The 57,671-nt window shown below is 27.0% G+C and carries 66 protein-coding genes (2 of these 66 cut by a window edge); 1 reads left to right on the top strand and 65 read right to left on the bottom strand.

The features are described from left to right. Positions 1-5 carry the 3' portion of a hypothetical protein gene (locus TR13x_RS01950; RefSeq protein ID WP_369813259.1) on the top strand. It extends 643 nt beyond the left edge of the window, so only the last 5 of its 648 coding nucleotides appear in the window; its start codon lies beyond the left edge, outside the window; it ends in the stop codon at positions 3-5. Between the two features lie 7 nt (positions 6-12). On the opposite strand, the gene TR13x_RS01945 is transcribed toward TR13x_RS01950, so the two are convergent. The 65 genes from TR13x_RS01945 to TR13x_RS01625 all read right to left on the bottom strand — a co-directional run. Continuing rightward, the gene (locus TR13x_RS01945; RefSeq protein ID WP_054870192.1) at positions 13-1,410 is read right to left on the bottom strand and encodes an oxaloacetate decarboxylase subunit alpha; all 1,398 of its coding nucleotides are present in this window, start codon (positions 1,408-1,410) and stop codon (positions 13-15) included. A gap of 11 nt (positions 1,411-1,421) precedes the next feature. Beyond that, positions 1,422-1,994 (bottom strand): class I SAM-dependent methyltransferase, encoded by a 573-nt coding sequence (locus TR13x_RS01940; protein WP_054870191.1) that lies wholly within the window; start codon positions 1,992-1,994, stop codon positions 1,422-1,424. Between the two features lies 1 nt (position 1,995). Then, the gene (locus TR13x_RS01935; RefSeq protein WP_054870190.1) at positions 1,996-2,439 is read right to left on the bottom strand and encodes a GNAT family N-acetyltransferase; all 444 of its coding nucleotides are present in this window, start codon (positions 2,437-2,439) and stop codon (positions 1,996-1,998) included. A gap of 94 nt (positions 2,440-2,533) precedes the next feature. Next, positions 2,534-3,241: a pseudouridine synthase gene (locus tag TR13x_RS01930; protein ID WP_082394747.1), complete on the bottom strand. Its 708-nt coding sequence runs from the start codon at positions 3,239-3,241 to the stop codon at positions 2,534-2,536. A 77-nt stretch (positions 3,242-3,318) separates the two neighbouring features. Next, positions 3,319-4,599 (bottom strand): FAD-dependent oxidoreductase, encoded by a 1,281-nt coding sequence (locus TR13x_RS01925; RefSeq protein WP_054870189.1) that lies wholly within the window; start codon positions 4,597-4,599, stop codon positions 3,319-3,321. Continuing rightward, positions 4,592-5,563 (bottom strand): sulfide/dihydroorotate dehydrogenase-like FAD/NAD-binding protein, encoded by a 972-nt coding sequence (locus TR13x_RS01920; protein ID WP_054870188.1) that lies wholly within the window; start codon positions 5,561-5,563, stop codon positions 4,592-4,594. Before TR13x_RS01920 ends, TR13x_RS01925 begins: the two co-directional genes overlap by 8 nt. A 103-nt stretch (positions 5,564-5,666) precedes the next feature. Then, the gene (locus TR13x_RS01915; protein WP_054870187.1) at positions 5,667-6,779 is read right to left on the bottom strand and encodes a D-alanyl-D-alanine carboxypeptidase family protein; all 1,113 of its coding nucleotides are present in this window, start codon (positions 6,777-6,779) and stop codon (positions 5,667-5,669) included. Positions 6,780-6,857: 78 nt separating this feature from the next. Beyond that, entirely contained in the window at positions 6,858-7,292 is a 435-nt protein-coding gene (gene ytfJ, locus TR13x_RS01910) for a GerW family sporulation protein (RefSeq protein WP_054870186.1), read from the bottom strand. 13 nt (positions 7,293-7,305) lie between these two features. Beyond that, positions 7,306-7,914, bottom strand: coding sequence for a hypothetical protein (locus TR13x_RS01905; RefSeq protein ID WP_054870185.1), 609 nt, complete (start codon positions 7,912-7,914; stop codon positions 7,306-7,308). 159 nt (positions 7,915-8,073) lie between these two features. Beyond that, entirely contained in the window at positions 8,074-8,610 is a 537-nt protein-coding gene (gene scpB / locus TR13x_RS01900; protein ID WP_054870184.1) for an SMC-Scp complex subunit ScpB, read from the bottom strand. Positions 8,611-8,638: 28 nt separating this feature from the next. Then, positions 8,639-9,373 carry a ScpA family protein gene (locus TR13x_RS01895; RefSeq protein ID WP_054870183.1) on the bottom strand — a complete coding sequence of 245 codons (735 nt, stop codon included), beginning with the start codon at positions 9,371-9,373 and terminating at the stop codon, positions 8,639-8,641. 27 nt (positions 9,374-9,400) lie between these two features. Then, positions 9,401-10,021: a site-2 protease family protein gene (locus TR13x_RS01890; RefSeq protein ID WP_054870182.1), complete on the bottom strand. Its 621-nt coding sequence runs from the start codon at positions 10,019-10,021 to the stop codon at positions 9,401-9,403. Continuing rightward, on the bottom strand, positions 10,008-11,327 hold the full coding sequence (locus TR13x_RS01885) for a CCA tRNA nucleotidyltransferase (protein ID WP_054870181.1): 1,320 nt from the start codon (positions 11,325-11,327) through the stop codon (positions 10,008-10,010). Before TR13x_RS01885 ends, TR13x_RS01890 begins: the two co-directional genes overlap by 14 nt. A gap of 85 nt (positions 11,328-11,412) precedes the next feature. Continuing rightward, a complete protein-coding gene (locus TR13x_RS01880; protein ID WP_054870180.1) occupies positions 11,413-12,570 on the bottom strand; it encodes a D-alanyl-D-alanine carboxypeptidase family protein in 1,158 nt (385 codons plus the stop codon). Positions 12,571-12,663: 93 nt separating this feature from the next. Next, positions 12,664-13,977, bottom strand: a complete 1,314-nt coding sequence (locus TR13x_RS01875; protein ID WP_054870179.1) for a pyrimidine-nucleoside phosphorylase — start codon at positions 13,975-13,977, stop codon at positions 12,664-12,666. Beyond that, positions 13,977-14,807, bottom strand: a complete 831-nt coding sequence (locus TR13x_RS01870) for a purine-nucleoside phosphorylase (RefSeq protein WP_054870178.1) — start codon at positions 14,805-14,807, stop codon at positions 13,977-13,979. Before TR13x_RS01870 ends, TR13x_RS01875 begins: the two co-directional genes overlap by 1 nt. 21 nt (positions 14,808-14,828) lie before the next feature. Further along, the gene (locus TR13x_RS01865) at positions 14,829-15,647 is read right to left on the bottom strand and encodes a purine-nucleoside phosphorylase (RefSeq protein ID WP_054870177.1); all 819 of its coding nucleotides are present in this window, start codon (positions 15,645-15,647) and stop codon (positions 14,829-14,831) included. 11 nt (positions 15,648-15,658) lie between these two features. Further along, complete coding sequence (locus tag TR13x_RS01860; RefSeq protein ID WP_054870176.1) at positions 15,659-16,834, bottom strand: phosphopentomutase; 1,176 nt, start codon at positions 16,832-16,834, stop codon at positions 15,659-15,661. 82 nt (positions 16,835-16,916) lie between these two features. After that, positions 16,917-17,804, bottom strand: coding sequence for a site-specific tyrosine recombinase XerD (xerD, locus tag TR13x_RS01855; protein ID WP_054870175.1), 888 nt, complete (start codon positions 17,802-17,804; stop codon positions 16,917-16,919). Between the two features lie 175 nt (positions 17,805-17,979). Beyond that, positions 17,980-18,630, bottom strand: a complete 651-nt coding sequence (spoIIM, locus tag TR13x_RS01850; protein ID WP_054870174.1) for a stage II sporulation protein M — start codon at positions 18,628-18,630, stop codon at positions 17,980-17,982. 76 nt (positions 18,631-18,706) lie between these two features. Continuing rightward, positions 18,707-19,252 carry an NUDIX hydrolase gene (locus TR13x_RS01845; RefSeq protein ID WP_054870173.1) on the bottom strand — a complete coding sequence of 182 codons (546 nt, stop codon included), beginning with the start codon at positions 19,250-19,252 and terminating at the stop codon, positions 18,707-18,709. Positions 19,253-19,314: 62 nt separating this feature from the next. After that, a complete protein-coding gene (locus TR13x_RS01840) occupies positions 19,315-20,367 on the bottom strand; it encodes a DUF3866 family protein (RefSeq protein WP_200905801.1) in 1,053 nt (350 codons plus the stop codon). Between the two features lie 53 nt (positions 20,368-20,420). Then, positions 20,421-21,233, bottom strand: a complete 813-nt coding sequence (locus TR13x_RS01835; protein ID WP_054870171.1) for a hypothetical protein — start codon at positions 21,231-21,233, stop codon at positions 20,421-20,423. Positions 21,234-21,237: 4 nt separating this feature from the next. Continuing rightward, positions 21,238-21,915: a glycosyltransferase family 2 protein gene (locus TR13x_RS01830; RefSeq protein WP_054870170.1), complete on the bottom strand. Its 678-nt coding sequence runs from the start codon at positions 21,913-21,915 to the stop codon at positions 21,238-21,240. 54 nt (positions 21,916-21,969) lie between these two features. Next, positions 21,970-22,680 carry a hypothetical protein gene (locus tag TR13x_RS01825; RefSeq protein ID WP_054870169.1) on the bottom strand — a complete coding sequence of 237 codons (711 nt, stop codon included), beginning with the start codon at positions 22,678-22,680 and terminating at the stop codon, positions 21,970-21,972. A 12-nt stretch (positions 22,681-22,692) separates the two neighbouring features. Next, positions 22,693-23,814 (bottom strand): putative cytokinetic ring protein SteA, encoded by a 1,122-nt coding sequence (steA, locus tag TR13x_RS01820; protein ID WP_054870168.1) that lies wholly within the window; start codon positions 23,812-23,814, stop codon positions 22,693-22,695. A 143-nt stretch (positions 23,815-23,957) separates the two neighbouring features. Beyond that, positions 23,958-24,785, bottom strand: a complete 828-nt coding sequence (gene spo0A, locus TR13x_RS01815) for a sporulation transcription factor Spo0A (protein ID WP_369813261.1) — start codon at positions 24,783-24,785, stop codon at positions 23,958-23,960. A gap of 105 nt (positions 24,786-24,890) precedes the next feature. Beyond that, complete coding sequence (gene spoIVB, locus TR13x_RS01810; protein ID WP_082394761.1) at positions 24,891-26,195, bottom strand: SpoIVB peptidase; 1,305 nt, start codon at positions 26,193-26,195, stop codon at positions 24,891-24,893. Between the two features lie 357 nt (positions 26,196-26,552). Then, a complete protein-coding gene (gene recN / locus TR13x_RS01805) occupies positions 26,553-28,253 on the bottom strand; it encodes a DNA repair protein RecN (RefSeq protein ID WP_054870166.1) in 1,701 nt (566 codons plus the stop codon). Positions 28,254-28,267: 14 nt separating this feature from the next. Then, on the bottom strand, positions 28,268-28,720 hold the full coding sequence (locus tag TR13x_RS01800; RefSeq protein ID WP_054870165.1) for an arginine repressor: 453 nt from the start codon (positions 28,718-28,720) through the stop codon (positions 28,268-28,270). A gap of 77 nt (positions 28,721-28,797) precedes the next feature. Beyond that, the gene (locus TR13x_RS01795; RefSeq protein WP_054870164.1) at positions 28,798-29,607 is read right to left on the bottom strand and encodes a TlyA family RNA methyltransferase; all 810 of its coding nucleotides are present in this window, start codon (positions 29,605-29,607) and stop codon (positions 28,798-28,800) included. Beyond that, positions 29,608-31,491, bottom strand: coding sequence for a 1-deoxy-D-xylulose-5-phosphate synthase (gene dxs / locus TR13x_RS01790; protein WP_054870163.1), 1,884 nt, complete (start codon positions 31,489-31,491; stop codon positions 29,608-29,610). Next, on the bottom strand, positions 31,484-32,116 hold the full coding sequence (locus TR13x_RS01785) for a hypothetical protein (RefSeq protein WP_054870162.1): 633 nt from the start codon (positions 32,114-32,116) through the stop codon (positions 31,484-31,486). The genes dxs and TR13x_RS01785 overlap by 8 nt, the downstream gene beginning before the upstream one ends. Before the next feature lie 716 nt (positions 32,117-32,832). Next, the gene (locus tag TR13x_RS01780) at positions 32,833-33,726 is read right to left on the bottom strand and encodes a polyprenyl synthetase family protein (RefSeq protein WP_054870161.1); all 894 of its coding nucleotides are present in this window, start codon (positions 33,724-33,726) and stop codon (positions 32,833-32,835) included. Positions 33,727-33,742: 16 nt separating this feature from the next. Next, positions 33,743-33,976 (bottom strand): exodeoxyribonuclease VII small subunit, encoded by a 234-nt coding sequence (locus TR13x_RS01775; protein ID WP_054870160.1) that lies wholly within the window; start codon positions 33,974-33,976, stop codon positions 33,743-33,745. Further along, positions 33,973-35,196: an exodeoxyribonuclease VII large subunit gene (xseA, locus tag TR13x_RS01770; protein WP_054870159.1), complete on the bottom strand. Its 1,224-nt coding sequence runs from the start codon at positions 35,194-35,196 to the stop codon at positions 33,973-33,975. Before xseA ends, TR13x_RS01775 begins: the two co-directional genes overlap by 4 nt. Next, positions 35,178-36,038 (bottom strand): bifunctional methylenetetrahydrofolate dehydrogenase/methenyltetrahydrofolate cyclohydrolase FolD, encoded by an 861-nt coding sequence (gene folD / locus TR13x_RS01765; protein ID WP_054870158.1) that lies wholly within the window; start codon positions 36,036-36,038, stop codon positions 35,178-35,180. The genes xseA and folD overlap by 19 nt, the downstream gene beginning before the upstream one ends. A gap of 13 nt (positions 36,039-36,051) precedes the next feature. Then, positions 36,052-37,008, bottom strand: a complete 957-nt coding sequence (locus TR13x_RS01760) for a hypothetical protein (protein WP_054870450.1) — start codon at positions 37,006-37,008, stop codon at positions 36,052-36,054. Next, the gene (gene nusB, locus TR13x_RS01755) at positions 37,001-37,414 is read right to left on the bottom strand and encodes a transcription antitermination factor NusB (protein ID WP_054870157.1); all 414 of its coding nucleotides are present in this window, start codon (positions 37,412-37,414) and stop codon (positions 37,001-37,003) included. Before nusB ends, TR13x_RS01760 begins: the two co-directional genes overlap by 8 nt. Before the next feature lie 58 nt (positions 37,415-37,472). Beyond that, positions 37,473-37,700, bottom strand: a complete 228-nt coding sequence (locus TR13x_RS01750; RefSeq protein ID WP_054870156.1) for a DUF2273 domain-containing protein — start codon at positions 37,698-37,700, stop codon at positions 37,473-37,475. A gap of 16 nt (positions 37,701-37,716) precedes the next feature. Further along, positions 37,717-38,256 (bottom strand): alkaline shock response membrane anchor protein AmaP, encoded by a 540-nt coding sequence (gene amaP, locus TR13x_RS01745; RefSeq protein ID WP_054870155.1) that lies wholly within the window; start codon positions 38,254-38,256, stop codon positions 37,717-37,719. Between the two features lie 62 nt (positions 38,257-38,318). Then, entirely contained in the window at positions 38,319-38,720 is a 402-nt protein-coding gene (locus tag TR13x_RS01740; RefSeq protein ID WP_054870154.1) for an Asp23/Gls24 family envelope stress response protein, read from the bottom strand. 74 nt (positions 38,721-38,794) lie between these two features. After that, the gene (locus tag TR13x_RS01735; RefSeq protein ID WP_054870153.1) at positions 38,795-39,466 is read right to left on the bottom strand and encodes a SpoIIIAH-like family protein; all 672 of its coding nucleotides are present in this window, start codon (positions 39,464-39,466) and stop codon (positions 38,795-38,797) included. 16 nt (positions 39,467-39,482) lie between these two features. Continuing rightward, positions 39,483-40,070 (bottom strand): hypothetical protein, encoded by a 588-nt coding sequence (locus tag TR13x_RS01730; protein ID WP_054870152.1) that lies wholly within the window; start codon positions 40,068-40,070, stop codon positions 39,483-39,485. 18 nt (positions 40,071-40,088) lie between these two features. Next, positions 40,089-40,724, bottom strand: a complete 636-nt coding sequence (spoIIIAF, locus tag TR13x_RS01725; RefSeq protein WP_054870151.1) for a stage III sporulation protein AF — start codon at positions 40,722-40,724, stop codon at positions 40,089-40,091. Positions 40,725-40,735: 11 nt separating this feature from the next. Further along, complete coding sequence (spoIIIAE, locus tag TR13x_RS01720; protein WP_054870150.1) at positions 40,736-41,923, bottom strand: stage III sporulation protein AE; 1,188 nt, start codon at positions 41,921-41,923, stop codon at positions 40,736-40,738. 16 nt (positions 41,924-41,939) lie between these two features. Beyond that, positions 41,940-42,326 carry a stage III sporulation protein AD gene (gene spoIIIAD / locus TR13x_RS01715; protein ID WP_054870149.1) on the bottom strand — a complete coding sequence of 129 codons (387 nt, stop codon included), beginning with the start codon at positions 42,324-42,326 and terminating at the stop codon, positions 41,940-41,942. Positions 42,327-42,339: 13 nt separating this feature from the next. Further along, positions 42,340-42,537 (bottom strand): stage III sporulation protein AC, encoded by a 198-nt coding sequence (gene spoIIIAC, locus TR13x_RS01710; protein ID WP_035161176.1) that lies wholly within the window; start codon positions 42,535-42,537, stop codon positions 42,340-42,342. Between the two features lie 17 nt (positions 42,538-42,554). Continuing rightward, the gene (gene spoIIIAB / locus TR13x_RS01705; protein ID WP_054870148.1) at positions 42,555-43,079 is read right to left on the bottom strand and encodes a stage III sporulation protein SpoIIIAB; all 525 of its coding nucleotides are present in this window, start codon (positions 43,077-43,079) and stop codon (positions 42,555-42,557) included. A 3-nt stretch (positions 43,080-43,082) separates the two neighbouring features. Beyond that, entirely contained in the window at positions 43,083-44,102 is a 1,020-nt protein-coding gene (spoIIIAA, locus tag TR13x_RS01700) for a stage III sporulation protein AA (protein ID WP_082394743.1), read from the bottom strand. Between the two features lie 127 nt (positions 44,103-44,229). Further along, positions 44,230-44,634: a CD1247 N-terminal domain-containing protein gene (locus TR13x_RS01695; protein ID WP_054870147.1), complete on the bottom strand. Its 405-nt coding sequence runs from the start codon at positions 44,632-44,634 to the stop codon at positions 44,230-44,232. 45 nt (positions 44,635-44,679) lie between these two features. Then, positions 44,680-45,237 carry an elongation factor P gene (efp, locus tag TR13x_RS01690; RefSeq protein ID WP_054870146.1) on the bottom strand — a complete coding sequence of 186 codons (558 nt, stop codon included), beginning with the start codon at positions 45,235-45,237 and terminating at the stop codon, positions 44,680-44,682. Positions 45,238-45,251: 14 nt separating this feature from the next. Continuing rightward, positions 45,252-46,358 (bottom strand): Xaa-Pro peptidase family protein, encoded by a 1,107-nt coding sequence (locus tag TR13x_RS01685; protein ID WP_054870145.1) that lies wholly within the window; start codon positions 46,356-46,358, stop codon positions 45,252-45,254. Beyond that, the gene (gene aroQ, locus TR13x_RS01680) at positions 46,318-46,776 is read right to left on the bottom strand and encodes a type II 3-dehydroquinate dehydratase (RefSeq protein ID WP_054870144.1); all 459 of its coding nucleotides are present in this window, start codon (positions 46,774-46,776) and stop codon (positions 46,318-46,320) included. The genes TR13x_RS01685 and aroQ overlap by 41 nt, the downstream gene beginning before the upstream one ends. A 77-nt stretch (positions 46,777-46,853) precedes the next feature. Beyond that, entirely contained in the window at positions 46,854-47,375 is a 522-nt protein-coding gene (locus TR13x_RS01675; RefSeq protein ID WP_054870143.1) for a shikimate kinase, read from the bottom strand. A 4-nt stretch (positions 47,376-47,379) separates the two neighbouring features. Further along, a complete protein-coding gene (locus TR13x_RS01670; RefSeq protein WP_054870142.1) occupies positions 47,380-47,658 on the bottom strand; it encodes a late competence development ComFB family protein in 279 nt (92 codons plus the stop codon). Between the two features lie 17 nt (positions 47,659-47,675). Beyond that, on the bottom strand, positions 47,676-48,116 hold the full coding sequence (locus TR13x_RS01665; protein WP_054870141.1) for a hypothetical protein: 441 nt from the start codon (positions 48,114-48,116) through the stop codon (positions 47,676-47,678). Between the two features lie 19 nt (positions 48,117-48,135). Then, complete coding sequence (locus tag TR13x_RS01660) at positions 48,136-51,006, bottom strand: VWA domain-containing protein (protein WP_054870140.1); 2,871 nt, start codon at positions 51,004-51,006, stop codon at positions 48,136-48,138. Positions 51,007-51,020: 14 nt separating this feature from the next. Next, a complete protein-coding gene (locus TR13x_RS01655) occupies positions 51,021-51,545 on the bottom strand; it encodes a PilW family protein (protein ID WP_054870139.1) in 525 nt (174 codons plus the stop codon). 18 nt (positions 51,546-51,563) lie between these two features. Next, positions 51,564-53,588, bottom strand: coding sequence for a Tfp pilus assembly protein FimT/FimU (locus TR13x_RS01650; protein WP_054870138.1), 2,025 nt, complete (start codon positions 53,586-53,588; stop codon positions 51,564-51,566). Between the two features lie 11 nt (positions 53,589-53,599). Continuing rightward, positions 53,600-54,400 carry a prepilin-type N-terminal cleavage/methylation domain-containing protein gene (locus tag TR13x_RS01645; RefSeq protein ID WP_054870137.1) on the bottom strand — a complete coding sequence of 267 codons (801 nt, stop codon included), beginning with the start codon at positions 54,398-54,400 and terminating at the stop codon, positions 53,600-53,602. Position 54,401: 1 nt separating this feature from the next. After that, on the bottom strand, positions 54,402-55,619 hold the full coding sequence (locus tag TR13x_RS01640; protein WP_054870136.1) for a hypothetical protein: 1,218 nt from the start codon (positions 55,617-55,619) through the stop codon (positions 54,402-54,404). Next, positions 55,616-56,176: a PilN domain-containing protein gene (locus TR13x_RS01635; protein WP_054870135.1), complete on the bottom strand. Its 561-nt coding sequence runs from the start codon at positions 56,174-56,176 to the stop codon at positions 55,616-55,618. Before TR13x_RS01635 ends, TR13x_RS01640 begins: the two co-directional genes overlap by 4 nt. Positions 56,177-56,187: 11 nt before the next feature. After that, positions 56,188-57,246: a type IV pilus assembly protein PilM gene (pilM, locus tag TR13x_RS01630; RefSeq protein ID WP_054870134.1), complete on the bottom strand. Its 1,059-nt coding sequence runs from the start codon at positions 57,244-57,246 to the stop codon at positions 56,188-56,190. A 5-nt stretch (positions 57,247-57,251) separates the two neighbouring features. Beyond that, positions 57,252-57,671, bottom strand: the 3' portion of a protein-coding gene (locus TR13x_RS01625; RefSeq protein WP_054870133.1) for an A24 family peptidase. The gene runs 339 nt beyond the window's last position; 420 of the gene's 759 nt are visible here — the last part of the coding sequence; the start codon falls outside the window, past its right edge; its stop codon occupies positions 57,252-57,254.

The raw sequence follows: 57,671 nt of genomic DNA, 5'->3' as shown, positions 1-57,671 counted from the left end.
GTTAATACCTATTTATATTGGATATGTTTTTTCTTCTATATCTAATAATGTATTATCTATTTTATATTTATATATTTGTCTGTACTGGAAGAATTTGATAGCGATTTGTGGGAATAAAGCATATGTTAGAACATCTTCTTCTTGTTCTATGTATTCTTTAATCTCATTTTTTAATTTTTCTAGCTTTGGTTGTAATAAATCAGCTGGTCTACCTTCATAAACATCTGTTTCTCCAATTATTTTCTTTTTCACTTCGTTAGCTATAGGTATCGTAGGCCTTCCATATAACCCTTTTACGTAATTCTTTATTTCAGATGGTACCATTTTATATCTTTCGCCTAAAATAACATTAAATACTGCTTGAGTACCTACCATTTGACTCATTGGTGTAACTAATGGAGGATAACCTAAGTCTTCTCTTACTCTAGGTACTTCTTCTAAAACTTTTTCAAATTTATCTAAAGAACCTTGTTGCTCTAATTGTGAAACTAAATTTGATAACATTCCGCCTGGCACCTGATATGCTAGTGTTTTGGCGTTCACTCCTAAAACTTTAGGATTAAGTAAGCCTTCTTTTAGATATTTGTCTCTAATAGGTTTAAAATATTCAGCTATCTCATTTAATATATTTAAGTCAAGTCCTGTATCATATGGAGTATCTTTTAAAGATGCAACCATAGATTCAGTTGCAGGTTGACTTGTCCCCATTGCAAAAGGTGAAATTGCAGTATCAATTATATCTACACCTGCTTCAATTGCTTTTAGATATGTTAAGTCAGCTATCCCACTAGTAAAGTGAGAGTGTAATTCTATTGGTAAGTTTACTTTTTCCTTTATTCTTGTTATCAACTCTTCAGCTACATATGGTAACAATATTCCTGACATATCTTTAATACATATAGAGTCAGCTCCAATCTCTTCCATCTCTTTAGCTTTTTTAACATAATAGTCTATGTCATGTACAGGACTTATAGTAAATGATATTGCTGTTTGAGCATGTCCTCCAGCTTTTTTAGTTGCATTAACTGCAGTAATTAAATTTCTTACATCATTTAAAGCGTCAAAAATTCTTACTATGTCTATACCATTATATATTGATTTTTTAACAAATTCTTCAACTATGTCATCTGGATAATGTTTATAACCCAATAAATTCTGTCCTCTTAAAAGCATTTGCAGCTTAGTGTTTTTTATTACTTTCCTAATTTTCCTTAATCTTTCCCAAGGGTCTTCATTTAGGAATCTTAAACATGCATCAAAAGTAGCTCCACCCCAAACTTCTAATGCATGAAAACCTACTTTGTCAAGTTTCTCTGCAATAGGTAACATCTCTTCAGTTTTCATTCTTGTAGCTATTAATGATTGATGAGCATCTCTAAATATAGTTTCTGTAATTTTTACTTTACTCATTAAACAACCTCCTATAAGTTTTTTTCAATAGCAATAATCAAAGGTGGATTATTTATTTGATTAATAAATTCAAACTTAATAACTGTATACTTTTTTTGATTTAATTCTCTAACATATTGTTCTATGATATTTTTTTCAATTTTACCCATTTCATGACCATGATATATTACTAAGACTATGATACCGTTTTCCTTTAAAATATCTAGGGACTTCTTTAGTGCTTTAATTGTAGAATTCGGCTTTGTTGTTATTTCATGGTCACCACCTGGAAGATATCCCAAGTTAAAAATCACTAGATCTATCTTTTCTTTTACATACCTATCTATATTCTCATGACTATCTTTTATAAGTATTACTCTTTCGGTTAACGTAGATTCTATTAGTTTAGCCTTTGTATTTTCTATAGCTTTACTTTGTATATCAAATCCATATACTTTACCAGTTTTCCCAACTAATTTTGCTAAAAAAACAGTATCATAACCATTTCCTATTGTAGCATCAATAACAATATCTCCTTCTTTTACTCTTTCTTCTACTATTCTTTTTGCTATATCTGTAGCTTTAGTAAAGTATTTTCTACTCATTTCAACATCTCCTTCTTGTTTTACAGCTATTTTTAAAAAACTCTTCAGTATTACAAACTATTAACTTTTCTGTAATAATATTGTACATATTTAACATTTCTATTTCAGTTATATCCGCTAATTTAAAGCCTTTTTTTATTAAATATAAATCTTCATAAGGATAGTAAACTTTTTTAATAGAATTTAAATCACAAAAATTTAATATAGCCCTTAATAAAGAATCCCCTAAGTTTTCTCCTCTTCTATCTGAATCTATTATTAGATAATTTAGTAGTCCAAAATTTTTAACAACTGTTATTTTTGCAACACCAATAAGCTCTTCATTTTCCTCCATAATATATATAATCTGGTCTAATTCCTTTTCTTCTTCAAATCCATTTTTCAATAGTAGTTTATTTACTTCTATTAATTCCTCTTTTTTATTTATTTTTTTTGCAGATATCATTTTTTACCTCCAACAATTAAATATTAAACAATTTTATTATATCAAATATTTTTGTATTTTAAAGAAAAAAGTCATTATGACGAAGTCATAATGACTAAAGTTCCTTTAAATATTGAATTTCTTCTTTACTTAAATAACGCCAATCTCCCTTCTTTAAATTTCCTAATTTAATATTACCAATAGCAATTCTTTTTAAGTTTATTACAGGGTGATTTATTTTCTTACACATCTTTCTAATCTGTCTATTCTTTCCTTCATGTATTGTTATTTTTACAATAGAATAATCATTATACATTTTTATCACTTTTATTTTCGCTTTTGATGTTACGTAATTATCAATTTTTAATCCATTTCTAAACTCCTTTAACTCTCTTTCAGTTGGAACTCCTTTGATTTTAGCAATATAAACTTTTTCAATCTCATGCTTAGGATGAGTTAATTTGTATGTTAAATCTCCATCATTTGTAAGAATTAGTAATCCTGAAGTATCATAATCTAATCTTCCAATCGGATATATCCTTTCATTGATACTCTTTACCAAATCGAGAACAGTAGGTCGATTAAATTGGTCCTTAACAGTTGTAATATAACCTTCTGGTTTATTAAGTGCAATATAAATATTATTCTCTTTTTTTATAATTGGCTTTTTATCAACTAATACTATATCAACATTAGGGTTTATTTTATAACCTAACTCTTCTATTACTTTACCATTAACTCTTACTCTGCCCTGTAAAATTAGCATTTCAGATTTTCTTCTAGATGCAACTCCACACATAGCCAAATACTTCTGCAACCTCAAATTAACCTTCTCCTTTTCTTTAGTTTTTTTAAGATATAAAAAATTATTTCTTTTAACTTTTTCCTTTTAATAAAATATCATAAAAGTTTCTCTTCGTAAATATTTAATAAATCTAGCCTTTGTACTCTTCTTCTTATTTCTATTTTGTCTACTGTATATAAATCTTTTTCTTTCATTCTTTCAAAATATTCAGAACCTGCAAATGTATATCTTTTTTTAAGTCCTTCTTTTGTTCTTATTTGCTCATTTGCATACGCAATTAAATCACCTATTGCTAAATTTCTTGGTAATTCAAGCAAAGGCATTCCTAAACTTAACCTTACACTATTATGCCCTGCTAAAGAACCTGTAACTATTGCTTCTGTATGACCAACAAACAATCCTGATTTTTCTCCTGCGCATAATAAGTTATCTATACCTATAACTTTCATTGCATTATTTCTAGGAGCAATTGATAAGTATCTTATAGAATTACCTTTGCCTCCTGAGTAAGGATCCTCATACCTAGCATTTTCTAAACCTTTTATCTTTCTTAATTTTTCTAATGGATAATATGGAGTCATTAACTTTGCATGTCCTGTGTCAAGCAGTATAATGTTTTCTGCAAAATCCTTAAGTGCATATTGCTGACAAACTTTTAAATCTAATTTATCAAAATTAATATCTTCTTTTGGAATAGGTAATATAACAACCCCTTCTTTGTTTAATTTTTCCCTGATTTCTTCGCTAAGCGATTCCTTATTAAGTTTACATGAACCACTAAAAGCTCCATACGATTCATCTCCTCTTTGACCTAGTATATCTTCTACACCTGCTCTTTTACTTACACTTATTCTTGGACCAAATGATGGACATCTTAAAATACACATTGAACAACCATTTCCATATTTTAAACAATTACCCATAGGTCCTGTTGAACCTGTTGTTTCTATAAATATATCACCTGAAATAGTTGTGTCATCCGATAAAACTACACTTTTAATAGATTTATTATCCATTTCAACATCAATAACTCTTTTTTGTAATAATATTTCAATTCCAATTTCTTTTAATAATCTTCTTACCATGGGTTCAACTTTAGTTACATCATATAAAGTTGCATGTTTATGTCCAGGAAAATTAACATTAACATGTCTTGCAGCTTTATCTGTTATATTGAATAACTCTTGACCTCCTAAATAAATATTTTCTTCAGTAGCCGTATATCTACCGTTATTTCTCATAATGCCTCCAACATTACCTAAACCAAGTAGCATATCAGTTTTTTCAATTAAAATTACATCTCCACCTGCTTTTTTAGCTATAACTGCTGCTGCACAACCAGACCAACCCCCACCAATTACTACAATTTTAGCCAAGCATATTCCTCCTTTCAACTGTCTTTTTAACGTCCATTTGAGTTTTACATGTCTTTATTAATTCACCATTTTGTGTAAAAGTTGTACAACTACCACAAATACCTTCTCCACAGCAAAACTTTTCATTATTCGTAATAACAAGCTTTGAAATACAATTATTTTTCTCTAATATCTTAAGAATATGTTTTTGTAATAAGTTTGAACCACCAATATAAATAAGGTCATATTTTTTTTCAGCCAGAATATTATTAATTAATAATTTACCTTCATTTTTCATTAAATCAGTTTCAGTATAGTTTACTTTAAAATTTTTTAAGTACTTTGATAAAAATATTTCATCAATTTTACCTTTATCTAAAATTACTTTTAAATTGCAACCATTTCTATTAAGTTTCCTAATAACTGCTAAAGTAGGCGCCTGAGCTATTCCTCTTGCTAAAATTAAGCAATTTTTATTTCGCGTACTTTTAATATATTTAATACCTATCAAACCATTCCAAAATGGTCCTCTAACAAGTACTTCATTATTTAATTTTTTTAACATTTTTGTTTTAGCTCCTATCGTTTGATATGCTATATAGATGTATCCATTCATATCATCTGCATCCATAATCGACATAGGTACATCATAATAATGTGGCAATCTGATATCTCTCAAGAATACATAAGCTCCTGGTTCTTTTAATTGTCTAGAAAGCGTTCTAGATGTTTTTATTTTTAATATTGTTAAATTACTTTTGTATTCTATTTTTTCCTCTATCTTGCAAACAATTTCACTTCTCAAGTTCTTACTTTTATTACCATTCCAAACATACTCTTGATAAACACATACACCTCTCCAATTACAGTCACAAAACTCTTTGCCTTGTAAGTGAGAACATATTAAACAGTCATTTGTTTCCGCTAAATGACATGGACAAAATTCACTTCCAATATCTACGCATTCAATTCTATGTTGAATCAATTTTATCCCCCTTTACATTTAATCTATAATATTAAAATATTTAGCAAAACAGTTTTTTGTTACAAAAATAGCTTCTAGCTATTAACTAGAAGCTTAAAGCTAATTAGAAAATATTTTTTAAATACTCAGTTAGTTTTATAAGTATTGATTTTTCATTTACTTTATACTTAGCTACTAAATCATTAACTGCAAATAATTCGCCATTTAAATAAACTCTTATTTTCCCTATATTTTGATTTTTTTCTATGGGAGCATATATTTTTTCAGGAAGTTCAATGTTAATTCTTATATTTTTAATTTCATTATCTTTCAAAGGAATTATCAATTCTTTATTAGTAATTATAGGAACCTTTTTGCTATTTCCATTTACAACCTCAATATTTCTTATGAATTGACCTTTATTATAAATTACTTTAGGTTTAAATACACTAAAACCGTAATCCAATAGCTTATAACAATCATTAAACCACGAGTAGTCATCTAGTACTATCGCTACAAGTTGCATACCATTTCTAGTTGCACTTGCCACAAGACATCTTCCGGCTTTTTTTGTATATCCAGTTTTAACTCCATCGCCACCTTTATACTGCCATAGTGTTTTATTTTTATTATAAAAATATTTATTCTTATCTCTATTTGCAATCCAAACTTTTGATTTTACTATATCTCTAAATTCCTTTTTCTTTAATGCTTCTCTAGTTATCAATGCTAGATCGTAAGCTGTAGTATAATGATTTTCATCATGCAATCCGTGAGGATTAGTAAAATTTGTATTAATAGCACCTATCTCTCTAGCTTTTTTATTCATTAGTCTAATAAAATTATCTGATGTCCCACCAATATATTCAGCTATAGACATTGCTGCATCATTCCCAGACCTTAACATCAAACCATATAATAAATCTCTTAATCTTATACTTTCACCCTCTTTTAAATATATACTAGAGCCTTCAATCCCGACTGAACTTCTCTTTATTGTAACTAAATCATCTAAATTTCCATACTCTATAGCCAACAAAGCAGTCATAATTTTAGTTGTACTAGCCATTGGGAGTTTCATATTAGAATTATATGAAAATAATACTCTTCCAGTATTTACTTCAATTAAAATAGCACTCTTAGCATTTATTTGTATTTGCTCACAATACGAAGTACGAGAAATTAAGAGTATAAACGCTATAACTGTAATAAATAGTAATTTTCTGTATCCTTTCATTAATATCACTCCACTCATCTTCTCATATTATTGACGTATAAGATATTTAAGAAATAAGTTTAAGAGTAGAGATTTTCTCTACTCTTTTGTTTTATCTTCTGAATTCTTAGATTTATCTTTTCCTTTTATTATACTTTGTAAACTTTCTGTTACTTTAGGTATAAATTCTAATAAACTATTTAAAGTATTGACACCTTGATCTACAGATAGAAGTTTAATTTGGCCATTACCAACTACTATAAAAGCAACTGGTTGAACAGAAACTCCTGCTCCTGAACCTCCCATGAATGGTAATTTATCATTATCAGCTTTATCATCTCTTCCATTTTTATACTTACCTAATTTATATTCACCACCACCAGAAGTAAAACCTACAGATATTTTAGAAATTGGAATAATTACAGCGCCATCTGGAGATTCAACAGGGTCCCCAACAATTGTATTAACATCAACTATTTCCTTTAAACTTTCCATTGTTGTTTTCATTAATCCTTCAATTGGATGTTCTGACATCTAACTCACCACCTTAAAATACTTTAATCCCCTTTATTCCTGCAATAATAATATGTACTAACTTAACTTTAATTATGCAATTAAATACTATCTCAAATTTATTAGACTGGTATGAAGGACAAACTACAAATTTTATTTTTTTAATTTCTTTTTTATTTATTAAATAAAACAAAGCAAACGATTTAATTTGTAGTAATATGCCTGTTACTATTGCATCTAAAAAAACATCTGTTGTTCCAACATTGCTAATCCAAACTATCTTTTCTATTTCTAACTTTTCAATTATATAATTACTTAATTCTATTATATATTTTCTTTTTCTTTTATAATTTTCATAAATACTAACCAACTGCTTATATGTTATTATATTTTTTTCAATCAATATATCTTTTTCTTTTTGGCCAATTTCTATTTTATTTTTAACTCTCAAAGCTAATTTTCTATTATAGTTAATAAGTTTAGCCATCGGAATGCTAATTTGTATTTTAGATATTCCATATATGGGTGTTACTTTAATTTCTAAATTATTATTATTATTTTTTCTATAAAAGCCTATTTCTATACTTATGGGGGCATATAATAAAATTAAGATTAAAAGAATAAAAAATAATAATATTTCCACTATTTCACCTCTTAATATGATTTAGAATTATATTACTATTTTTTCCATTTTAAAAAAATCTATTAATTCTATTATTTATATCTTAAATTAAATAGTTGTTCTTTACATAAAAAAACTTCGGACTCAGCGCCCGAAGAATTCATTTATGCTTTCGTACTATCAAATATTTTCTAAATCTATTTCTGTTAGGTCTTTTAATTTCGGCAATTCATTAATCGATTTCAATCCAAACTGTAATAAAAAGTCATCTGTTGTGCCATATAAAATTGGTCTACCTGTTTTTTCTAATCTTCCTACTTCCTTTATAAGTTTCTTTTCAATTAAAGTATTAAGTGCTTTATCACATTTAACTCCACGTAAAGCTTCTATTTCTGTTTTTGTAATAGGTTGCTTATAAGCTATAATAGAAAGGGTTTCTAATGCTGCATTTGATAAACTTTTACTCGTTTTAGGTATATAAAGTTTAGAAATCCATTCATGATGTTCTGGCCTTGTACATAATTGATATTTATCATTGAATTGAATTATTTGTATACCTCTTCTATTATAATTAAACTCCTCTATCATTTCATTTATTATATTGAAAGTATCTTCTTTTGAAATACCTATAATAGAAGCAATATCTTTAAGAGAAAGGGGATCACCCCATGTAAATAATAAAGCTTCAATAATAGATTTTATTTCTCTTTTGTCCATCATTAACCTCCCTGAAAATACAAATGCTTTAGCACTTTAATGTTATATATATATTTCCAAAGTTTTTCTCTTGTTTTATAGCAATAATTTTTAATTTCATAAGTTCAAGGAGAGAGAGAAATGTAACAACTATATATATTCTAGACGAATTTTCATCAAAAAGATCTGTAAAATTAATAGATCTTTTTTTACTTAATAACTTTTTTATTTTTTTCATACTTTCTTCTATTGAAATTTCATCTCTCTTTATTTCATGTATTCTTATTTTATTAGTTTCTATATCCTTCCTTTTTACTATATTACAAAAAACTTTAAGTAAGTCTTCAATTTTTATATCTTCTAATTCTAACTTTTCATTTGATAAATCTAAATCTATCTCTTCTCTAGGTTTAAAAAAAAGTTTCTTTTGTAGTAGTTCTTTTTCTTTTAATTTGACAGCTGCTTCTTTAAACCTTTTATACTCAATTAATTTCTTAACTAAATCTTCTCTAGGATCTATTTCATCAATTTCGAGTTGCCTGCCTTTATCTTTTTTCTTAGGTAAAAGCATTTTTGATTTAATTTCCAATAAGGTAGCTGCCATTAATAGAAATTCACTCGTTATCTCAAGGTCTAAATCTTTCATTTTCTCTAAATATTCTAAGTATTGTTCAGTTATTTTTGATATTGGAATGTCTGTTATATCTACTTCATTTTTATCTATTAAATGTAACAATAAGTCTAAAGGACCCTCAAAAATTTCTAAAACCACATTATACTTCATAGCAAAAACTCCTACAAATTTTATTATTTACGAGATAATAATACTTAATAAATTAAACCAATAGTTTATTAATGGATTTAACACATTATCAATTGTATCTGTTAATAATAAAAATATCAATATTAAGTATAAATAATTCTCATATTTTATTAGAAAAGAACCAAATTTATCAGGAATGATACTATACAATATTTTTGATCCATCTAAAGGTGGTATTGGCAATAGATTAAATATACCTAGCACAACATTATACCATATTAATATCTTTATATAACTAAGAATTATATTGTTTAATATCAGTCCTCTGACAAACAACATAGCTAAAATAATAGTAAAAAACAAATTAACTAAAGGTCCTGCGATAGAAACAATAAAAATGCCTTTTTTCCTATTCTTAAAATTGTTGGGATTAATAGGGACAGGTTTTGCCCATCCAAATCCTACTGTTATAAGCAATATAAAGCCAATAAAATCTATATGATGTATAGGATTTAAAGTAAGTCTTTTACTCAACTTTGCTGTATTATCTCCTAATAAATAAGCAGCATAACCATGTGCTAATTCATGTAAAGTAATAGAGATTAACAAAGCAGGTAATATATAAATTTTATTTATAAAAGCAACCCATAAATTATTAATTATCGTCATTCACATCCCTACTTTCACTTTCTTTAATAATTTTATTTAATATTTCTAATTGTTCTTTCTTTTTATATGCCTTTTTTGTAATTATTTCAAATATCAATTGATCTTTAATTTGTTTATATAATGGACCTGGTTTTAAGTTATACTTTTTAATATCTTTACCTGATACAAAAAATTTTAATTTATTATAAATTACACTATACTCTTTTATTTTTTCAATAAAAATATTATTACTAAAATTTATTATGGCAAAGTATATTAATCCCTCGATATTTACTAAATCAATAATTTTATAAATCGTTACAACTGAAATTCTACTTCTATTTATAAGATTATTAATATAACTGTAATTATTCTTAACATTTACTATTGCTTTCCTAATTTTCTTCTTTATATTTAATTTTTGAAATAATTCTAATAAATAACTTAAATCTATATTATGAAATAAAATTAATAAATTAATCAGATCCATACTTTCACTTGTAATACTATAAATTTTTTTAAACAAAGACAAATCATTTTCAATTATACTAAAGTATTTCATTGTATTTTCATCAATATTACTTAAAAATGTATTTTTAAATAAATTATATGCATATAACATATGAATTCCTATATATTTTTGGTTTATTGATAATATTTTTAATATTTCTCGAAAAATTCTATCTTCATTAACAAATCTAATGTAACCTTTCTCTACTGAATTTAACAATGATATCCTAGTATCTTTTTCAATTTTAAATCCTAATTTACAAGCAAATCTTATAGCTCTAATCATTCTAGTAGGATCATCTATAAAGCTTCTATTGTGTAATATTCTAATTTTTTTGTTTTTCAAATCTTTTATTCCACCAACAAAATCTAATATTTCTAAATTAGGCAACTTTCTTACATCTACTAATAAGCAATTAATTGTAAAGTCTCTTCTTTTTATATCTTCTAATAAATTCCCCTTAAAAACTGTAGGTAAACTCCCAGGTTTTTCATAGACTTCTTTTCTTGCTGTTGTTAAATCTATATTTATACCTCTTTTTAATTCTATAGAACCTGATAGAAAGTTTTTATAATATCTTAATTCTCCACCTATTCTGGTATGTAATTTTTCTAAAAAATCTATCGCATCGTCTATCACAACAAAGTCTAAATCTTTACTTTTATATCCAAGTATAATATCGCGAACTTGTCCACCTACTAAATAAACTTCTTTATTATATTCTTTTGATATTTCACTCACAATAAATAATATATTTCTGACTTCGTTATTTATTGTATATTGATTTAAATTTTCTCTATAAATTTTTAATTTCATATAATCACCTAAAAAATATGCTAGATATATTTTACAACCATTTTAAAAATAAAGCAAAATATATCTAGCACCAAAATCAGAATTTCTATATTGCACCTAACATCACTTTAAATATTTTTCTTATAGAATCTCTAATAGAAGCTTTGTTTATATCTTCTTTAACAACTAAATTAACTCTACCTATCTCTTTTTCTCCTATTCTATAAATTATTTCTCCAATTTTACTATACCTTGAGATTGGAGCACTAATATAACTTGGTAAAATAATTTCTTTTTTTATTTCTATTGATCTTCCCTTTTTAACCAGATAATTTAAATCTTCTTCTATTATAATTTCTGCACTTTCAATTTTACCTTTTTGAACAGGTATTTTTTTTATTACTAAATTCTTTTTAGCTAAAGGAATAGATTGATAATTTGCAAATCCATAATCTAATAACTTCTTAGATTCTTTGAATCTAATACTTGAATTCTTACAACCCATTACTACACTAATCAAGGTTAAGTTTCCTCTTGTAGCTGAAGCTGATAAACAATATCCTGCTTTTCTAGTAAACCCAGTTTTTATACCATTAGCTCCTTTATAATCATGTATTAATCTATTAGTATTAACTAAATTTTGTACAACATCCTTTTCTTTACCTACTTTTACTGAACTCATCCACACAGTTAACCATTGATGTATTTTCTTATGTTTTAATAATTCTTTAGACATTAAACTAACATCATAGGCAGTAGTATAATGTCCTTCTTCATCTAAACCAGTAATGTTCTTAAAGTTTGTATTTTCCATTCCTAACTCTTTTGCTTTCTTATTCATCATTTGTATAAAAACTTCTTCACTTCCTGCTATATATTCTCCTAATGCAACAGCTGCATCATTAGCAGAACGTAAACTAATTGCTTTTATTAGGTCTTCAACTGTCTGTTCTTCTCCTTCTTCTAAATAAATTTGACTCCCACCCATATTCGATGCATTATCACTTATTACTACTTTATCATCTAATTTTATTTTGTTTGATTCTAAAGCTTCCATTGCAAGCAAAAGAACCATAATTTTAGTTATACTTGCTGGAGCTAATTTTTCATGAGGATTTTTCTCATAAATAACTTTACCGGTAGATGCATCTATTAAAATTGCAGATTTTGCTTGAATATCAAAATTAGAATCTGCAAAAACCACTAAAGTGTTTAAAATTAATACAAGCGTAATTATCACTGAAAATATTTTTTTTATATACATTTAATACCTCCTTTCTATTTTTATACTTAGGTTATCCAGCAAATAAACAAGTTATTCAAATAAAAGAAAGGAGATTATCAAATAGATAATCTCCTAGTTACTTTTCTCTATAACTGTAAATATTAATTTTTTATTATCATTATTTCTTTCACCAATTTTAATTATATTTTTTAATCTTTTTACTATTTCTTCTCCTTTTATACTATCATTACAATGAACGTATGCTAAAATTTCATCTTTAGAAACCTTATCATCTACTTTCTTAACTAAAACTATACCTGCTGATAAATCTATTTCACTTTCCTTAGTTTCACGTCCAGCGCCTAAAAACAATGCACATTTACCAACTTCTTCTGCATTTATTGATTGTATATAGCCTTCTGTATCACTTTTTACCTGTAAAATATATTCAGCTTTAGGTAATAAAGATGTATCTTTTACGTAATTAACATCTCCATCTTGCGCTTCTACAAATTCTATAAATTTTTCATAAGCTTTACCACTTTCTAATACGTCTATTAGTTTTTCTCTTGCTTCTTTTAAATCTTTTGCTTTATTACCAATAACTAACATGTGAGAACCTAATGTTAAGCAAAGCTCTACTAAATCTTTTGGACCATTATTTTTCAGTGTTTCAATAGCTTCTTTAACTTCTAATGCATTACCTACTGCATAACCTAAAGGTTCATCCATGTTAGAAATTACAGCAACTGTTTTTCTTCCCATGCTATTACCTATATCTACCATTTCCTCTGCTAGTTTATATGCATTATCAAAATCCTTCATAAAGGCTCCACTACCAACTTTTACATCTAATACGATTCCATCAGAACCTACTGCTAATTTCTTACTCATAATACTACTTGCAATCAATGAAATATTGTCTACTGTTGCCGTAACATCTCTTAAAGCATAAAGTTTTTTATCAGCTGGTGCAATATCTCCTGTCTGACCACAAACTGCAATATTTATATTATTTACATTTCTTGCAAATTCATCTTTGCTAAGTTCTATTCTAAAACCTTTAATAGACTCTAATTTATCTAAAGTTCCTCCTGTATGTCCTAATCCTCTTCCTGACATTTTAGCTACTGGAAGTCCACAAGCTGCAACCATAGGACCTAAAACTAATGTTGTTTTATCACCTACTCCTCCAGTACTATGTTTGTCTACTTTAATGCCTTCTATATTTGATAAATCAATTTTATCTCCTGAATCTAACATCGCTTTAGTTAAATCAACAGTTTCTCTTTTTGTCATTTTATTAAAAAAGATAGCCATTAAAAGCGCTGAAATCTGATAATCAGGAATATCCCCTTTGGTATATCCTTCTACAAAAAATTCAATCTCTTCTTTAGTTAATTCAAACCCATCTCTTTTCTTTTTTATTATATCATACATTCTCATTATAATATCACCTCTTTAACTATACCTTTAACAAGCCTTATAAATTTTGGCCTAGTTTCATTTGCTACTTTTATCACTTGTTCATGACTTATTGATTCAATTTCATGTGCAACTGCCATATCAGTTACACAAGAAATACCCAAAACTCTTAATCCTGCATGATTAGCTACTATTACCTCTGGTACTGTAGACATTCCTAACGCATCGGCTCCTAGTTTCCTTAACATACCTAATTCAGCTCTAGACATATAATTTGGTCCACTAATAGCAACATAAACGCCTTGTTCTGTTTTAATTCCAAGTTTATTTCCTACTTTCTTTGCTGTTTCAATTAATTCTTTATCATACGCATGTGACATATCTGGAAATCTTGGTCCTAATTCTTCATAATTTGGTCCAATCAAAGGATTGTCACCCATAAAATTAATATGATCTTCTATTAACATTAAAGCTCCTGGATAAAGTTCTTCTTTATTCATTCCACCACAAGCATTAGTTACTAACAACATCTTTACACCTAATTCTTTCATAATCCTAACTGGGAACGTAATTTCTTGCATCGAATAACCTTCATAGTAGTGAAATCTTCCCTTCATGGCAACAACTTTCTTACCTTCTAAAGTACCAAATACAAGTTTTCCTTCGTGTCCTTTAACTGTTGAAACAGGAAAGTTTGGTATTTCTTCATATTTTAGAATTATACTATCTTCTATTTCATCTGCCAATGTTCCTAAACCAGAACCTAATATCAATCCTATTTCAGGACTGTAATCAACCCTTTCTTTTATGTAGTTACTTGTTTCTTTAATTTTTTTTATTAGATTATTCATTCTACTACCTCCTCAATTTAATTAAATTTCTCTAAGAACATTCTTTACTAATTGTATAAACTTGTTCTTCACTCTAATAGTTGTTTCTATAACTTCACTATGATCTAATGGTTGATCTAATATCCCTGCTGCCATATTTGTTATACAGGAAATACCTAGCACTTCAATACCTGAATGCACTGCAATTAATACTTCTGGTACAGTTGACATTCCAACAGCATCTCCGCCAAGAAAAGATACCATTTTTATTTCAGCAGGCGTTTCATAAGTAGGTCCACTCATGAAAACATATGTTCCTCTTTTCATTTTTATACCTAGATTTTCACCAACTCTAAATGTAAGATCTATTAATTTCTCTGAGTAAGCATGTGACATATCTGGAAATCTTGGTCCTAATTCTTCGTAATTTTTTCCTATCAATGGATTATCAAAAGCAAAATTAATATGATCTTCAATAACCATAAGATCACCAGGTGTAAACTCTTTATTTACACCTCCAGCTGCATTTGTTACAATTATTTTTTCTACTCCTAAAGCTTTCATAACTCTAACTGGAAAAGTTACTTCTTGTAGCGAATATCCTTCATAGTAATGAAATCTTCCTTGCATAGCTATAACTTTTTTACCTTCTAACTCCCCAATGACAAGACGCCCTTTATGTCCTTTAACAGTAGATGTAGGAAAATGAGGAATCTCTTTATATTCGAAAAATGTCGGATTTTCTATCTCTTCTGCTAAAGAACCTAATCCAGAACCAAGTATTAATCCGATTTGAGGTTTAATATTTATTCTTTCTTTAATAAAATCAGTACTTTCTTTAATTTTATTTAGTAAATCCATAGTATTCACTCCTATCGTTTCATAATTAGATTTGCAAAACTCTTGCCATTTATGGCTTTTTCTATTCCTAAAATATCTAAAATTGTTGCTCCTATATCTGCAAAAGTCTCTCTTGTTCCTAAATTAACACCATTTTTCACTTTATTACCATATACTAAAATAGGAATATACTCTCTAGAATGATCTGTACTTGATGTTGTTGGGTCACAACCATGATCGGCTGTTATTATTAAAATTTCATCATCTCTTAAGCTTTCAATTATTTCAGGTATCCTTTCATCAAATTCTTTTAAAGCTTGTGCATACCCTTCTACATTATTTCTATGACCATACTTCATATCAAAATCAACTAAATTAGTAAATATCAATCCATTTTTATCTGTTTTCATAAATTCAATAGTTTTGTCTACGCCATCCATATTATTTTTTGTATGAACACTCTCTGTTATTCCTACACCTGCAAATATATCTTCAATTTTACCTACAGCCATAACATCATAGCCTTTATTTTTAATTTCATCTAATATCGTTCTTTGAATAGGTTTTAATGCAAAGTCTTTTCTGTTTGGAGTTCTATAAAATTCACCTGGTCTACCTAAAAATGGACGTGCTATTACTCTACCTACACTATGCTTTCCTGTTAGTATTTTTCTAGCTTTCTCGCACATATTATATAGTTCATCAACTGAAATTATCTCTTCATGTGCAGCAATTTGAAATACACTATCAGCAGAAGTATATACTATTGGACAACCTGTTTCCATATGTTCTTTTCCAAGTTCTTCAATTATGACTGTACCCGATGCTGGTTTGTTGCCCAATATTTTCCTTCCAATAGCGTTTTCAAACTCAGATATTATTTCAGAAGGAAATCCATTAGGATAAGTAGGAAATGGATTTTCAAGTATAATCCCTGTAATTTCCCAATGTCCTGTTGTAGTATCTTTTCCTGCTGATTTCTCTAATGATCTACCAAACGAACCAATAGGTTTATCTGTTTTTCTTATTTCATTAACTCCATCTATTAAACCTAATCCTAGTTTTTCTAAATTAGGTAATTTCAATCCTCCTAAATATTTTGAAATATTATCGACAGTATGACTTCCTTCATCACCATAAATTTTTGCGTCTGGAAGTGCGCCTATACCTACACTATCTAATACAATTAATGTAACTCTATTAATCATAAAATCACCATCCTTCAGTAAATTAGTATACCCCAAAGTTCAATAATAAAACTAGAAAAAATCAACCCCACATAATGTGGAGCTAAGCTCTTGGATGAGTTTTATTGTAAACATCCCTTAAAGTAGGTTTTGTAATTTTAGCATATACTTGAGTAGTAGATATATCTGAATGTCCCAACATTTCTTGAACAGATTTTAAATCAGCACCATTCTCAATTAGATGTACTGCAAATGAATGCCTTAAAGTATGCGGTGTTATAGCTTTATTTAAATTAATCTTTTTTGTATATGACTTTATAATCTTCCAGAACCCTTGTCTAGTCAGTCTTTTACCATGATAGTTTAAAAATAATGCTTTTACATTGTTATCTTTAACAAAATTTCTTCTATGATTTAATAAATATTCATGTAAAATATTTATTGCGAATCTTCCTATTGGTATATTTCGTTCATTTGAAGTACTTTTTGAACATATTAAAAAGCCCAGTTGCAGATTAATATCGTCTATATCTAAAGCTACTAACTCAGATACTCTTATACCAGCTGCATAAAGTAACTCAAGCATTGCTCTATCTCTAACACCTTTTGATGTGTTCAAATCTGGCTGCTCCAATAATAATTCTACTTCTTTAGGAGTTAAAATTTGAGGCAATTTCTTTTCATTTTTAGGAGACTGTAAATTTACAGTAGGATCCTTTTTTACTATTCCCTCATTTAAAAGATATTGATAAAAACTCCTAACTGAAGCTAAATTTCTTGAAACAGTGGAAGGGGCACGTCCAATTTTTTGTAAATAAACTAAATAAGTTATAATAGTAGTTTTATTAACTAACTTAAAATCATTTATTTCATTTTCTATAATATATTTTTTGAATTGGCGTAAATCTCTACTATATGATTCAATTGTATTATTAGAAGCTTCTCTTTCATATAGCAAATACTCTAAAAATTTATTTAGAAGTGAATCCATAGAACTTCCCCTTTTTAAAAAAATAAACAAAACCCCTATCATTTTTTATAATCCATAGGAAATTGTATATCTTATTAAGTTATGTATAATTTCAAATATAATTTTCATTGTATTAGATTTAAATAGAAGATTTTGTTCCAATTACTTAAAAACATAACAACATATTTATATTAAATTACTTCATAAGTACTGTCAAGTAATTATTTATTATTTTAATAAGAAGTGGCGTTGTAAAAGATTCTACTAAACAACCTATAACAATAATAATTGATACAATAAATATAGTAATAGTATAATTAATAAGCCTGTTTAGAAAACTAGGTTGTTTAATTAAATTGATTTTATTTTTTAAAATTGAAATAGAAAATAAAATAGAAATTACTGAAATTATGATAAAACCAGAAACTAAAAAAATATTTTGTGGTAATATGCAAAGTAGAGATAAAATAAACCCTTTAATTTTGAACTCCTTAATAAAAAAAGCTACTGTAAAACCAATTATAAAACCTCTTAAAGATATTATTATTAATACTACCGGTATACCAATTACTGTTATTCCTAATATCCAAATTGCGATAATCGTTTGTATATTATTTATTATTGAATATTTAAAAAGATTCAAAGTTTGTAAATTTATATCTTTATTAATAATACTAAAAAAAGAATTTAAATAATTTATTATCTGAGTTCTAGTATTATCATCAACAACCCGTATTGTAATTGCTCCTGTTGAAATGCCTATCATGAAAAAAACAATAACTAAAAAATATAAAAAAAGATATTTGTGAAAATGGTTATTAAATGTTTTTTTGAGATTAATACTCAAAATAATCACCCCTCAAGTAAGCTCCTAGAAAATACTATGCTTACATGAAGGATATTATTACTGTCATAATTCTTATTTAGAAGTTTTTATTTTTCATCAATACTTTTGCTGTATAGATCCCTATTATAGTTTTACTATCCAATATTTCGCCGTTGACTACCATATTATACAATTCATCTATTTTTTTTGTATATACTTCTATATATTCATCATTATCAGGATTAGATTTGCCTTTAATTAATCCTTTTGCTAAAAACAAATACATTTTTTCATTACAGAAACCTGGTGAAGTATAAAATTCACATAAATATTTTATTTCTTTAGCCGTAAAACCTGTTTCCTCTAAAAGTTCTCTCTTTGCACATTCTTCAGGTTCTTCTCCAATCTCTAATTTACCTGCTGGTAATTCTAAAAGAGTTTTTTCTACTGCCTTCCTAAATTGTTTTACTAATACTATTTCATTATCTTCTGTGATTGCTATAATTGCAACAGCTCCTGGATGTTCTATTATCTCACGTTTTGAATATTTTTTATCTGGTAATTCGACCGTATCTATCCTTAGATTTAATATTTTACCTTCATATATTCTTTCTGTTTTCATTGTATTTTCTTCAAAAGTCATAGTGTTCTCCTTCCTTTTTTAATATATTCATTTATATTCTTTATATATATTATTAATAAAGTTTATATATTTGTAAAGTTATTATTAAGATACTTAACAATTTTTTTGGCAACTGCACCTAATGTATAAAAATATTCTTTGTCTTCAGAAAAGTGTCTTCCCATTGTAGTAACATCAATATTATAAAACTCAAAAGCTTTTTTTATCTCCTGACCATCTTCTAAAAAAATATTATGTTTTTTATCTATATTATAGCTTCTTATTTGATTTATTATATACTCTAGCTTTTCTTTCTCTAATCTAGGAAGAACAATATTAGTTTTTGAATACATCAATTCACTCAATACAGTAAGTGTATGATGACTAACCCCTTTATGTCTTTTTCTACTATCACTAAAACTTATTCTAGGTACTGCAAAACTAACCCCTTTGAATTTATTAACAGCATCTATTATATAAGCTTGTTCAGTGCCACTAAAACCATATTTAGTACCAGTACCTACAATACCTGGCCCCATCGTTACAATAGCTACATCACTTTTTAAAACTGATTTTGAAGTTATCAAACCAGTATAGATATTAATGCATTCGTAATCTCCACCAAATGAATGACCTATTGTAATCGTATTATTTATTATACATTTATTTTTTAATTCCCGTACTGTATTACTAAATTGGATTGGTAAAGCCCCACCATCTGTCATTATGTAACTAATTTTCACATCAGGTTTTAACCATTTTATCATACAAGCTATAGGAGCTAACATGCTATGTAATGTTCCTACAACTACAATAAAATTATCTAAAGAACTAAACTTTTCGAATATTTTCTTGTACTTATTTTCTTCCTCGACAGTTTTACATTTTATTTGTAAAGGTGTATATCTTAGTTTAATAATATGTCCATCTTTTTTACTGTGTTTATTCTTCAGCTTCATGTTATAAATAATAAAATGATAACCACCAGTGCCTAAATCTAAATCTATAGCAGTTGTATTTAATACAACCACATCGCCAATCATTACTTTGCCTGTTATATCAACATAATTAACTGCTTTATAAAATTCTTTTCCCACTTTTACTTTTACTATCGTCATCTTCTTATATTTTTGCATTATATCAACTACATTTCCAATTTTTATATTTAGCAGTTTTATCTACCTCCTGATCATCTACCAAATTGATCTATATAGTTTAATATTTTATTATTTTTAATTATTTCACTAATAGAATATTTTTCAGAAATAATATGCACAATTATAAGTAAGATTAAAACTATAAATTTTATAATTAGATTTACACTTATAATTAATTCGACTCCCAACGTCCATCCAAGTGTATTAGCACCTATATCGCCTAACATCATAACACCTTTTAAATCTTTAGGTAAATATACAATTAAAAATCCTAAAGTTGACAATAGAATAAAAGTACTTCTAGCCAATTGATTTAATAGTAGTAAAACAGTTAAAATAATTGTCATTTTTGCAGCTCTACCTGGCCGTAAATCCAACAGATTTATAAAGTTTATAAATAGAACTAATATAATTGTATTAATCATTAATTCATTTATACCATCAGATACAAAATAAGAGATAAAAAAAGAACATATGAAGCCTGTTGATGCCTTTAACACACCTGTTGTAACATTTCGTTGGAATAAATTTAAAATATGCCCTTTAAACCCTTTAATTTTACAATCTCCAATTAAATCATCTAGCAAACTAATAACTGATATAAATAACATACATATTAAGTAATAAGACATAATTAAATAATCACTTTCTAACAATATTACATTTAAAAAAAATGTAATAATTTGTGTAATAACAAAAACTATCCCCATACAAGAAGGTATTCTTCGTAATTCATAATTACTAAATAAAAAGTCACTTTTTTTAAATAATTTATAAAAAATTTTTATTAAAAAATATGATAAAAAAATACTAAATATAAAAATTAGTATTTTTTCTCGAAACATAATTTCACCTTCTAAAAAACATAACAAATAACGTAAATAAAATATCTATAAACTGCTTTCCTCTATGAATAAAACCACTTAAATCTCTACCTGTTTCTCTATGTGACATATCAACATCTATTTCTAACAGTTTATACCCTTTATTAAGTGCACTAATTGTCATTGCTACTTCAATTCCATAATTATTAGGTATATATGAAATATCTTTTATTACTTCTTTTTTATATACTCTCTGTCCAGATAATGAAGCTTTTATCATTTTACCAGTGAAAAAGTAAACCCCAAATTTTGCAAGTTTTTTTACTAACCCAATTCCTCCCTTTTTATTATTACCAAACTTAGCTATTGTAAAATCTGCTTTGTTTTCAATTACTGGATATATTAATTTAGAAACCTCAATAGCAGAAAACCCTAAATCTCCATCTAATAATACAAGATAATCAAAGTCTAAATTTTGAATAGCTACTTTAATAGCATGCCCCTTACCATAATTTTTATCAAGTACTATAATATCTATATCTAAATCTTTTACTTTTTCAATTGTACCATCGTTCGAACCATCATCAACTACAATGATCTTATTAATTAATGGTACTTTTTTTACACTAATAACTGTGTTATATATCTTATCTACTTCATTGTAAACTGGTATTATAGCTATTATTTTTTTTTCAATAGACATTGTTAACCCCCAAATTCATTTAAAAGAATTTCAGTTTTTTCTTTAAATTCAGCTTCATTTCTTTTTAAAAACTTGCTTACTACTATCTTGATTTTCTTTTTCAATAATTATCAAAGGTAAGTTTCTTTCTTTACATAATTTTATTATTACTTCTTCAACTGTTTTTTCTAAAAAAGATATCCTATTAGATTCACTATTTTTTATAAATACAATAAAATCTTTATAATTCTTCTTATTATTAATAGTTATTTCCTTAGATTTGTTATATTTTGATTTATACAACATATTTCCAAATGAATCTTTCAAACCTTTTTTAAAATATATTTTTAAAATGTCTTTATCTTTATATATTTCTTCTAAGTTATCCGATTCATTTATCCCTCTTATTAAAATATTTTCCATACTGATAACATCTATATTATTAACCCCTAATTCTTTAATATGTTTAATTAACTCATCATAATTAAATTCTTTCTCATAACTTATTAAGATAATATGTACATTAATTAACTTTTTTAATCTTATACTAGAAAGTGTTTTTTTTATAACAGAATTAACATTTCTTTCTAATGACACTTGTTTTCTTAGCAACTCATTTTCAGATTCTAAATAATTAATCTGCTTTTCTATTAAGTTAATTAGTTTTTCATCAGTCTCTAGCACACTGCTTTGCAAATCAATTATATATCCTATATATATACCAATGCTTAAAGACACGAAAATTGAAATTATTGTTATAACATTGTTTTTTATATTTTGGTACAAATTAAACACTCCTTACAAACCTATAAGCATCTTAATACGTATACTAATTTGGTTTAACATCAATTTTATCGGAAGAGACAACATACTTAATATATAAATTGGTAGCAAAGCAGATAAGCCTAAATAAATGTAATACTTTATACTTAACTTTTCATCATATAATTTATTAATTCCCTTAGCATCAACAAGTTTGGAACCAATTTTAGTTCTAACTAAAAAAGTACTACTCATGCCTTTTCTTCCTTTTTCTAAAAAATCAATCATACAATTATGTGTACCTACTGAAACAATTAATTCTGCACCATAATTATAAGCTAATAACATTGCAATATCTTCACTTGTACCTATTGAGGAAAATATTTTTGCTTCTAAACCCTTGTCTTTTACCCGGGCCATACCAGGTGCATAACCATTAGGATATGCATGAACTATTATTTCTTTACATAATTGTAAACATCTATCACTAACACTATCTAGATCTCCAATAACTATATCTGGTACTAATCCAAACTCTAATAAGGCATCACCACCACCATCAACTCCAATTAGTACTGGTTTCTTACTTTTGATATAGTCAAAAATAGCTCTTAAATCTTCTTTATAGCCATTACCCCTTACAACTATTAATACATGTCTATTCTTTATCAAAGTTTCTACTTTTGGCAAATCAACTTTATTTACTATCCAGTTTTTTTCTTTTTTTATATAAAAAATAGTATTATCTATAAAATCATTCAATTTTGTATCAAAATTTTTGCAACCTAAATTATATAAACTTAAAATTTCATCTTCTTCAATCAATCTACATTTACCTATACATTCATTTAAATAAAATACTTTATTGTCTTCTATCTCTATAATCTCACCATTTTTCACTAGATTAAAAATACTTCTATCATCCGTTTCATATATAGGAATTCTGCTTTTTAATAATTTCAATGGTCCTTTATTTGGGTAGTAACCTGTTATAGTTTTTTCAGTGTTTATAATACATTTTACTTTTGATTTTATTAAAGCTTCAGCTGCTATTTCATCAATATCTTCATGACATAATAATGCTATATCACCTGGCCTTAATTTATATATAAGTCTTTTAGTTTTTTGGTCTTTTTTTACAATGCCTTTTATTCTCATTTTATACCTCCATATCTTATTATTATTATCTATCATTTTTAATAAAAAATACTAAGTTTCAATATTTATAGACATAAAAAAACACCTTCAAAGTATTGTAGTAACAACAATACCTGAAAGTGTAGTTATGTTTAGATATTTATTTATGAAATTTTCTCTTCTAATCTTAATTTGTCAGCGACCATTGCTATAAATTCGCTATTTGTAGGTTTGCCTTTTTCATTATGTACAGTATAACCAAATAAATTATTTATAGTATCAATTTTACCTCTACTCCAGGCTACTTCAATTGCATGCCTTATAGCTCTTTCAACTCTACTAGGTGTAGTATTATATTTTTTAGCTATAGAAGGATATAATTGCTTTGTAACTGCACTTAGCAACTCCACATTTTCTACTACCATACCTATAGCATCTCTTAAATATAAATAACCTTTAATATGTGCTGGGACACCAATTTCATGAATTATATTTGTTATTTTAGCTTCAAGACTTTTACCATTATTCACAGGATTAATAAAGCTAGGTTTCAAATCTACTTGTTTTCTTTTTTCTACAATAGCTGGTAATGAACCTGTTAACTGTCTTATCCTCTTTATAAATACATCAAAATTAAAAGGTTTTACCACATAATAGTCAGCTCCCAAAGCTATTGCTCTTTGTGTTATCTTGTCTTGTCCAACCGCAGATAAGACTATTATTTTAGGAAATTTATCTAATTCTAAAGCATATAATTTTTCTAGTACCCCCAAGCCATCAAGATGTGGCATAATTATATCCAAAATTAATACATCTGGCATTTTATTTTCTATTAATTCTAAAGCTTCTAGACCATCCTTTGCTATACCGACAACTTCTACATCATTTTGTGTTAGTAAAAATTCATGTAAAATACTACAAAAATCTTTATTATCATCAGCAATTGCTATTCTGATTTTTTGATTTTGCACTTTAGTTCCCCCCTGAATTATTTATTTTCTTTTTACTATTCGACAAAAATTATATATATCCTTCCTATATTTCTAAATTTAGTATAAATCAAAATTTTTTAAAAAAAGATATGGTATACCCATATCTTAATTAACTTGTGCAAATTCTTTATTATTTGTATATTTTATACCGGATTGTTTTAACATCCATTCGATGTAAAGACCATAACCTTTTGTAGGATCATTTATAAAGACATGTGTAACTGCACCAATTATTTTACCATTCTGTATTATAGGACTTCCACTCATTCCCTGTACTATACCACCTGTTTTTTTTAGCAATTTTTTATCTGTTACTTTAATTATCATACTTTTTTGACTTGGAACTAACTGTCTTTGAGTTTTTATTATCTCTACTTCATACTTGTTTATTTTTTCATCTTCTATTGTTGTTAAAATATAAGCCTTACCTTCCTTAACTTCACCTTGTAAACCAACTGGTAATGGTTCATTATACAAATTGTTTCTAATATCCTTGTTTAAAACTCCATATATTCCAAATTTGGTGTTTTTTTCTATTTCGCCTATTTTATCTTCTGACTCAAAGAAAATACCTCTTAATTCTCCAGGCAGCCCTTTTTTACCTTGTTGAATAGATGATACTCTAGCTGTCATTATTTGGCCATTTTCTACAGGTAATAAAAATCCTGTATCTATATCAGTAATTCCATGTCCTAATGCTCCAAAAATTCTAGTTTTCGGATCAAAAAAAGTTAATGTGCCAATTCCAGCAGTTTTATCCCTTATCCATGCACCTAACTTATATTGTTTCTCATCTTTACTTTTTACCAGTTCAACTTCTGTAGTAAATATCTTACCTTTTCTATCAATTTTTACATTTATAATTTCTTTTTTTACATTATTTAAAAGCTCAATTATATGATCTGAGTCTTTAACTTTTACTCCATTTATTTCTAAAATAACATCTCCTTTTTTAATCCCTGCTTCTTTTGCAGGATTATGTTTTTTACCATCCTGCCCTATTATATCTGAAAATGCTACAACAATTACGCCTTTAGTGTCAAGTTTAACTCCTATTGAATGTCCACCTGGTATAAGATAAACTTTATCTATAACGTTTACTTCAATATTTTTTAATGGTAAAAAGCCTAATAGTTTTATCTTTATATTACTTTTACCTTTAGTTAATGATTGGATTTCATACTGTTTTTTTAATATATCTTTACTATATTTTCTTTTTAAGATAACTATATTTTCTAATTCACCTATATTATCTATCGTAAATGGAAATGTTATTTTAAAATCACTTTTTTCTCCTTCTATTATTTCTATTTGAGAGGGAAAATGGTAGTACGTATAACTTTCAAATATAACTAAAAATAATAATAAGATTAAAAATATCTTACCTAATCTTGTTCTTAAATTGTACAAAAAAATCACACTCCCATTTCCCCTTATACGAATAATATAATATTATCATATGTGTTTACTTCATATTTATAAAGAGCACTATAAGAAAACAAAATTTTCAATTTAAATAAATCAAGGAAGTTTTTATTGAAATCCATTGTGGAAGTTATATTCATAATTATCCACAATTAAACAAGGAATATATTTTCCTATGAATTATAAAAAAGTTTCTAGTAATAAAACATACAATTAAAAAATATATTTATATTTATAATTTGAACTTTTTTGTTTATAAATATGTTATATAATAATTAAGAAATTTGTTAACTAAATTCTTTTTTACCGATTTATTGGATAAAAAAATAAAGCATCCAAATATTAGGATACTTTATTTTTTTTATTAGTTGTAATTAACATTTCCTCTGCTAACTTTTTGGTCATTTCTGTTATTTTAGTACCACCTAAAAGTCTTGAAATCTCACCAATTCTTTCTTCATAACTTAATTTATTTATTTTTGCTGCTGCTTTTCCTTTTATCTCTTTTTTCTCTATGTAAAAATGTACATCTCCAAGTACAGCAATTTGTGGCAAATGTGTTATACATATTACTTGATGAGATTTAGCAATATTTCTAATCTTTTCTCCAACAATCATAGCAGTTTTACCACTAATTCCTGTATCAATTTCATCAAAAACTAAACATGGAATATTATCAACATCAGCTAAAATCGTTTTTATTGCCAACATAACTCTAGACAATTCTCCACCTGATACAATTTTATTTAAAGGTTTTAATGGTTCTCCTGGATTAGTAGCTATTAAAAATTCTACTTTATCTAAACCCTTTTCAGTAAAACAATCTAGTTTTTCGAAATTAACTTTAAATTTTACATTTTTCAAATTGAGTTCTTCAAGTTGTTTAGTAATTTCTGTTTCTATATGCTTTCCTATTAGTTTTCTTTCTTTAGTAAGTTTTTCACATATCAAGTTTAGTTGTTCTTCAACTGAAAAAATTTCTTGTTTAATCTTCTTTATTTCCTCTTCGTTATTTAATATAATTTCTAATTCATAAGCTATTTTATCTCTATAATTTAGTATTTCTTCAATAGTATTTCCATATTTTCTTTTTAGATTATTTATTAGATCTAATCGTTCTTCAAGTAAACTAATTTTTGCTGGATCATATTCAATTGTCTCTTGATATAACCTTAAATCAGTTGCAATATCTTTTAATTGATAATAAATAGTTTCAATTATGTCATTATACTCTTTTAATTTATTATTATATTTAGCTATTTTATTTAAATTTTTTGAAATACTATTAATTTGATCAAGTAATGAAGTTTTATAATAATCACTCGAATTAATACATTCTACTATACTATTAACTGTATTTAATAACTCTTCAGCATTACTTAGTAAACTTAATTCATTTACTATTTTTTCTTCTTCATCAATTTTTAATTCAGCTGAATCTATTTCACTTAATTGAAACTTTAATAAATCTATTTTTCTTTCTTTTTCCATCTCATCTATTCCAATTTCTTTTAATCTATTTATTAATTTTTTTAGTTTATCAAATTCATTTTTTACACTAAAAACTAGATTATTTATATTTTCTTTACCTAATGAATCAAGTAATTCTATGTGATTTTCAGCTAAAAGTAGTGATTGATGTTCATGTTGTCCATGTAAATCAACTAGTTTTTTCGTTAATTTATTTAACATACTTAGAGTAACTACTCTACCATTTATTCTGGATATGCTTTTGCCTGAAGAAAAAATTTCTCTTGATATTAATAACATATTATCTTGTTCAACTTCAATACCATATTCGTCCAAAATACTTTTAATATTCTCAAGCTTTTCTAAATAAAATAATCCTTCAATAAAAGCTTTATTGCAACCAGTTCTTATATAATCCTTACTAGCTCTTCCTCCTAAAAGTATATTAAGTGCATCAATTATTATCGATTTACCAGAGCCAGTTTCTCCCGTAATTATATTGAATCCTTTATCTAAATTTATTTTCATTTTCTCAATTATAATAAAATCTCTAATATTTAATTCAAGGAGCATTTTTATTCCCCCTGTTACTCTATAAGGTTTTGAAAGAATTCTAATACCTCAATTGTCTTTTCAGTTCTATTTACTGCGACAAAAATTGTGTCATCTCCAGCTATTGTACCTACAATATTATTTACATTCATTGAGTCAATTGCAGAACCTGCAATCTGAGCAGCTCCTGGTAAAGTTTTTAACACTAATATGTTTCCAGCAATTTCCATAGAAGTAATAGAATTCTTAAAAATAGTTATTAACCTTTCGGTTATACAATCATGCTTCTGTTTCAAAGTTGCATATTTATAATTCCCATTATTTGTCATAACTTTAACTATACCTAGTTCTCTTATATCTCTAGAAATAGTAGCTTGTGTAACTTCGATTCCTTGTTTTTTTAATAAATCAGCTAATTCTTCTTGAGTTTCTATTTCATTTTCTTCTATAATTTCAAGTATTTTAGTTTGTCTTACGTATTTCTTCAAAATAAGCCCCCCTCAAGGCTAATTTTCTGGAATAAACTTTTTTTAAAGGCTTTCATTTAATCCCTTAATACATTTAACTAGAGGTTTGTATGCGACATATCTACAACTTCCTGTATAAACGCATCTTTATCTATTGCTATTTCACTTTTTGCTTTAACAATATGTGCTAAATACTCAATATTTCCTTCAGCACCTTTTACAGGTGAATAAGTAAGCCCGATCATATAAAGACCTATTTCTTTACAAAAATCAAATATGTTACTTATAACTTCTACATGTGTTTTCTTATCCCTTACTACGCCCTTTTTTCCTACCTTATCTCTACCTGCTTCAAATTGTGGCTTTATAAGTGTAATAATGTCCGCATTTTCTTTTGTTAATTTGTAAACAACTGGCAGAACTAGTTTAAGTGAAATAAATGAAACATCGATTGTAACTAAATCTACCAATTCACCTATATCCTCTGGTTTAACATATCTAATATTTGTCCTCTCCATAACTATAACCCTATCATCATTTCTTAATTTCCATGCTAATTGCCCATATCCAACATCAATAGCGTATACTTTTTGAGCTCCATTTTGCAGCATACAGTCAGTAAAACCTCCTGTTGAAGCTCCAATATCCATTGCTACTTTGCCGTTAATGCTTATTGGAAATATATTTAAAGCTTTTTCAAGTTTTAATCCACCTCTACTTACATAAGGTATAGGATTTCCTCTCACAACAATATTACTATTTACATCCACTTTTGTACCTGGCTTATCAATTTTCTGTTCTTCTGCATATACTATGCCTGCCATAATATACTTTTTTGCTTTTTCTCTAGTTTCTACCAAACCTTTTTTAACTAGAAGTATATCTATTCTTTCTTTATTGGTTTTCATTTAGCCCTCCTTATATATACTTTTAATAGAATCAACAATTTTTTCTACACTCATATTACATAAGTCATAAAGTTCTTCTACATTTCCATGTTCTATAAAAGTATCCGGAACACCAATATTTAATACTTTTCCGTTATAATTTAGCTCTAATAATATACTATTTACTAAACTACCAAACCCGCCAATTTTAGCATTTTCCTCCATAGTTATTATAATGTTATGCTTTTTAGTTAGACTTGAAATTAATTCTCTATCTAAAGGTTTAACAAATCTTGCGTTAACTAGTGTTGCACTAATATTATCTTTCCTCAAACATTTTACAACTTCATAACCATATTGTACCATTTTCCCGACTGCTATTATAGCAATTTCTTTACCATTAATTAAAATTTCTCCCTTTCCATGCTCTATTTTATATGATGATGTAATTTCACTCAAATCACTACAATAACCTCTTGGGTATCTTATTGCCAAAGGTTTATCAAAATCGACTGCAAATTTTATCATTTCTTTAAATTCTAATAAATCCTTAGGAGCCATTATAGTTATGTTAGGAATATGGCTTAAATATGAATAATCGAAAACACCATGGTGTGTTTCACCATCGCTTCCAACCAAACCAGCTCTGTCAATAGCAAAAACTACTGGTAATTGTTGTATGCAAACATCATGAAGTACCTGGTCATAACCTCTCTGTAAAAATGTTGAGTATACTGCAAAAAATGGTTTCATTCCACTTTCTGCAAGCCCAGCTGCTAAAGTAACGCCATGTTGTTCTGCAATTCCTACATCAAAAAATCTTTCTTTTAATTCTGTTTTAAACTTGTCAAGTCCGGTACCACTTGGCATAGCTGCTGTGATAGCAACTATTCTTTTATCCTTTTTAGCTAATTCTACAAGAGTCTCTCCTAGTACTTCCGAATATTTTGGCTTATTTAATTTTTTCTTAAACTTGCCAGTTTCAATTTCAAATGGACTTGCGCTATGGAACTTATCTGGGTCTTCTTCAGCTGGTTTATATCCTTTACCCTTTTTAGTTATAACGTGAATCAGAACAGGACCATCAACATTTCTAGCTCTTTTAAGTACATTAATTAAAGAACTTATATTATGACCATCAACAGGTCCTAAATACTTAAAACCTAATTCCTCAAATATCATTCCCGGTAAAAGAAAATATTTCAAACTATCCTTTGCTCTTTCTGCAGTCTTATACACTTTTTTTCCAATCGCAGGAATGCTATTTAAAATATTCTCGACATCCTCTTTCATTTTAAAATATGTTGGTGCCGTTCTTATTTTATTTAAGTATAATGATAAACCACCTACATTTTGAGAAATTGACATCTCATTGTCATTTAAAATAACAATTAACCTTGTTCTTAAATGTCCTGCATGGTTCATGGCTTCAAAAGCCATACCAGCAGTCATAGCACCATCTCCAATTACACAAATAACGTTATAATCCTCACCTTTTATATCTCTACTAATTGCATAACCTAATCCAGCAGATATAGAGGTAGAACTATGTCCTGTTTCGAAAATATCATGAACACTTTCCTTTCTTTTTGGAAATCCACTAAGTCCTTTGAATTGACGAATAGTATGGAATTCTCTTTTTCTCCCAGTAATTATTTTATGTACGTATGATTGATGCCCAACGTCCCAGATTATTTTATCTTTAGGACTATCAAACACTTTATGTAAGGCAAGGGTTAACTCTACGACTCCTAAATTAGAAGCTAAATGACCACCAGTTTGTGAAATTGTTTCAATAATAAAATTTCTTATCTCTTCAGCTAATTTTTTTAGTTCTATATTTTTAAGTTGTTTAATATCATTAACATCATTTATTTTATCTAATAACTTAGCCAACTTAGTCATCCCGCCTTCTACCTCTTTTTTTTCTTTTTAAATCTGGCAATAAATCTATTCTAAATTTTTTATCTAAAATCATTAAAATTTTAGACGCAAATTCTATTATCTTATTAGTTTTTTGCAATGCAAATTCCTTACCTAAAGCTTTACCTCCAACTGTCATAGATGCTATAATACTACTAACAATCACACTAATAGCAGCTACATTTTTAAAATCGTATAGTGAAATAACCTTAACTACAATTATTGTCCCAGCTGCTCCACTAATTATACCTGCTATATCACCAATTACATCATTGCAAAAATTAGATACAATACCTGCATTTCTAATTAATTTTAACGCATATTTGGCTTCTATAACTTTATTTGAAGCCATGGAATGAAATGGTTTCTCATCAGCTGCAGTAACAGCTGTTCCAATTATATCAAAAATAACACCTAATAAAATTATTAAATTTAAAACAACTGTTGCAGTTAATAAGCCTAAGTTTCTCATCAAATTTTCTGATAATAAGCTAACTAAAATTGCTAATAAAAATGTCCAAATTGATATCATTAAAATCCATTTAATATTATATCCAATTTTTCTTCTATTTTTTTTATTATTACTACGATTACCAGCTTTAGGCAATTCTATACCCCCAATTACTAATAGAAATAAAGCTGATAGCTAAAGCTATCAGCTAACTTGGAGTGGTAGTATACTGAGTAAATCTTGCGGCTTAAGGTCTAGCAGGATTTCCCAGATGAGAACTGCATGTCGCCATAGCAGCGGTTTCCCTTTAATCTCATCTTTACCTTGTCGCCAAAGGCAAGGCTAGATTACCACTTAGTCCGCACTGTAATCCTCAGTATACTTCATAAAGAACAGTCTAGGAGTTTTCCTCTACAGCCATACTAATTCCTAGCCTCTTTTGCAAAATAGGTTTCAACAGCAATACTTCTCATTCTAGGGCCCTTAGAAATCAAAGTTTAACTGTTATCCACCTATTTCACTCAAGGCAGGCTACGCTGCATGTAGCTATACACCACAATGCAGGGTATCTCATGCATAGCATGAGTCTCCACGGAGGTAGGGTCAACGCCCACATGCCATTGTGGATCGCCCCATCCTCCTTACTCCCAGAAACGACCCCCGACTGGGCGTCGGCAGCCGTAACCAGGAACTTCATCGATATGCCCTTTGACGGATTTTTAGCCCCGCCTTCAGAATTAGCTGGTCTGACTAGAATACTGCACCACTCCAAGTAGATGATATTATAACATAAACAATTTCCTAATTCAAACCCTTATTTATGGCAGTATGAACTAAATACAACTAAAAAACTAAATATATACAAAATAGAATTAATTTTCTCTGTAAACGAGATATTTGGCTAATTCTTTAAAGAATTTTACTTTTTCTTCATCAAAACAGCTTAATGCTTTAATAGCATCTTTACATAATTGCTCTGTTTTTTTAACGGCCTCTTCAATTTCATAAAAAGTTAAATACGTTGTTTTATTATTTTCGTCATCACTTCCAACTTTTTTACCTAGTTTCTCTGAATCACCAATTTTATCTAAAATGTCATCTCTTATCTGATATCCAAGACCTATCGCTTTAGCATAAGTATTTAAATACTTTAATTCATCTACCGATGCCCCACCAATTATTGCTCCTGCTAGAATCGATGCTTCTATCAATGCAGAAGTTTTCTTCTCATGTATATATAATAAAGTACTTTCGTCTATGTTTTTCCCTTCTGAAATTATATCCACAACCTGTCCACCAATCATTCCAAAAACACCAGAAGATTCAGCTATTATCTTTAACGCTTTAATTTTTCTCTCAGATTTATCATTATCATTTATAATATCCTTTATCATTGTTTCAAAAGCTAAATTTAGCAGTCCATCACCAGCAAGTACAGCAATTCCTTCACCAAATACCTTATGATTCGTTAGCTTCCCTCTCCTATAATCATCATTGTCCATAGATGGTAAATCATCATGGATAAGCGAATATGTATGTATCATTTCTAATGAAAGAGCAAAATTAATAGCATCCCTATAATTTCCTCCAACTAGTTCACATGTTTTTAGTGTTAATATTGGTCTTAATCTTTTACCACCTGCAAATATACTGTATCTCATTGCTTCGAAAATTCTTTTTTGAGGTGTATTATATTTTGGTAGTATTTTATCTAGCTCTTTTTCTACTATATTTTTATATTTTTCTAATTCTTGCTTTAACTCCATACTATCCTCCTAAATACTATATAGTAAAATCTATTTCTTCATATTTTCCATTTTCTTTTTCTACAATCATTTTAATCTTCCCTTCAGCTTCATTCAGCATTCTCAAACAATGATTGTATAATTTAACACCTTTTGTAAACGCTTCTATAGTCTCATCTAAAGTAAGTTGCCCACTCTCTATTTTTCTTACTGTTTGTTCTAATTTTTCTAATGCTTCTTCAAATTTAATATTCTCTACCTCTTCTTTCACTTACTATCAACCCCTATTAACTTGGATTTTCCCATAACCTTTACCTTTATCAACCCATTACTTAATACTAATGTCAAAATTTCACCATCAATTACTTCATCAACACTTTTTACTATTTTTTGATTTTGTTTTATTGGTATTGCATATCCTCTATTTAAAGACTCTTTAGGGTTTAAACTGTTAAGTTTTTCATTTAAAAAAGTAATCTTGTTTAAATTATTATTAATGTATCTATCAATACTATTTAATAAACCCTTGTAACAATACTCAAGATTTTGTCTTTTGACTTCCATTTTTTCTGTAAACCTAGTACTTGCAATCAATATTTTATAATTATAAATTAAGCTCTGCCTGCTCCTTACATAGCTTTCATATGATTTTATTAACCTTTTGTATTGTAAAAAAATTCTTTTCTTTAATTCAATTATGTTTGGTACCACTAACTCAGCAGCTGCTGATGGTGTTGGTGCTCTTAAATCAGCTACATAATCTGAAATTGTGAAATCTGTTTCATGACCTACTGCTGATACAATGGGTATTTTAGATTGGAAAATAGCTTTTGCAACTTTTTCCTCATTAAATGCCCATAACTCTTCAATTGACCCACCACCTCTACCAACAATTATTACATCAATATCTTCTCTTCGATTAAAAAATTCTATTGCCTTACTTATATCTTCAGATGCTTTATCCCCTTGTACTAATACGGGATAAATAATTATATTAGCTGAAGGTAATCTCCTTTTCATGACTTTTATTATATCTTTAATAGCAGCTCCTGAAGCAGAAGTTACTACTCCTACTTTTTTGGGTAAATATGGTAGCTTCTTTTTCTTTTTTATATCAAATAAACCTTCATTTTGAAGTTTTCTTTTTAGTTGCTCAAATGCTAAATACAATTCTCCTAATCCGATTGGTTTGATATTTCTTACATACAACTGATATAACCCATCTCTTTCATATACAGAAACATATCCAGAGATAATTACATTTAATCCATTTTCTATATGAAATTTATTTTTTTGTACTTCGTTATTAAACATGATGCAATTAACTTTAGATTTTTGATCTTTTAAAGAAAAATATAAATGTCCATTTTTATGCCGCTTTAAGTTTGATATCTCACCTTCAACATTAATTGAATTTAAAATCGGATCATTGATTAGAACCCTTTTTAAATAATTATTTAATTCACTAACTGTTAAGGCTCTAATTTCCATCTCTTTTTAAATGCCTCCAATGTATTCTCTAATAACATAGCAATAGTCATTGGGCCTACTCCACCAGGAACAGGAGTTATCCAAGAAGCTCTATTTTTTGCTAAATCAAATTCTACATCACCAACTAATTTTCCATTAACTTTTGTAGTTCCTGCATCAATAACTACTGCTCCTTCTTTAATCATTTCCCCTTTTATTATTTCAGGTTTACCAACTGCTGAAACTAAAATATCAGCCTCTTTAACATGTTTAGCTAGATCTTTAGTGCGTGAATGACATATTTTAACTGTTGCATTTTCATTTAGTAATAAAATAGCTGTAGGTTTACCTACAATGTTACTTCTTCCAACAACAACTGCATTTTTTCCTTCGATTTCAATACCAGTTTCTTTAATTAATCTTATAATTCCTTTAGGGGTACAAGGAATAAACCCTTTTTCACCTAAGAATAAATTACCTGCATTTACAGCATGAAAACCGTCTACATCCTTTTCAGGTGAAATTCTATAGTTAACAATATTTTCATTAATTCCTTTTGGTAAAGGTAATTGTACTAATATCCCATCTATTTTATCGTCTTCGTTTAATTTATCTATTAATTCTATTATTTGATCTTGAGAAGTATTTTCACTCAAACGATGAACTTCTGAATACATACCTATTTTCTTACATGCCTTTTCTTTCATTGAAACATAAGTATGTGAAGCTGGATCATTCCCCACTAAAACTACTGCTAAACCAGGAACTTTCCCATATCTTGATTTAATTATTTCAACTTCTTTAGCTAAATTAGCTCTTATCTTTTTGGCAATTTCTTTACCATTAATAACATTGTCTTTCATAAGACTCCCCCTCCTATATTCCGTCTTTAGTTAATCCAAGATATGCTATTCCAACAGCATTATCAGTACAAAGTATTCTATCTGGAAAAAACAATTTTCCAATACCTTTTTTAACTATAGTTTCCTCTAACTTTTTCCTTATATAATTATTAGATCCAACCCCCCCTATTACTAAAATATCTTTTATTTTATATACTCTAATTGCATCTTCAATAATATTACTTAAAGATTTAGCAATGCAATTAAATAATTCTAATGCTATATTTTCTGGTCTAACTATTTTTTGTTTTATAATTCTTTTTAAAAAAGTCTCGGGACCAGAAAAATTTATCCATGTTCTATTAGTACTAACTGGAATATTCTTTTTTATAAAACTACCGTTTATTGATAGTTCGTCCAAATATGGACCACAAGGAAAAGGTAACCCTAACTCAATTCCTATTCTATCAATTAACTGTCCAGCACTAATATCTAGAGTACCGCCTATATGCTCTATTGAAAAATTATTTTTTTTGTTTTCTATAAGTAAAAGCTCTGTAGTTCCTCCTGAAATATGTAAAGCTAAAAATCTTTTTAAATATTGTATAGAACAATTTAAAATACCTGCCGCAATGTGCCCGTCTTGATGTGAAAACTCTTTATAATCCACACCTAAAGTCTTTGCTAATATAAATGCATGTCCTTGTGCGACCTTAAAAACTGGCATATAAGAATCAATTACATTTCTTGGTTTTATACTAGCTGATATAGTTTTTATTTTTTTTACATCAATTTCTTCTGCTATAAGACTAAACATTTCAGGTAAATTATTTATATGTTGGAAAACTGCTTCTTGCTGTCTTAATCCTAAACTTCCTTTTTTTACTTTTAATGGTTTCCTCAAATCAATAATTATTCTCCCTTCAGTATTTAGGACTGCAACAGAAGTTGTATATGCACTTGTATCTACACCTAGATGATAACTATCCATTAATATCATTCCATTCTTTTACAAAGCCACCTAGTAATCCATTAATAAATTTACTTGATTCTTCTGTACTATATTTTTTACTTATTTCTAGAGCTTCATTTATTGAAACTTCAACAGGTATATCTTCCATATACATTATTTCAAATATCGCTAGTCTTAAAATTGACAAATCTACTTTTGCTATCCTATTTATCTTCCATCCTTCTGAATATTTTTCTATCTTCGAATCTATTATTGGCAATTTTTCAATTAAACGTTCAAAAACTCTGTCTAGATATTCTATTTCATCTTCCTTCAACCGATTGTTTTTTAAGAAAATCTCTTTTGTTTGTTTTGAAAAGTCTTCATTTATCTCCATTTGATATAATAACTTTACAGCTGCTTCTCTTGCAATCTTTCTACTCATACTTATACACCTCATCTCTTGTTGTATTATTTTTCCTTATATTATCAGAAAATATGTATTATCTATATTTAGCTGGTGGTAAAATTCTATCAAGTATTTCCTTTAAATCTTCTCTTTTATCAATTTTATTTCCAAAATAATAACCAGCATAAACACAAATACAAATAAATAACGTTTTAAAAAACCCAATTAAAAGAATGATTATTGCAATTAAAAATCCTAATACACTACCAATTACTTTACCTTGATGTTTTTGAAATAATTCTATTAGTTTTTCTTTATACACTTTTAACACCTCTTATTTACTTAATTGTCCTAACTTGAGAAGCAATTTCGCTAATCTTAAACTTAACTTCTCTAACCTTAATTCCTGAACAGTTTTGAACATGTTCTTTTACTTTTTCTTGTATTTTGAAAATAATTTCAGGTATATTAACATTAGGACTAACTTTTGCATTAATCAATATTATTAGCTCATCATCAATTATTTCAATACTTGCTTTAACATCTCTTATTTCACTAAAATTATTTGTAATGCTATGAGTTAAACCTTCTATTGTTTGTGTTGATATCCTAAGCTCACCTAAACTTGTGTATTTTATTATATATTTACTCTTCTTATTATTCTTAACTCCAGAAAATAAAAGTCTTAAACTTATTAATAATACTGCTAAACCTATTAATACTAACCAGTAATTTCCTTCTATACTATTTAGGAAAATAACTACTTCATCAATTATATTACTTTGTATTGCATTAAAAGGTAATATAATTATAAAAATTGAAATTAATACAAGAAATATAGTAAAAACCGTAAAAACAATCCTATCAAATATGTTCATTATAACACCTTCCTTAAATATATTTAAATTAACCCTCTGAAAAATCAGAGGGTTTTAATCTTTTATCTAACTCTTGGTTGCAACTGTTGTTCTTCTTCCTTAGTTTCTTTTTCTATATGAACGCCTTGAACATGTATATTTACTTCTACTACATTTAATCCCGTCATAGTCTGTACTGCATTTTTCACGCTTTCTTGTATCTCCCATGCAACTTCTGGTATCTTAGCTCCATACTCAACAATTATGTACAAATCTATTGCAGCTTCCTTCTCTCCTACTTCTACTTTTACACCTTTAGATAAATTTTTTCTTCCTAACATTTCTGAAATGCCACCAGCAATTCCACCACTCATACCTGCAACTCCTTTTACTTCAGTTGCAGCTAAACCTGCAATAATGCCTACAACTTCATCTGCTATTTTGATTTGTCCATATTCACTAGCTTTATTATTTAATTCAGCCATTTACTTCACCCCCTAAAATCTGTACAATGACACATAAATATTATACCAAACCCATCAACATTTGACAAATACAACTAATACTTTTTCATTATTTTTATTGCAGAAGGTTCAAAGTTAGTCTCACTTTTGACTATTTCCAAAATTTTCATTACATCTTGTTCACTAAGAACATCTGCTGATACAATCACTCTTACACTATTATCTTTTAAAAAGACAAGTGCATCTTCAAACCCTTTAGCTTTTATTAAGCCTTCTATTAATAATTCTTTCTCGGAAATATTTCCAATTCTTATTATCTCTTCTTGTGCTTTTCTCCTAGTCTGTTCATCTGTCTTTTCATTATTAATAATATTATTTAGCCTTTCAACTAAACTTGCTCGCAATTTATCTCTTGAAAGTCTGTATTCTATAAAGTAATTATTACTCTTACGATTCTCTTCTCTTGTAATATTTTCTTCTATTGCATTTTCAGTTTTATTTGATAATAAAGATATAGAACTATCTTTGCTATCAATAATTGTATCATCCTTATTTATATTGTCATTTTGTACATAATCAGTTGAAATAGTTTCTACAGTTTTATTATCATCCATCAATACATCCTGTAAATTTTTATTTTCATACCTCTCATATTCACTTGTAGTCTCTAATAATGCCTGTTTAGTAATTGAATGATTAATATAACCTATAATTGTTAAGATTATTATTAGTGATACTAATAGTAAAGTCCTTTTCTTAATAATCATTCATCTATCCCCCCCATTAATTGCTAGTAAATACCTCTACTTTATTACCACTTATCCCTAATACTGTTTTCACAGCGTTATAAAGTTTTTCCTTAATATATAAATCATCTGCTCCTTCTGCTACAACAATAACTCCTTTTACTTTTGGTTTAACTTCTTTTATTATTACTAATGCATCATTATTATTGCCATTAATAACAACTTGTTCTGAATAATCTTGTTTAAAAACTTCTCTAATACCTCCCTTTGAATCTTTTTCACTTGTTTTTTCCTCTGTTTTGGCTGTATTGATTGCTGGTATCCTCTCAGCTGTATCTTCTAATGTTACCATAACTTTAACCTCTCCAACTCCTTTTATTTTACTTAAAATATCTTCTAATTTCTTTTCAATCGTATTTGCATAATCTTCTATTATTTCACTGCTATTTTTTGAAATATTACTTTCTTCATATAAAATTGTATCAGGTGTATTCTCTTTATTAGTTTTTTCTACTAAAGAACTAGTAGCTATTAAAATAATTGCCCCTAAAATAATAATTATCATTAGCGTCGTTATAAAATTATTATTATCAAACTTTTCTTTTAATAAATCGAGTATTTTCATAAAAATCCTCCTAACCTTTTACTGGTATATAATTGAAATGCTTTCTCTTGGAATCTTAAAATTATTTGAAATTAGTGTTTTAATTTCAGCTAATTTAGAGTTAATCTCCTCGCTATTTTTTATATTTTCCATCTTAGTGTTTTTCAATTTTACTTCTATTTCACTTACTGGTTCAATATTTATAGAATTCTTATCATAAGTATTATAATTTTCTATAGCTACATTCTCTTGACTTAATACTAAATTTATTTTTTTTATTTTCCCAAAATTCTCTGTTTCTTTCTTTTCAATTTCAATGCTAACTTCTATAACTTTATATTTAAACTTATCTTCTATAGTTTTTTTAATGTATCTTTTAATTTTATTTTTATATAATTCTATTGTTTGATTTTTCTGGTATATTCTGTAGTCATCTGTTATGTAAAAATTATTATCTGAATTTATTACAATATTTTTAAATACTTCTTTTTCTATATTTATATCATTACTTAGCAATTTTATGAATGGGTTTAATATTGTAATTATTAAAAGGAAACCAGTTGTAATATTTATGTACTTTTTCAAGTCGCTTTTAGGTAATATTATTTCAAGAAAAGTTATAAGTACAACTAACGTGACTATCGTAATAGTCCACTGTCGTAATAAATTTATCAAATGTACCACCTCTACCTTAACATAGTCGTTATATTCCCAGCTCCAACAATTATTGTAACAGCTATAAAAAACATTATACCTACTGAACTAATTACAGCAAATATCATCAGGAGAGATTTGGTGATTTCATTTAAACATTGGATTATTCTACTATCTGAAATTGGTTCTATTACAACAGTAGTAAATTTATAAATTAAAATCAATGATATTATTTTAACAATTGGAATAACGCAAATCATAAATATTAAAATTAACCCAATTACCCCAATAGCATTTTTTAGTAATAAAGAGCAACTAATAACAGTATCAATTGCTTCTGATAGAAAACCGCCTACAATTGGTATAAAAGAATCTACTGCAAATTTTGCTGTTTTAATAGTAACCCCGTCTAGTTTAGAAGTTGCAACTCCATGAATTGACATAATACCTAGAAAAACTGTTAATAACATACCTAATACAGTGGTTGTTATTTGTCTAATGACACTAGATAATTTTGATATCTGTACTTTATCAGATAATTTACTAATTATTCCTATTACTGCTGAAAAAAAAATCAAAGGTAATATAACATTTTTCATCAATGTGCTCATTATACTCACACTACCAAGAATAATCGGCTTAAAAATAGCTGCACTCGTAATTCCTCCTACTGCTAATAAAAGGGTTATTAAAATTGGCAACAAAGCCTGCATAAATAAAACCATTTGATCTATAGCTCTATTAGCTAACCCCATAGTAACCACAAAACTTTTCATTGCAATTGCAATTAGCAACATATAGCAAACATAAAACGCTAATTCACCAACCGTATTACTTTCAAAAGCATTTTGCATATTAGTTAATACTGCACAAAGAATTGCTAATATTAAAATCTGACCTAATAGTTTTGAATTTATAATTAGTTCTTTAAATATTAAGATCAGTAGATTATTTAGTACTTCTTCAAAAGAAAATATTTTTTCACCCTTTAATAATGATTTTATATAAGTTAAAATATCTATTTTATTTAAAAGTTGTTCATTATTTTTTGTAATATTGTCAATAATACTTTGTAATTCTTTTATATTTAACTTTTCAAGCTGTTCTTCTATGATATTATCTACTCCGATATTAACTCCATTATCTCCTACTCCAACAACATACTTTGGTACAAAACACAAAAATATTATTAATAATAATTTTAAAATCTTATTATTCATTGGTATCACCTAAATCCTATGGCATTATTTTTAGAATTAAATCTAATACTGCTAATAATATTGGTACCGATAAAGCCATTATCAATATTTTGCCAGCTAATTCAATTTTGGATGCTATTGTCTCTTCTCCTGCATCTCTTGAAATCTGAGCACCAAATTCAGCTATATACGCAATACCGATAATTTTAAGTATTGTAGTAAAATATATAAAGTCTATATCAATTCTTTGAGCTAAACTACTTAATACACTAATCACATAATTTAACTTTGTAACAACAAAAATAAAAATTATTAAACCTGTTATTATGCTAATTTGTAAAGATATTTCTGGTTTTTCCTGCTTTAGTAAAACAGCTAATATAGTAGCTATAATACCTATTCCAACAATCTGTACAATTTCCATAAACATCATCCTATCAATATAAGTTGAATATTGTTTTTACATTATCAAATAATTTACTAATCAAATTTATAACCATCATTAATACAACTACCAAGCCCACTAATGTAGTCATCATAGCTTGTTCTTCTCTACCTGCTCTTATTAAAACTTGATTTAGTACAGATACTAGAATTCCAATAGCAGCTATTTTAAAGATTAAATCAACATTCATATTAACTCTCCCTTCTTCTAAAATAAAAGGATTACTATAGCTAATCCTGTTAATATACCTAGGTTTTTGAAGAGCTTTTCATTTACCTGTTTTTTTAGTTCTGCATCTTTTTGACAATTTTTTAGCTGCATTAATACAAGTTTAAAATGTTTTTGTTGATCATCTGTATCACTAATTCCTAGAACTCTTCCTAATGACATTAAAGTTTCTATATCTTGAAAGTCTAGATATAATCTCTTAGATAAATTTTCTATCTGTTGAGAAAATGCTTCATATACATTAAGGTTTCTATTAGCTATTAATAAATCTTTTAAATCTTTAAATACAAAAGAGACACTCTTATCACATTTATTGTATACATTTTCTAATGCTTCAGGTAAAGGTGTCGAACAATATACAATTTCTGTTTCTAATAATTGTATACAACTCTGTAGCTTTACTAGATTTACGTATCTTTTATTATATTTGTTTGCTAAATAATAACCTATAAAAGTGCAAGAAAGTACTATTGTTATACTAGTAATTAGTCTAATTACAAACATAATCTATACCTCTTTCTTAATAATTGATTTATAAGTCTTACCATCTATGATATCCTCTATGGTTCCTACTCCTTTTCTATTACTTAATAATATAATTCTTTCAAATATATTCTCTTTTAAAATTTGTTTTAAATATGGTCTTGTTAATAGATCATTAATACTTTCGCCATGTACTGTTGATATGATCTTAACTCCTGCTTTTAATGCCTTGTGAATAGCAATTATATCCTTTTCTTCTCCTAATTCATCTGTAGCAATTACATTTGGAGACATTGACCTTACTAAAAGCATCATACCATCAAATTTATGGCAACTATCTAATACATCTGTTCTAAGGCCAATATCATTTTGTGGATATCCTTTGTAAATACCAGCTATTTCAGTTCTTTCATCAACGACTCCTATTTTCAAGCCATAAAAATCTAGTTTTGGAATACCATTGCTCAAATTCCTAATCAAATCTCTAAGTAACGTTGTTTTTCCACATTGTGGAGGAGAAACAATCAGAGTGTTATATATTGTATTTGGCTTCTTTATAACATATTTAATAACTTTATCAGAAACACCCTTTTTTTCACGAGATATTCTTATGTTTAAAGATGAGATTTCTTTTATTGTATAAATATTATTATTCCTATATATGACTTTTCCAGTAATACCAATTCTATGTCCACCACTAATTGTAATAAATCCATTTCGTATTTCTTCTTCAAAAGCATATATTGAATAATTACTTATTAATTGAAATGTATTTCTTATATTTTTCTCAGTTACTATATAAGCATCATATACCTTATCAGTTAAAACACCATTAGCTTTTATAAATAAATCTTTTCTATCATAATTAATAGCTAAAGGCCTTCCTATTCTTAGTCTTATTTCCTCAACCCTTTTTCTAATTAATAAAGGCATCTTCTTTAAAATGTTTGATAAGTCAATATCTAAATATCTTAATATTTGATCAAATCCATCTGATTTGTTATATAAATTGTTTTCATAAATATTAATCATTTGTTGTTCCATAACCTGTCCCCCCTTTATAAATAAGTATGAATATTATTAAATAATATGATTAATATATTAAATATTTATTTTGAACAAAAATATTAATAAATAATTAAAGCCTGATGTCAAAGACATCAGGCTTTAATTATTTATCTTCTAATTCTATTGTTGAATGACAATTTGGACATTCTGTATCTTCATCATCTAATAAGTCTCTTTCAAAATATATTACTTCATTACAATTTGGACAGTGTATTTCTACATAATCTATATCGTCTTCTTCATCATATAAAAAATCATCATCGAATAAATCATCTTCGTCAATTTCTCCAAACAATTCATCTTCTACTTCAGTTAAATCCTCATCAATTGCATCCACATACTCTTCTAATTCTTCTTGTTCCTCATATAGCTCACTAATTGCATCTGAAAAATCTTCTAAAGTATCAATAATATGCATAAGTAATCTGCCTTCTTTTGTTGATTCATCAATATCAAGTCCTTCTGCTAACCCTCTAAGATAAGCAATTTTCTCATATAAATAATCCATGAGATGCACCTCCTATTTTATTTTTAATCTTAAAATTATTATTGCCTATACTCTTGACAAATACTCACCTGTTCTAGTATCAATCTTAATTTTATCCCCAATATTTATGAATAATGGAACTTGTACTACAGCTCCAGTTTCAACAGTAGCTGGTTTTGTTCCACCTGTTGCAGTATCTCCTTTAACTCCTGGTTCTGTATGCGTAACAACTAACTCTACAAAATTAGGAGGTACCACCTCAAATGGTTTACCCTCATGGAATCTCATAACTGCTACGTCATTTTCTTTAATATATTTTAATGCATGTTCAACTTTATCATAATTTAATGGTATTTGTTCATATGTTTCAGTATCCATAAAGTAATATAATTCCCCATCATTATAAAGATATTGCATTTCTTTTGTTTCTATATGTGCTTTAGGAAATTTATCAGATGGATTGAATGCAATGTCTTTAATTGCACCTGTTTTTAAATTTTTAATTTTTGTTCTAACAAAAGCTGCTCCTTTTCCAGGTTTAACGTGCTGGAAATCAATAACTTGATAAATTTCACCGTCCATTTCAAAAGTTAGACCTTTTCTAAAATCTCCTGCTGAAATCATTACAATACCTCCCATTAACTTATTTCTATTAATTCTTTTGTTGTTTTAGACAGCACTTCGTAGCCATCTTCTGTAACTAAAACTAAATCTTCAATCCTAACTCCACCAAAGTTAGGTATGTATATACCAGGTTCAACTGTAATAATCATACCTGGTTTTAAAGCTATTTTACCCATTTCGTTTTGTGCAAGTCTCGGATTTTCATGGACCTCTAAACCAACTCCATGTCCTAAACCATGCCCAAAATGTTCTTTATAACCATAACTATCAATTATATCTCTTGCTATTCTATCTAATTCATAACCCTGTACATCTGGTTTTATTGCTTTAAGTGACTCTGTTTGTGCTTCTAATACAATGTTATAAATATTTTTTTGCTTTTCATTAGCTTTCCCTATAACAATAGTTCTAGTCATATCAGAACAATATCCTTTATAAATACAACCTATATCAATAGTTAAAAAATCACCGTCTTCAACTATTTTATCAGAAGCTACCCCATGTGGCATTGCAGACCTTTTTCCTGATGCTATTATAAATTTAAATGAAGGTCCTTCTGCACCTAACTTTTTCATGAAATATTCCAATTCTATAGCAATATCTAACTCTTTTACTCCAACTTTAATAAAATCTAATATATGATTAAATGCTTTATCTGTAATTTCAGCTGCATTTTTTATTAATTCTATTTCTTGTTTATCTTTTATCATTCTTATGTTTTCTAGAACTCCATTAAGTGGTACTATATTTATATTGCTACACTTTTCTTCTATATTTCTAACAAATTGTAAAGTAGCAAAATTATCTTCTATACCTAATCTTTCAACTTTTAATTCGCTTAATACATCAAAAATAGTATGTAATGAATTCAATTCAATTATATTAAATCCCTCACATTGCTTACTTACCTGTTCTAAATATCTAAAATCAGTAGCTATATAGTTTTCTTTTTCAGTTATTATTATATATCCTGAAGTTCCTGTAAATCCACTTATATATCTTCTATTTTCAGGTTTGAAAATAATTACAGAATCTATATCAACTTCTTTCATGTATTTCTTTAATTTTTCAATTCTTGCATTATTGACTATCAGATCTATCACCTCCAGTAATAATTTCATATAGAGCCTCTATAGCTATAATATATCCTAAATAACCTAACCCGCATATTTGACCTGTACAAACTGGAGCTATAACTGATTTATGTCTAAATTCCTCTCTTTTATAAATGTTTGTCAAATGTACTTCTATCGTTGGAATGTTTAAAATTTCTAATGCATCTCTAATTGCAATACTGTAATGCGTATATGCTCCAGGATTAATTATTATTCCATCATAATAGTCTTTAGCAATATGCAATTTATTTATGATATCACCTTCAAAATTCGATTGAAAGGTTTCGACTTCTACACCTAAATTTCCACCTTTATTTTTAATCATTTCATTAAGATTCTCTAAAGTAATATTGCCATATATTTTTTGATCTCTGAGTCCAAGCATATTTAGGTTTGGACCATGTATAACTAATATTTTTTTCATACTTGTCAAACACATCCTTAAACATTCTTCTTATATATTACCATAAATCTAATTCTTTGAATAGAATAACTTTATAGCTACTTTTGAAAGCTATAAATATTTATAATTTCTCCAGCAATGTCTTCTTTATTTTTATTATCTATATTAATAATGTAATCAGCACTATTATAATACAGTTCTTTTCTACTTAGAAAAAGCTGCATAGCTTTTTTCTTCCAATCAGTGCCTTTTAATAAAGGTCTTTTTTCTCTATCATCATATAGATTATTAATAATCGTATTAAAACTGCCATCTAAAAGAAATATAATACCTTTTTTCTTAAGTATTTCTACATTACTTTTATATAATACAATACCACCACCAGTTGAAATCACAACTTTTTCTTTTTTTGATATTTCTGAAACAACTTTATTTTCAACCCTTCTAAAATAATTTTCACCATATTTTTCGAATATATAACTTATTTTACATTTACAATCTTTTTCAATTATATTATCAGTATCATAAAATCTCATATCAAGTTTTTTCGCAATATACTCACCAATGTAAGACTTACCAGTACCCATAAACCCAATTAAAACTATATTCTTTTTTCTCATTTTATCACCATATATCGCTATCATGTTTTGGTTTTTTTGAAACTTTTTCAATTGCCTTTGTAACTTCCTTTAAAACATCTACATCAAACTGTACTTCCATTCCATTTACCTTTGTAAATAGCTTTCCTTTTTCAGTAACAATATATCTTGGTGGTAAATTATTCAAGGCAATAGCCGCCATATCCAACTTACACTTTTTACATTTACAAATATTTGGATATTTCTCAATTGTTAAATCTATCATTCTGATAACAACATCTTCCATATAGTTATATAGCTTCATTTAATCACCTCTTAAAATTAATATATTGTATCTGTCATAAGTATCCTGCCGCTTGCAGGTACAATTGTTATTTCACAATATCTATCGTTTTTTAAGTCAAGCAGACTTATTGTAGTACCTCCATGAGTTGGAGCTCCATTTAAATTGAACATAATTTCATTTTCAGAGTATATTAATTTATAACCTTCTTTTAAATCAACTTTTTTAATTTGAGTTGTACCATTTAATACTATATAACTTTTTTCTTCTAATAATATCCTATAAGCGCTACCTTCTGACATTCGTAACATTCTAATATTTCGAATGTCGTTACATAACATCTTACCTTGTCCCAATAACTCATAATCATTAATTTTAATTTTAGGAACAGCTATTAATAGAATTAAAAATATCAAAGTAAGCACAACCAGCAATTCAATAACAGTTAAACCTTTAATATTTCTTAGGTTAAAAGCCAATTATTACACCTACCTAACTTTACTCAATTTTAGGCAAAGGTTTTATATTGATATCTATATCTTTTACACTTTCATTTATAGAAAATCTGTTTGAAATTCTAAGACCTTGTGTACCTAAGTTCTCAACTAATGGTCTAAAAGTATATACCAATAATAATTTTCTTTCGAAAATATCGCTATATGTGTGCAAGTTAATATTTGCAATTATTTCATTATCATTTGATTGTATATTTATGTCCTGTTGTTTTATTGCTACTTTACGCACTATAGAGCCTTCACTAATTTCGTATAAATCATATTTAAACTCACCTAGTAACTTTACATTATTAATCCTATCTTTATTTAAATGTAAAGTTAAAGTATCAGCTTCACTATCTATACTAAAAATAATACCAAATTTAACTTTGTAGCCATTTACTATATTAATACTATTATCTTCATATTTTTTTAATTGAACACCATTTATTAAAATCCCATGGCCTAAAATTCTATTCAGTTTAGGCACATCTATATTTAAAAACCCAATATTTCCATTTAGATCTTTAGCTTTTATTTTTATTTTCCTATTAGAAAATTTATTTGTTAATGTAATCTCTGCTTTTGTATAATCTTCGTTATATGAGATACTGATATTACTGTCATCGAAGATTTCATCTTCAGAAATAATTTCATCATTATTTAGGTCGGCTTCAAACCATACTTTTTCAACTTGTTCATCAAAATTAGTTGTCAATTTAAAATCTTTTAACTCACTATCTATTAAAGGTGATTTTGCATCAATATCTATTTTAAAAGTTCTATAAACTATATTGTTATATTGATTCTTTACTTTCACTAGAATTTCATTTGAACCATCTAATAGTACAACATTAGCTGTATAAAATCCTTCATCTGTAACTTTATTTTCCTGAGATTTAATCCCGTTTACTATAATTTCTTCAATTGTTGAATTCGGTTCAGTTGATAATTCTAGCTGAACTGGTCTCTTCAGATCATTATGTTCATACTCTTCTAAATTTATTGAATCTAAACTTAAATAAGGTACTGTCTCCATAACCTTATTCCCTGATAAATCTGTAGCTGTTATAACTAAACTATTTTGGATATCTCGTTTTAAAGTTATATTAAATTCTTTTATTTCATCAATTCCAAAAAGTTCTTCTCTACAATCAATAGTTTTTATAACTTCATCATTATAAAGTACTTCAATAAGAGAAGGCTCATTTACTGTAATATTTAATTTTTTATTTGAAGAATCAGTGTCAAAAGACAATTCTGCATCTAAAACAGGAGGTTCTGTCTCATAAACTGATATATCTATTACAGGAAAGTACTTGACTCTTTCCTTTCCATCTATATCTATATAGCTAACATATGATTCATTTTGACCTTCTGTATTACCAAATTGATATTTGCCTACTTTATTCGCCTTTACTTTTATCCAAAAGTTTATTGGTTCAGCTATAAACTCTTTTCGCTCTTTATCTAATCTATATATAATACTTCCAATATCTCCGGTTACAGTATTACCTTTAATCTTTAATCCTTCTGATACTTCTAATATCTCAAAACCATCTGGTATTGTTTCTTTAAAAAATGCATTATGTATTGGCAAATCACTACTAATTTCATCTGCTAAAGCTTGATATACATCGTCTAATGTATCTCCATCTTCCGCCTTTTTAAAGTATCCACCTGAACTATCAGCTATTTGTTTCAGTTTTTCTAGATTTGCATCATCACTAAAACCTATCATAAAAGATTTTATTTCTAATCCACCATTTTTTAATAATTTTTCTCCAACTAACTTAGCATACTTTAAATCCCAATAATCAGCAATACTGCCACCCCAAGTATAGTAATTATTTCCTTCACCAAAATAATACATATAATCCTTAAAACTATAAGCTGTAGGTTCTCCATCAGTCATTAGAATTATATATTTTCTAGAATTTTTGTTAGTTGAACCTTTTAATTTGTAATAAGCTTTTCTTAAACCATCACCTATATTAGTACCACCATAAGGTTGTAAACTATCTATATCTTTAATTAATTCGTTATAGTGCTTATTATTAGATAAATCTGCAAATTCTTTACCTTCATAACTTGAATCCCACGCTCTTGTATCATAAGGTATTAAACTAACTTTAATTCTATCATCATCTTTTAATTTTTCTAAAAAACGTTTTGATACAAATTTCATTGCTTCTATTCTTGTTGTTTTATTAACTTTTAAAAGCTTTTCTAAGTTCTCTATTCTTTTATTCATTTCTATTGCATTTTTTATTATATTTTTGCTAACTTTTTTATTTCTTTTCTTTCTGCCTTTTTGCTTTGTTTCTATTTCTTTCAAATTATTTCTTATATTCTTTATGTAAATCTCTATTTTTTCAAACTCTTTATTTATTTTTTCATTATTTACTTTTATTTTACTTATATATTTTTTTATACTTTGCAAATTATCTTCTAAATCTTCTAGTATATTTTCTATATCTTTTTGGTCTTCTCTTATAACTGCTACAGTTTTTATTATTTCTAAAATGCCTTCTTTTAATTTTTTTATATATTTTCTTATTTCTATCGTTTCTTTATTTTGATTGAAAATAATTTTATCCCTCATACTACCTGATACATCCATAACCAAAACTACCTCTTTGTCCATCAGATAATATTCTGGATACACGTCATCGATTGATAAATTTTGAGGTTGTATCGTATAGTTGATAATAAATTCTTCTCCTGTTTGGTATTGGTTTTTCTCTAAAATCCTTATTAAATTAATAGGTGCCTTTACTTCATCTTTGAATTCTGCAAAAGTGTAATTATCAATTATCATTATATTGAAAATTAAACTGATTACTAAAAAAGATATAATTAATTTTTTTAACACATTATCGCCACCCGTTAATTCTTATTTCTAAAAAATACTACAGTACTATAACTCTCGTCAAAATTGTCTTTACTTAAATTTACTGTTATCTCTATACCATCAGCATCTAAAAAAGTTTTTCCTAATGGCAAAGGCTCTAAGCTAATTGATTTAATATAGTCAGCAATTTCTGTTGTTGCTGAACCTGAAAGACCTTCACCATAAAAAACCTTATTATTAGACTTAACTTCAAAAATAATTCCATTATCATTAGTTCTAAAAATAACTTTCTTAATGTTAATTTCAAAATCATTATTTAATGAATTCATATTATTAGTGTCTATTATTTCTATAATGCCCTTAGCTTCCATGACTCTATCTGAAAAATAATTTAAAACTATTTGTCCTTGATATTGAAGTTCCAAAACAATATCTTCCTTATTATAAGAATTGATATTCGTTAAAAATAATGTAGATAACATTACTATCAACAAACCAGCAAATGCTAGTGAAATCAAAAGTTCTAGAACTGTAAACCCATTTCTATTCATCAGTCTCATATAGTAATCACCTATCATTTATCTTATGAGCTTCCAATTGCTAACTTCTATTAAATCTTCAACTTGTATACCATTTCCACTCTCTGTTTTATTAACATTTATATTACTCTCTAGAGCTATTTTATTATTTGAATTATTTTTAAATATATTTGTAATATTATTTTCATAAATTAACTTTGAAACAATATTAGTATTATGCTTGATCTCTTTTATCCCATCATTAAGTATATAAATATTCCCAGTTGTTATAATTGAACCTATAAAGTTAATTTCACCTAATAAATAAAGATCTCCATTAGTTATTATTATCCCTTTAACTAAATCATTGTTTATTAAAACCTTAGTTATATCTTTTGGTAAATCAGACTCATCACTATTTGGTCCAATTATTGCAAAATCTTCATTATCCTTATCTAAGATAATTAACTCCTTTTTTTCTGAATTATAATCAATTTTATCTATTATCTTTGTATAATCTATTTGATCATCTACTGTAATTTTTTCTAATTGGATTGACTCATCGCCCATTTTATTTACATACAAGTCATATGTGGCACGCTTTTCATTTATAATTTCTTGATCTTCTACTTTTATGTTACTCGGAATTATTTTACCGTCATAAACTAAAGCTCCTGTATGAATTAAACTTTTAGATTCATCTAATTTTATACCTGCTCCTAAATTTAGTTCACTTGATTGCTGATATTCATCCTGATAAAACTTTATATAGTCACTTTTATCTTGAACTAATAATTTTTCTCCATTTTTATATCTATCTACTAACACAAGAGGATCATAATATTCAAAAACTACATTGTCGCTTTTTAAACTTGGTTTATTATCTCTATCTCCTAACTCTTGTAAAGGATATGTATAAGCAATATAATTTCCTTTTATAGATATTGACTCTCCTGTTTGATACTTCCCACCATAAGTATTTATAAAAGAAGAACCATGTATTATAACATCACCATCAATATTTAGCTCTGAACCAGTACCAATATCATCTGTATTTATAACAATACTGCTTGATTGGTCTGGGTCTGAAGCATCTGAACTATCAGATATACCATAAAAATTACCTTTAATATTTACTACACAATTGCTGCCATTTAATTCTAAATCATCCATTAGATAAAAAGAACCTTCATCTTGATTTATTACTGTATTATTAGTACCTTCACTTATAATGAAGTTTTTTGCAAAAATATTACCATTAATCTCAACATTATTATTCGTTGAATTTACTTTAAAGTTATAATCTGTAATAATGTTTCCATTAACATTAAAAGCTAAATCAGTTCCTTCTAACGTTATTCCACCACTATTATCTATTCCCTTTACAAATATATCTCCGTTAATTTCAACATTTCCACTTTTAATTAACATATTGCCATCAGAAGAGATAACTTTTTCCCAAACTGTATTAACAGGTATTTCATTAACTGTTGATGTGATATAAATAGGCTCATTATAATTTGGTATACTTATAATTAAAGAGGTTTTTATTTTTTTCTCAATTCCATCATTTATAAAAGTAGATTCTATGTCTAGTTCAAGCTTGTCCTCAGAAAAACTTAAAAAATCATTTAATACTTCAATTTGCGGTTTAATACCATCTAACTCTATTGTGTAATTATCTGAATTCTCTAATCTATTCTTAATGTTGTCTAACACATACGCTTTATAAGTATCCTTAAATAACTCATTTTGTGCTTGATTTAAAGCATCTAAATCTATCGTTCCATCTTCTTTTATGTATATACTCCCTTCTTCTAAATCTAAATTTGCTATAAAATCCTCTACTGATTTATTCCCTTCTTCAATAGCTTCTATAATTAAATTTTTTACTATAATATATGCTTCATCTAATCCTGCTTCTGTCATATAAAAATTCTTTTTTACTTTACTATTAACCATTTTAAATTTGAAATTTGTTACTGAAATAGTCAGTATAGTAACACCAAGTAAACTTAATATCGCCATAATTATCATTAATAATACTAAAGTCGATCCTTTGTTGTTAGTTATATGTCTAAACATAGCTTCACTTCCTAATTTGTAAGTAGCTTATAACCTGTAATCTGTTCTAATGTATTTCCATCTTTTTTTACTTCTACATCTACTTTATATAGTCCTTTTAAACTACTTTCACTTTTATTATCTAAAATCAAAATATTTTCATACCTAGTTACCTTTCCACCTAAATTATAAAAACTATAATTCGAAGTTGAAGTACCACTTTTACAAAAATATATAATCAAATCATTTTCTGTTTGGTTATTACTATTTATTACAAAATCCATATCGCCTAATATATTTAAAATCAGACTTCCTTCATCCCCATTATTTTCTATATTTGTAGTGCTCAACAAACTGTTATTATCATAAATATTAATAGTTATAAATGAATCTATCATTGCTATGTCTATTTTAGCTTCTACACTAATATAGTCTTTTGCTAACAAATTATCATCTTTATCATATATCGAAATATAATTTTGGTTATCTTTATCAATTTCAATTTTTACATCATAATCAACGATGGTATCATAGAAACTACTTTCAGACTCTGATAAATCTGAAATATTAGTTATATTTACTATAACATCATAATTTTCAACTTTATACTGTGTTTCTCCTTCTACTATACTATCTGATAATTTTAGGTCTTCTATAAATTTCTGAGCTATTAAAGTAGCCTTGAATTTATCTCTTGATTCATTATTAATTTTCGCTGTAGTTATAAAAAATGAAGATAAAGGAATAATTATTATACCTAGAATTGCTATAGTTACTAACACTTCTATTAAAGTTAGACCTGCATCTTTATTTATTCCATTTTTAAGCCACATATTAATCCCTCTCAACATCTACTAAACCAGATTTACCTACAACATTAACTCTTGGCCTATATTGATCATCACCAATAATTCTAATAAAAACACGTTTATCTGTCTCATTATATAATTTAATGTTTACACCAGACATATCATTTTCAGAATTCCTTTTATGTGTGTATATAATAATATTTATTGAATTACTAAATGGATTAAATTCAACCCATTTATTAAAATCATTAGGATATTTATCTCTATTCGTTTTATATTTGTAAAAATAATTCCCTTCTGATTTTGAAAAATAAATTTCTACATCTTCAACTAAAGGATTATCAGCATATACATAAGTTTTTCTTTGAGAATCATTAACTTTACCTAATGTAATTGTTGGTAAATCTGAATTATATGGCTTAACATTCATCGCAAAATCATAAATTATTTCATCAGATTCAGTAGCCTTATCTAATTTAGTATTAGCTTTTCCTGAATAAAAAGGATTTTTCTTTCCATAGTTTTCGTCAAAATTCCAAATTGTAAAATCATCATAGACTAAATTCAACAAAGGTACAGCAAAAAAATCAATTTTTATATTTCCTGAAATTTCATTATCTGAATTTCTTATAATATTCAAATTTTTGATAAGTAATTTTTTATCATAATTTTGTATTAAATCAATAAAATTTATTAAATTTTCATATTTACCAGTATAAAAAATATCCATCGTCATCTTCTCTATCTTACTTTCGCTAGATTTATCATCAGATTTAATATTTTTATTTTCCTCTTTCGTATCTTTATTTATTTTTTTATTTAAATCATAGTACTGTTCTACAAGTTTCTTTATCAGATACTCCTCGTCTTTTTTATTCTCTTTTTCTTCACTAAGATTAGCAATATCAGGTCCGCTAAAATTCAATATAAATCCATTAATATTTGATTTTTTTATCATTTCATCAATGCTTATTATAATCTTTTCTTGAAACATCTCAGGTAGCAATTTACTAGATAAATTACTTATTTTTTCATTAAGTATTTTATATTCAACATCCTGATTTATTTCATTTTCAAGCTCTGCTTTTACATTTTTTACTTTAGTTCTATAAATATTTGCAGTTTGTTCTAAATCATTTATTCTTATTAATTGATCACTAATAACTAGTTTGTAATAGATAAATATTAAAATAATAAAAAATAATACTAATAGAAGGTACTTTTCTCTTTTACTTAGTCTCATTTACCTTCACTTCCCTTTAAAACACATTTTAGTGAAAAAACAAATCTATTCTGTCCTTTTTCTTCGTTTATATTTATTACTACTACTTTGCTAAACAAACCTAGTTCTCTTAGATTATGTTGTAATTTAGCAATAGAAATTCTAGAGTCTGCAACTCCTTGTATTTGTAAATTATCTAAGCTTACATTCATAACATTTAAATATACATCCTTAGGTAAAGTAGAAGTAATTTTTTCTAAAAAATTTGTATTTATAATATCTTGATCTTCCAACTCCTTGTTGATTTCTACTAAAGTATTATAATATTGTTGCATAATTTTAAATCTATTACTTCTCTTTTCTATTTCAGCTAACTTTTCTTTAGTATTTTGAGATTTCAAGTAGTCTTCTAACATTTTTATTTCACTTTTTAAGCTTCTGATTTTGTATATATTAATAAAAGTTATTGTAGTTAGTAATATAAATATTGCCACAGCTATTATGCATATAGAAAATAACTTTTTTTTATAAATCTTCTTATTGTTGACGTAATGAGAAAATAAATTTATATCTTTCATTAACTCACCTACTATCTTCTAATAATAGCACTTACACTATTTAAAAAATTTGAAATTTCTTTATCTTTTATCTCATCGTTTATTTTTACTAAGCTTATATCAGAAATCTTTTTTGTAGTTAAATTTAATCTCTTTGTAAAGTAGTCCTCTATCCCCTTTATATTAGAACTACCTCCATATAGATATATACAATCTATTTTATTTCCTAAACTTCTGCTTGTATAATAATTAAATATTTTTTCAATCTCTTCTATCCAAATATCTATAGTATTTGCAGCAATATTATTAAGAACCTGTGTAGATGTCATATTTATTTCATTTTTAAATAAATCTAATGTTTCAATTTTTCTTTTTTCTGCTTCGGTAAGATTTAAATTAAATGAATTTGCAATATTTATATCTAATTCTTTACCTCCATTATTTATTAATCTGCTAAAAGACAAAATTCCTCTTGAGATAATGTTTACATTAATTTGTTCATTACCTAAATCTATAAAAGCAACAGTCTTATCCAAACTGTAATTTTCGCCATTTATTAACATATTTGAACTAAACAACTTAGATATTACATTTGAATTAATGTCTAAAACATACGGCTTTAAATTTAATTCTTTTATTAATTTTAAGTATCTTTCAACTAAAGCTTTTGGAGCTATAACAACTAGTATTCTAACCTTTTTGGCATTATCTTCTTCAATTTCCTCTAATACTTTATAATCAATTAAATAATCGCTTAGCATAATGGGTAAATATTGTTCTATTTCAATATTAACAATAGAATCAAGTTCTTCTTCTTTAACTTTAGGTAATATTAATTCCCTTTTTATTATAGATGAACTTTGCACTGTAACAATTGTTCTTTTAGCTTTAATCTTTTCTTTTAGTATTTTACTACTAATTAAACTTTTGATAGAATTTAAATCTAGTATATTTCCATCTCTAATAGAGTTTGTAGGTGTATCAAGTTTAAAAAAATTATTTATAATAATCGTGTTATTTTTTTCTTTACCTATAGCAATTTTAATATATCTTGTTCCTATATCGATTGAAATAACTTCTTTAGTAAACAATATTTTCACCCCATATAATTAAAAAAGTAATTTATATAATATGAAATTAAAACATCACCATAAAATATTGTAATAATAGCAGCAATAGAAATAAACGGTCCAAATGGTATGAAATCCTTCCTGTCTTTAATTCTTAGCAACAACAGCATAATAGAAAAAAATGCACCAATTAGGAAAGATAAAAACATTAATAAAAGTAAATGTTTCAAACCAAAGAAAAATCCTAATAATGCAATAAGCTTAATATCTCCGCCACCCATTCCTCCATGAGATACAATTGCAATAATTAGAAATATTAATCCACCAATCAATAGGCCTAAAATACTATTTAATAATTCCACTTTAGAATAATATAATAATTTAAAAATAAATGTAATAAAAAAGCCAAATAATAAAACACTGTCAGGAATAATTTGGTGTTTATA

Origin of the sequence: Caloranaerobacter sp. TR13, assembly GCF_001316435.1 — a bacterium.
In the GTDB taxonomy this organism is placed as follows: domain Bacteria; phylum Bacillota; class Clostridia; order Tissierellales; family Thermohalobacteraceae; genus Caloranaerobacter.
This window is presented reverse-complemented; position numbering and strand designations above follow the sequence as displayed.

Excerpts from the sequence above, each read along its gene's own strand:
- TR13x_RS01635 (WP_054870135.1), bottom strand. The coding sequence starts at position 56,176 with ATGAAAGATATAAATTTATTTTCTCATTACGTCAACAATAAGAAGATT.
- aroQ (WP_054870144.1), bottom strand. The coding sequence starts at position 46,776 with ATGAAAAAAATATTAGTTATACATGGTCCAAACCTAAATATGCTTGGA.
- folD (WP_054870158.1), bottom strand. The coding sequence starts at position 36,038 with ATGAAAGACAATGTTATTAATGGTAAAGAAATTGCCAAAAAGATAAGA.
- amaP (WP_054870155.1), bottom strand. The coding sequence starts at position 38,256 with ATGAACATATTTGATAGGATTGTTTTTACGGTTTTTACTATATTTCTT.
- TR13x_RS01830 (WP_054870170.1), bottom strand. The coding sequence starts at position 21,915 with ATGTCTATTGAAAAAAAAATAATAGCTATAATACCAGTTTACAATGAA.
- spoIIIAE (WP_054870150.1), bottom strand. The coding sequence starts at position 41,923 with ATGAATAATAAGATTTTAAAATTATTATTAATAATATTTTTGTGTTTT.
- TR13x_RS01645 (WP_054870137.1), bottom strand. The coding sequence starts at position 54,400 with ATGTGGCTTAAAAATGGAATAAATAAAGATGCAGGTCTAACTTTAATA.
- spoIIIAB (WP_054870148.1), bottom strand. The coding sequence starts at position 43,079 with ATGTTTGTAATTAGACTAATTACTAGTATAACAATAGTACTTTCTTGC.
- TR13x_RS01945 (WP_054870192.1), bottom strand. The coding sequence starts at position 1,410 with ATGAGTAAAGTAAAAATTACAGAAACTATATTTAGAGATGCTCATCAA.
- TR13x_RS01935 (WP_054870190.1), bottom strand. The coding sequence starts at position 2,439 with ATGATATCTGCAAAAAAAATAAATAAAAAAGAGGAATTAATAGAAGTA.
- TR13x_RS01655 (WP_054870139.1), bottom strand. The coding sequence starts at position 51,545 with ATGAGACTGATGAATAGAAATGGGTTTACAGTTCTAGAACTTTTGATT.
- TR13x_RS01730 (WP_054870152.1), bottom strand. The coding sequence starts at position 40,070 with ATGAAAATACTCGATTTATTAAAAGAAAAGTTTGATAATAATAATTTT.
- efp (WP_054870146.1), bottom strand. The coding sequence starts at position 45,237 with ATGATTTCAGCAGGAGATTTTAGAAAAGGTCTAACTTTTGAAATGGAC.
- spoIIIAC (WP_035161176.1), bottom strand. The coding sequence starts at position 42,537 with ATGAATGTTGATTTAATCTTTAAAATAGCTGCTATTGGAATTCTAGTA.
- TR13x_RS01685 (WP_054870145.1), bottom strand. The coding sequence starts at position 46,358 with ATGAAATTATTACTGGAGGTGATAGATCTGATAGTCAATAATGCAAGA.
- TR13x_RS01760 (WP_054870450.1), bottom strand. The coding sequence starts at position 37,008 with ATGGATAGTTATCATCTAGGTGTAGATACAAGTGCATATACAACTTCT.
- TR13x_RS01780 (WP_054870161.1), bottom strand. The coding sequence starts at position 33,726 with ATGGAGTTAAAGCAAGAATTAGAAAAATATAAAAATATAGTAGAAAAA.
- TR13x_RS01865 (WP_054870177.1), bottom strand. The coding sequence starts at position 15,647 with ATGGATTTACTAAATAAAATTAAAGAAAGTACTGATTTTATTAAAGAA.
- TR13x_RS01835 (WP_054870171.1), bottom strand. The coding sequence starts at position 21,233 with ATGTTTCGAGAAAAAATACTAATTTTTATATTTAGTATTTTTTTATCA.
- TR13x_RS01740 (WP_054870154.1), bottom strand. The coding sequence starts at position 38,720 with ATGGCTGAATTAAATAATAAAGCTAGTGAATATGGACAAATCAAAATA.
- TR13x_RS01915 (WP_054870187.1), bottom strand. The coding sequence starts at position 6,779 with ATGAAAGGATACAGAAAATTACTATTTATTACAGTTATAGCGTTTATA.
- TR13x_RS01735 (WP_054870153.1), bottom strand. The coding sequence starts at position 39,466 with ATGATTATTAAGAAAAGGACTTTACTATTAGTATCACTAATAATAATC.
- TR13x_RS01885 (WP_054870181.1), bottom strand. The coding sequence starts at position 11,327 with ATGAAATTAAAAATTTATAGAGAAAATTTAAATCAATATACAATAAAT.
- TR13x_RS01875 (WP_054870179.1), bottom strand. The coding sequence starts at position 13,977 with ATGAGAATGTATGATATAATAAAAAAGAAAAGAGATGGGTTTGAATTA.
- steA (WP_054870168.1), bottom strand. The coding sequence starts at position 23,814 with ATGAGAATAAAAGGCATTGTAAAAAAAGACCAAAAAACTAAAAGACTT.
- TR13x_RS01640 (WP_054870136.1), bottom strand. The coding sequence starts at position 55,619 with ATGAGACTAAGTAAAAGAGAAAAGTACCTTCTATTAGTATTATTTTTT.
- TR13x_RS01890 (WP_054870182.1), bottom strand. The coding sequence starts at position 10,021 with ATGACGATAATTAATAATTTATGGGTTGCTTTTATAAATAAAATTTAT.
- TR13x_RS01880 (WP_054870180.1), bottom strand. The coding sequence starts at position 12,570 with ATGTATATAAAAAAAATATTTTCAGTGATAATTACGCTTGTATTAATT.
- TR13x_RS01895 (WP_054870183.1), bottom strand. The coding sequence starts at position 9,373 with ATGAAGTATAATGTGGTTTTAGAAATTTTTGAGGGTCCTTTAGACTTA.
- ytfJ (WP_054870186.1), bottom strand. The coding sequence starts at position 7,292 with ATGTCAGAACATCCAATTGAAGGATTAATGAAAACAACAATGGAAAGT.
- spoIIIAD (WP_054870149.1), bottom strand. The coding sequence starts at position 42,326 with ATGGAAATTGTACAGATTGTTGGAATAGGTATTATAGCTACTATATTA.
- spoIIIAA (WP_082394743.1), bottom strand. The coding sequence starts at position 44,102 with ATGGAACAACAAATGATTAATATTTATGAAAACAATTTATATAACAAA.
- TR13x_RS01650 (WP_054870138.1), bottom strand. The coding sequence starts at position 53,588 with ATGTTTAGACATATAACTAACAACAAAGGATCGACTTTAGTATTATTA.
- nusB (WP_054870157.1), bottom strand. The coding sequence starts at position 37,414 with ATGAGTAGAAAGATTGCAAGAGAAGCAGCTGTAAAGTTATTATATCAA.
- TR13x_RS01795 (WP_054870164.1), bottom strand. The coding sequence starts at position 29,607 with ATGAAAACCAATAAAGAAAGAATAGATATACTTCTAGTTAAAAAAGGT.
- scpB (WP_054870184.1), bottom strand. The coding sequence starts at position 8,610 with ATGGACAAAAGAGAAATAAAATCTATTATTGAAGCTTTATTATTTACA.
- xerD (WP_054870175.1), bottom strand. The coding sequence starts at position 17,804 with ATGGATTCACTTCTAAATAAATTTTTAGAGTATTTGCTATATGAAAGA.
- TR13x_RS01670 (WP_054870142.1), bottom strand. The coding sequence starts at position 47,658 with ATGAAGCTATATAACTATATGGAAGATGTTGTTATCAGAATGATAGAT.
- TR13x_RS01675 (WP_054870143.1), bottom strand. The coding sequence starts at position 47,375 with ATGAGAAAAAAGAATATAGTTTTAATTGGGTTTATGGGTACTGGTAAG.
- TR13x_RS01840 (WP_200905801.1), bottom strand. The coding sequence starts at position 20,367 with ATGCAAAAATATAAGAAGATGACGATAGTAAAAGTAAAAGTGGGAAAA.
- xseA (WP_054870159.1), bottom strand. The coding sequence starts at position 35,196 with ATGGAAATTAGAGCCTTAACAGTTAGTGAATTAAATAATTATTTAAAA.
- dxs (WP_054870163.1), bottom strand. The coding sequence starts at position 31,491 with ATGACTAAGTTGGCTAAGTTATTAGATAAAATAAATGATGTTAATGAT.
- TR13x_RS01940 (WP_054870191.1), bottom strand. The coding sequence starts at position 1,994 with ATGAGTAGAAAATACTTTACTAAAGCTACAGATATAGCAAAAAGAATA.
- TR13x_RS01870 (WP_054870178.1), bottom strand. The coding sequence starts at position 14,807 with ATGAATAATCTAATAAAAAAAATTAAAGAAACAAGTAACTACATAAAA.
- TR13x_RS01695 (WP_054870147.1), bottom strand. The coding sequence starts at position 44,634 with ATGGATTATTTATATGAGAAAATTGCTTATCTTAGAGGGTTAGCAGAA.
- TR13x_RS01860 (WP_054870176.1), bottom strand. The coding sequence starts at position 16,834 with ATGATTAATAGAGTTACATTAATTGTATTAGATAGTGTAGGTATAGGC.
- recN (WP_054870166.1), bottom strand. The coding sequence starts at position 28,253 with ATGCTCCTTGAATTAAATATTAGAGATTTTATTATAATTGAGAAAATG.
- TR13x_RS01845 (WP_054870173.1), bottom strand. The coding sequence starts at position 19,252 with ATGACTTTTGAAGAAAATACAATGAAAACAGAAAGAATATATGAAGGT.